Origin of the sequence: Achromobacter sp. UMC46, assembly GCF_014170335.1 — a bacterium.
Classification (GTDB): Bacteria; Pseudomonadota; Gammaproteobacteria; order Burkholderiales; family Burkholderiaceae_B; genus Achromobacter.
Map to the genome: position 1 here is coordinate 1 of NZ_LZZS01000015.1, position 57671 is coordinate 57671.

Here is a 57671-nt window from a genome sequence, read left to right on the forward strand (position 1 = left end):
GGTTGGGGGCTTGGTTGGTGGCGAATAGTGGGGGTTTTTTTGTGTTTGTGGGGTATCGGGTGGCGAGGCGGTATCTCGATCTTCGGGGGTAGTTGTGGGTTCTTGAGGCCACCGCCGCGCGGGCGGCTGGAGGCCGTCCGCAAAGGAAAGTCCAAGACCTACACCCTAGAGGAGGCGGAAAAGAAACTTGGCCTGGCTGATTAAGCTGAGCAGCGCGGCCGCGCGTGATTTGTCCAAACTCGATAGACCTGCGGAAATGAAAAGCGCGTCAGGCATCGGAGTGAATCCCGATGCCTGACGCGCTTTTCAATTTCCTTCCGGGTCTTGCGCCTACTTGGCCGCCACGGCGTCCGGCGGAACCGGGTTTTCCCAGCCGCCGCCGATCGCGCGGATCAGGCCGACTGCCGAGCGTGCCTGCTCGCCGCTCAATTGCACGGCGACGCGTTGTTGCAGCAGGACGCTGCGGTCGGCTTCGATCACGTCCAGATAGCTGATCGAGCCTTCGCGGTATTGCGTGTGCGACAGCTTGGCGGCGCGGGCCGAGGCTTCGACGGCGGCGTCTTGCGCCTTGGTCTGGTCGGCCAGGATGCGCAGGTTCGCCAGGTTGTCTTCCACTTCGCGGAAGGCGGTCAGCACGGTCTGGCGGTAGACGGCGACGTCTTCCTCGTAGACCGCGCGGGCGCGGTCCAGGCCGGCCTGGCGGCGGCCGCCGTCGAAGATGGGCATCGACAGCGCGGCGCCTACCAGCGGACCCAGCAGGAAGGTGCGGCTGGACCACTGGAACAGGTTGCCCAGGTCCGAGGACTCATAGCCGAAGGCGCCGGTGATGTCCAGGCGCGGGAAGAACGCGGACTTGGCGGCGCCGACGCGGGCGTTGGCGGCGGCCATCGCGCGTTCCGCGGCGGCGATGTCGGGGCGGCGTTCCAGCAGCGTCGACGGCAGGCCGGCGGGGATCGACAGCGCGACCTTCTGGATGGGCTGCGGCGGCATCGTGAAGTCGGACGGGGCGCGGCCCAGCAGCACGGCCAGCGCGTGTTCAGTCGTGGCGCGGCGGCGGTCGATGCCCAGCGCTTCCGATTGCGCGGACGCGAGCTCCGCCTTGGCGCGCGCCAGGTCCAGTTCGCTGATGTCGCCGGCGTCGTAGCGGCGCTGGATCAATTGCAGCGTGTCGGTGCGCAGCTTGACCGTCTGGTTGTACAGCTGCGATTCGGCGTCCTGCTCGCGCACCAGGAAGTACGTGGTGGCGACGTCGGCCTGCAGGGCCAGCAGCACCGAACGGTACAGGGCCTCGCTTTGCTGGGCGTCGGCGGTGGCGGCGTCCGCGGTGGATGCCACGCGGCCGAACAGGTCGGCTTCATACGACACCGCGCCCTGGGCGCGCCACGTCGTCACCGGATTGGTGGACGTGCCGTCGGGCAGGCCTTGCGACACGGCCGACGGGCGTTGGCGGTTGGGGCCGAAGGCCGCATCCAGCGTTGGGAAGAAGCCGGCGCGGGCCTCGCGCTGCAGGGCGCGCGACTGCGCCAGGCGGGCGGCGGCGGCTTGCAGGTTCTGGTTGGCCTGTTGGGCTTCGTCTTCCAGCTGGTTCAGGCCGTCGTCGCCGAACACCTTCCACCAGGCGCCGCGCAGCGCGTCTTCGGACGGTTCGGCAGGCTTCCATGTACCGGCTTCAGACGCGGGCAGGGCGGCTTCCTTGAATGCCGCCGGCGCCGCGGCGGACGGCTTTTCGTAAGTGGGGCCCACCGCGCAGCCGGCCAGCACGAGCAGGACGGCAAGCAAGGCGGAACCACGGGTCAGTCTTTGGATCATGATGAATTCTCTTTAGCGCGCGTCCCGCCGTGCATGACGGGACGCGCTGGCTGCTCTTTCGGCGTTGCCGGCCTTATGCGTGGGGTTGCGTGGCGGGCGGCGCGTTCGGGTCGATGTGCGGCACGCACACCGGCGCTTCATGCGGCGCGGCGGAGTGCAGCGTTTTGCCGCCCAGCGAACGCAGCAGCACGTAGAACACCGGCGTCAGGAACAGGCCGAACAAGGTCACGCCCAACATGCCGAAGAACACGGCAACCCCCATCGCGTGGCGCATTTCAGAACCGGCGCCGGACGACAGCACCAGCGGCACCACCCCCATGATGAACGCGATGGACGTCATCAGGATCGGGCGCAGGCGCAGGCGGCTGGCCTCGATGGCGGCTTGCAGCGGCGTACGGCCGTTCATCTCCAGTTCCCGGGCGAACTCCACGATCAGGATCGCGTTCTTCGCCGACAAGCCCACCAGCACCATCAAGCCGATCTGCGTGAAGATGTTGTTGTCGTTGCCCGTCAGGTAGACGCCCGTCAGCGCGGCCAGGATGCTCATCGGCACGATCAGGATCACGGCCAGCGGCAAGGTCAGGCTTTCATACAGCGCGGCCAGCACCAGGAACACCAGCAGCACGCTGATCGGGAACACCCACAAGCCGGCGTTTCCCGCCAGGATCTGCTGGTACGTCAGGTCGGTCCATTCGAACTTCACGCCGCGCGGCAGCGTTTCGGCGGCGACGCGCTCGGCCGCGGCTTGCGCCTGGTCGGACGAATAGCCGGGCGCCGGCCCGCCGTTGATGTCGGCGGCGGTGTAGCCGTTGTAGCGCACCACCATTTCAGGCCCGAAGGTCTGGTTGACCGTCACCAGCGACGACAGCGGCACCATGTCGCCCGCGGCATTGCGGGTCTTCAGCTGCAGGATGTCGTCGGCGTGGGCGCGGAACGGCGCATCGGCTTGCGCACGCACCTGGAACACCCGGCCGAAGCGGTTGAAGTCGTTGACATACATCGAACCCAGGTAGATCTGCATGGTGTCGAAGACTTCGGTCACCGGCACGCCCAACTGCTTGGCCTTCACGCGGTCCAGGTCCACATCCAGCTGCGGCACGTTGATCTCGTAGCTGGAGAACGACGGGCCCAGTTCGGGCGTCTGGCGCGCTTTTTCCAGGAAGGCCTGCTTGGCCTTGTCCAGTTCGGCATAGCCCAGCGCGGCGCGGTCTTCCAGTTGCAGCTTGAAGCCGCCCAGCGTGCCCAGGCCCATCACGGGCGGGGGCGGGAACACGGCGATGAACGAGTCCTGGATGGTCGCGAATTTCTGGTTCAGCGACGCCGCGATGGCGTTGCCGGACAGCGCGGCCCCCTTGCGTTCGTCAAAGGGTTTGAGCGTCACGAACACGATGCCGGCGCTGGAGCTGTTGGTGAAGCCGTTGATCGACAGGCCCGGGAAAGCGATGGCGGATTGCACGCCGGGTTCCTGCAGGGCGATATCGCTCATGCGGCGGATCACCGCTTCCGTGCGGTCCAGCGACGCGCCGTTGGGCAACTGCGTGAAGCCGATCAGGTACTGCTTGTCCTGCGCCGGCACGAAGCCGCCGGGCACCAGGTACGACACGCCGATCGTGGCGGCCACCAGCACCGCGTACACGCCCATCGCGCCGGCCTTGCGGCGGATGACGCTGGATACGCCCGTGCCGTAGGACTCGGAGGCGCGGCCGAACATGTTGTTGAACCAGTTGAAGAAGCGGCCGAAGACGCGGTTCATGCCACGGGTCAGCCAGTCCTGCTTGTCGTGATGGCTTTTCAGCAGCAGGGCCGACAGCGCGGGCGACAGGGTCAGCGAGTTGAAGGCCGAGATCACCGTCGAGATGGCGATGGTCATGGCGAATTGCTTGTAGAACTGGCCCGTCAGGCCCGTCATGAAGGCCAGCGGCACGAACACGGCGCACAGCGTCAGCGCGATGGCGATGATGGGGCCGCTGACTTCGCGCATGGCGCGGTAGGTCGCGTCGCGTGGACTCAAGCCCGCCGCGATATTGCGCTCGACGTTTTCCACCACCACGATCGCATCGTCAACCACGATCCCGATGGCAAGCACCATCCCGAACAGCGACAGGGCGTTGATGGAATAGCCGAACACCAGCAGCAGCGCGAACGTGCCCACGATGGAGACGGGCACCGCCAGCAGCGGGATGATGGACGCGCGCCAGGTCTGCAGGAAAAGGATCACCACCAGCACGACCAGCGCAATGGCTTCAAGCAGCGTGTGCACCACGGCTTCGATACTGGACCGCACGAACTGCGTGGGGTCGTATTCGATGCGGTATTCCACGCCCGGCGGGAAGTCCTGTTCCAGCTCGGCCATTGCGGCGCGCACCTTGCTGGAGACATCCAGCGCGTTGGCGCCCGGCGATTGCATGATCCCCATGCCCACCGCCTGCTTGTTGTCCAGCAGCGAACGCAGGCCGTATTCCTGGGCGTCCAGCTCCACGCGGGCGACGTCGGACAGATGCGTCACGGCGCCGTCGGACGAGGTCTTCAGGATGATGTCGCGGAATTCTTCCTCGCTTTGCAGGCGGCCGCGCGCATTCACGTTCAGCTGCAGCGGCACGTCGCCTTGCGTGGGCGATGCGCCGATCACGCCGGCGGCGACCTGCACGTTCTGTTCGCGGATGGCGGCGACCACTTCCGACGCCGTCAGGCCGCGTTGGGCGACCTTTTGCGGGTCCAGCCAGACGCGCATCGAGTAGTTGCCCGAACCCCACACCGTCACTTCGCCCACGCCCGTGATGCGGGCCAGGCGGTCCTTGACGTTCAGGATCGCGTAGTTGCGCAGGTAGGTGATGTCGTAGCGGTCATTGGGCGAGATCAGGTGCACGACCAGCGTCAGCGTGGGCGAACTCTTGGCGGTCGTCACGCCCAGGCGCTGCACGTCCGGCGGCAGGCGCGGCAGCGCTTGCGACACGCGGTTCTGCACCAGCTGCTGCGCCTTGTCCGGGTCCACGCCCAGCTTGAAGTTGACCGTCAGCGTCAGGTTGCCGTCGCTGTTGGCCTGCGACTGCATGTACAGCATGTCTTCCACGCCGTTGATGGATTCTTCCAGCGGCGAGGCGACGGTTTCGGCGATGACCTTGGGGTTGGCGCCCGGATACTGCGCGCGCACCACGACCGACGGCGGCACGACTTCCGGGTATTCGGAAATGGGCAGCTGGAACATGGCCAGCAAGCCTGCCAGCAGTACCAGGATGGACAACACGCCGGCGAAAATCGGCCGGTCGATGAAGAACTTTGAGATATTCATGAACGTTCTCTGTAGACGCGCAGGCCTTACTTCAGGTCGGCTGCGGCGGTCTTGACCGGGGCGGCCTTGGCGGCAACCATGGGCACGACGGTCGGGGCCACGATGTCGCCGGGGCGGATGCGTTGCAGGCCATTGACGACGATGCGTTCACCGGCGGCCAAGCCGGTGTCGATGACGCGCAGGCCTTCCTGGTTGGCGCCCAGCTTCACCTGGCGATAGACAGCGTGGTTCTTGTCGTCCAGCACCAGCACGTAGCGTTTGTCCTGGTCGGTGCCGATGGCGCGTTCGTCGATCAGCACGGCCGAACGCGGGTCGCTGCCGCCCAGGCGGACGCGGGCATACAGGCCGGGCAGGAGCGAACCGTCGGCGTTGTCGAATTCGGCGCGCACGCGGATCGTGCCGGACGTCGTGTCCAGGCGGTTGTCCACCGACTGCACGAAACCGGTGCGGGAATAGCCGTCCTCGTTCGCCAGGCCCAGCTCGACCGGCACCGAACCCGCGCGGCCGTTGCGCGCCGGGTTCACATACCTCAGGAAGGTTTGTTCGTCCACGTCGAACGATGCGTACATCTTCGCCACCGACACCAGCCTCGTCAGCGGCACTGACGCGGCGCCGGCCGAGACCACGTTGCCCACGGTGACTTCGGCGCGCGAGACGCGGCCGGCCACCGGCGCTTCGATGCGCGTGTAGCCCAGGTTCAACTTGGCGGAGTCCAGCGCGGCTTGCGCGCCTTGCAGGTTGGCGGCGGCTTCGCGCGAGGCGTTCTGCTTTTCCTCGAAGTCGCGGCGGGCGATGGCGTTGTCCGTCAGCAGGCGCTGGCCGCGGGCCAGGTCCGTGGCGGTGTACGACGCGCGGGCCTTCGCGGCCGTCAGCGCGGCGGCGGCGCGGTCCACTTCGGCGACGTAGGGGCGCGGGTCGATGGTGAAGAGCAGGTCGCCCTTCTTGACGATGCTGCCGTCCTGGAAGTGCACGGCGGTCAGGGTGCCGGACACGAGCGGGCGGATGTCGACGCGGTCGATCGCCTCCAGGCGGCCGGAATAGCGTTGCCAGTCCACGATGGTCTTGGTGACGACTTCGGCCACTTCGACCGGCGTGGCGGCGGGGGCGCCTTGCGCCATGGCGACATTGCCGCCGGCGGGGCCCCGGGTCAGGGCGTAGCCGCCTCCGGCCGCGAGTACGGCTGCAAAGACGACGAGCATAGCGATACGATTGCGCGAAACCATGATGTTTCCTTGAGTGGTATAGGGGCGAAAGCGCGCTTGTTTGAGCCTGGGGCGGAGGCGGCTCCGGCGGTCCGGGGCATGGCAGTCCTTAGCGTCCGCTGGATATATGCATATGCTGCAATGCAGCATGCAACAGGGTTGCGGTTCCTGGTCAGTGGCGCCTTGGCGGGGCGGGATCACTGCGGTGTCGGAAGCTGAGGATTGACATGCCCTGTGGGGGCGCCGGGAGGCAAGGGCACTTCAAGATGGTTTGCATTCTGAGTGTTTTGCAGGGCCGGATAAACATGTCTATTCCGGCAACACTATTCGACAGGAATGACTAATCGGCGGCGAAATCGGGTTATGCTCCGTTCACCCCGACTTATTTGCCCAAAAGGACACCGTCGCCATGGACCGTTTTCAGGCTATGCAGGTGTTTGTGCGCGTCGTGGACGCCAATAGCTTCACTCGGGCGGCCGACAGCCTCTCGCTTCCGCGCACCACCGTCACCACCATCATCCAGAACCTCGAACGCCTTCTGGGCGTCCGCCTGCTCAACCGCACCACGCGCCGTATCGGCCTGACGCCGGACGGCGCGGGCTATTACCAGCACTGCGTGCGCATCCTGGCTGACGTCGAAGAGACCGAGGCCTGTTTCCAGGAAGCCGCCCTGCGCCTGAAAGGGCGGCTGCGCATCGACGTCCCGACCTGCATCGGGCGGCTGATCCTGATCCCCGCATTGTGTGATTTCCACGACAAATACCCTGACGTCGAGCTGGTGCTGGGGCTGGGCGACCGCCCCGTGGACATGGTGCAAGAGGCCGTGGACTGCGTGATCCGCGCGGGCGAGCTGGAAGATTCCAGCCTGGTCGCGCGCCGCATCGGCACCCTGCAGACGGTCACGTGCGCCTCGCCCACCTATGTGGCGCGCCACGGCATGCCGCAGACGATCGAATCGCTGCGCGACCACCACGCGGTGCATTACTTCATGAGCCGCACGGGCCGCAATTGCGCCTGGGACTTCAAGGTGGACGGCAAGCATCAGGAAGTGGACATGAAGGGCACGGTGGCCGTGAATGAAGCCGGCGCCTACCTGGATTGCGGCCTGAAAGGCTTCGGCCTGATTCAGGTGGCCCGCTATATGGCGTTGCCGCACCTGCAATCAGGCGAACTCATCGAAATCCTGCCGCAGTGGAAGCCGAGCTCGACCGCGATCTCGGTGCTGTACCCGCAAAGCCGCCAGTTGTCGCCCAAGGTGCGCGCCTTCACCGATTGGGTGGCGGAATTGTTCGCAGGTTGCCCGCTGCTTAGCGGCCGCGATGAAACCGATCCCGCCGCCGGCTCCTGCGGCGTCTATCAGCGCCAGTTGGGGATGCCCAGCGCGATGACCTTGGCGCAGCCCCAGCCCCGGACGGAACCGGCTTTGGTCCAGACGACCCCGCCGCGCCGCCGCAGCCCGCGCGAAGAGGCCGCCGAATACGCCTTGTAAGCGCTTGGCGTGGTGGGCCGGCCGGCCCGCCACGCTGGGAAACCACGGGAAACCCCGTAGTAAATACAGGGCTTGCGTCCCTCGTATTTCTTGAAACGTCTGTATAGTCCGACAGTCAAAGCCTACAACGCCCTTACTGTCGATCCGCTCTATGCAGCCTGTTCTACCCGCTTACCTGATCGCCCGTTGGCTGTTGCTGCTTGTCTTGTTGGCAGGGGTTTACTTCCTTAGCGGCTTTCTGGTCCCCGCGCTTGCGGCCCTGATCATCGGCCTGGCCAGCTGGCCGCTGTACCAGCGGCTGGTGGTGCGCTGCGGCGGCCGCACGGCAGTCGCCGCGTCGCTGGCGCTGCTGGTGGTCATCGTCGTGCTGATCGTGCCGATGACGTTGGCGCTGTCTTACGCCATCAAGGAAGCCAGCACCTTCTTCGCCTGGGCCATCGCGGCCAACCGCCACGGCGTGGCCGTGCCCAACTGGATCACGTCGATGCCAGCCGTGGGCGAACGCCTGGGCCAGTACTGGGAATCGTATATCGGCCAGCCCCACGCGCTGGGCGCGCTGGTCGAAGCCGTCAGCGGCGAACACCTGGGCAACATCTACCGCATGGTGCTGGCGGCCACGGGCAACGTGTTCCAGCTGCTGCTGACCGTGCTGTTCATGCTGATCACGCTGTTCTTCGTCTACAAGGACGGCATCCGCATGGTCGCCCAACTGGACGTGCTGGGCGAACGCATCCTGCCGGCGCGCTGGCAGCGCTTTTCGCGCGTGGTGCCGGCCACCATCAATTCCACCGTCACGGGCATGGGCCTGATCGCCCTGGGCGAAGGCCTGGTGCTGGGTATCGCCTATTGGGTGGCGGGCGTGCCGTCGCCGGTGCTGCTGGGCGTGGTCACGGGCTTCATGGCATTGATCCCCGGCGGCGCGCCGCTGTCGTTCACGCTGGTGTCGCTGTACCTGGTGGGCTCGGGCCATGTGGTCGCGGGCATCGCGCTGATGGTGTGGGGCAGCGTCGAACTCTTCATCGTCGACAAGACCCTGCGCCCGCGCCTGGTGGGCGGACCGGTCAAGCTGCCGTTCCTGCCGACGTTCTTCGGCCTGGTGGGCGGCGTGAAGACCATGGGCATCGTGGGGCTGTTCGTGGGCCCGGTGCTGATGGCGTTGCTGGTGGCGGTGTGGCGCGAATGGGTGCATCACGAAGTGCAGGAACGCGACGCGGCCCGGCTGCATCCCCCGATTCCCCCGCCAGTTGAAAAAACACCATCAACCTGACGCCGGCGTGCCCGGCGCTTTGGTAATCTAGCCATCCCCGCGTATACCGGTGCCTGACCGGTACGCGCCTGCCCCGCACGCAGACGCTTCGCAACCGCCGCGGGGTGTGAGGATCGAGATGTCCGGGTTACTGCCTGATGATCAGATAGCCGTCCTGCGCAAGCAGGGGTTCGTGGTGGCGCGCCAATTCGTGGATGCAGACCGGGTGGCGGCGCTACGCGCGCTGGCCGAACGCCATTTGCGCGAGCATGTGGCCCCCATCGAATACGAAGCCGACCTGCGCTACCCCGGCGCGCCCGAGTCGCGTGCCGCCGAAGGCGGGTTGACCGTCCGCCGCCTGCTCAGCGCCTATGCGCGCGACCCGCTGTTCGCCCACTGGGCGACGGACCCCGGCATCGCCCAGTGGCTGGCCCGCTACTTCGGCGAGCCCGCCGTGCTGTCGACCGTGCACCACAACTGCGTGATGACCAAGCATCCGGCCTACGGCAGCCTGACCGGCTGGCACCAGGATATCCGCTATTGGTCGTTTTCCGATACCGACCTGGTGTCCTGTTGGCTGGCCCTGGGCCCGGAAAAGCGCGAGAACGGCGGCCTGTCGCTGATCCCGGGTTCGCATGCGGCGGCGTTTGCGCCCGACCAGTTCGACGACCAGAAATTCTTCCGCGACGATGCGCCGCAAAACGCCGATTGGATCGCGCAAGCCGTCTGCCCCGAGCTTGAGGCCGGCGACGTGGTTTTCTTCCATTGCCGGACCCTGCATGCCGCGCAGGGCAACCGCAGCGACCGCGTGAAACTGTCGGTGGTGCATACGTATCACCCGCAGTCCTGCCATGCGCTGCCGGGCACGCGATCGGCATCTCAGCCGGGAGTGCCGCTGGCGATGCCGGTTGACGAAAGTGCCTAAAGTAATTGATATTTGCTATTAATAATTGAACTACAATTAAATTAAGCGCAATGCGCGATGTGGGGCCGGCATATACCCCCGTCGCGATGATTCCTGCGCGGCATCCCTAGAACTCAATAGGCTGTTCCCTGTGCGCAAAGCTACCCCCGACGACACGGAAAAACCGCAGGCGCCGACCGAGACCCGGTCTTCGCTGTTTGTCGGTTCCACTGAAAAAGCCTTTCAGGTGCTGCACGCGTTCGATGGTTCGAAACGCCACATGACGCTGGCCGATATCGCGCGCGAATCCGGCCTGGACCGCAGCGCGACGCAGCGCCTGGTCTATACGCTTGAGACGCTGGGCTATCTGCGCCGCATTCCGGATACGCGCAACTACGGCCTGACGCCGAAGGTGCTGCAATTCTCGTACAACTATGTGCGCGCGAACGAGCTGATCGACAAGGCATCGCCGTATCTGCTGGACATCAGCCGGACGCTGGGCGAGACGACGAACCTGCAAGAGCTGGACGGCCATGAGATCGTGTTCGTGGCCCGCTTTCCGGGCCACCATCTGGTGAATGTGGACATCGCGGTGGGCAGCCGCCTGCCGGCGTTCTTCACGGCGTCCGGCACGGCGATCCTGTCGCGGCTGTCGGACGAGCACCGCCGCGAGATCCTGGCGCAGACGCGGCTGGAAGCGATCACGCCGTATACCGAAGTGAACCCTGAAAAACTGCTGGACCGCGTGCAGCGCGTGGCCGAAAAGGGCTACGCGATCATCGTGAACGAGACGGTGCTGGGAGATATCTCGGTGGCGGCGCCAGTGATCGATCATCGGGGGTTGGCGGTGGCTGCGATCAATATTTCTGTGCCGACGACGAGGTGGACAGTGGCGCGGGTGGAAGCAGAACTGGCGCCGCATGTGCAGGTGGCGGCGACTTCGATCTCTAAGTCTAAGTTTTCGGCTTATTCGAGGTAGGGGGCTGTGGAGCTTCGTGGGGCCGAGTTGTAGAGCTTCGTGGGATGTGCTTTTGATCTTCGTGGGGCCGTGTTGTAGAGCTTCGTGGGGCGTGCCCTAGATCTTCGTGGGACGCTCGTCGCCGGGGTCGGGTGGGTGGCGCGCGCCCACGATTGCGGTCCGGAGCGTTCGCTCCGGACTGCCCCTTCGTCATCTTCGTTGCGGCCTACGGCCGCTGCCTTCAGATTCCCTCGGGCGCATCAAGGTTGCGCGCCACCCACCCGACCCCGACGACGAGCTGCGCCGTCTTGGTTCGCGCGCTGCTAGAGCGCCGTTTACTGACGAGATTTTCGGGGCCCGCCTCATGCGTCCGCGCGGGCGGCCGCATTCGGCATACGCGTTGTTGATGCGTCGGGGCGGTGGTCGCTTGCGCGCTGGTGGTGAGTGGTTTTCTATTGGCCCCGCCGTCAGGTGGGGGAGGTGGAGCGACGGGTGGCGCGCGGCAGATAGTTGCTTGCTTGGCCAGGCCTGTACGCGCGCCACCCGTCTAAAAGGGAGGCCAGTGATGGGGCCGGCGATGTCGCTCTTCGGGAGTGTCATAAATTTTGTGTTTGAGGCCTAACATACCGCTCAAGGAGCACATGTATGGCCACAAAGAAGAAACCTCCCCTGAGGGAATTACCGTCGATCCCGGCGGGTCTGGTTGACCAGTTCGTTAAGGGTCCGATGACCGCCGAGGCGGTGCAGGACCTGTCGATGGCGTTCAAGAAGGCGCTGATCGAGCGGGCGCTGGGCGCCGAGCTAGGGCACCATCTGAGGTATCCCTCGGGCGGAGATCGCCCCGAGGAAGCCACCAATCAGCGCAACGGCAAGAGCCGCAAGACGGTGCTGACCGATGACGGTGCGCTGCGGGTGGAGATCCCGCGGGACCGTGACGGCAGCTTCGCCCCGATCCTGATCCCCAAGCACGAGCGCCGCTTTACCGGGTTTGATGACAAGATCATCGCGATGTACGCCCGGGGCATGACGGTGCGCGAGATCCAGGGGTTCTTGGTCGAGCAGTACGGCACCGAGGTCTCGCCCGAGTTCATCAGCTCGGTGACCGACGCGGTCATGGACGAGGTCACTGCTTGGCAGACCCGGCCTCTAGAGACGATGTACCCGGTGGTGTTCTTCGATGCGCTGCGGGTCAAGATCCGCGAGGACGGGGTGGTACGCAACAAGGCCGTGTACCTGGCGCTGGCGGTGCTGCCTGATGGCACGCGCGACATCCTGGGCCTGTGGATCGAGCAGACCGAGGGCGCCAAGTTCTGGATGAAGGTGTTCAACGAACTGAAGACCCGCGGCACGCAGGACATCCTGATCGCCGTCACCGATGGCTTGAAGGGTATGGAGCAGTCGCTGAACGCGGTGTTCCCGGCCACGACGCTGCAGACCTGCATCGTGCACCTGATCCGCTCGAGCCTGGACTACGCCAGCTGGAAGGAACGCCGGACGGTGGCAGCGGCCTTGAAGCCGATCTACACGGCGGCGACTGTGGAGGCTGCGTTGGCTGCGCTATCGGCGTTCGAGCAAGGCCCGTGGGGTCAGCGTTACGCGCCGATCGCAGAAGCATGGCGCCGGGCCTGGGATCGGGTGATCCCGTTCTTTATGTTCCCGCCAGCGATCCGCAAGGTGATTTACACCACCAACGCCATCGAAAGCATCAACGCGCAGTTGCGCCGGGTGGTGAAAACGCGAAGGCACTTCCCCAGCGATGAGGCCGCCACCAAGCTGCTGTGGCTGGTCCTGCGCAACGTCACTGACGGCTGGGGCAGCGCCACGCATGACTGGAAGGCCGCCATGAACCAGTTCGCCATCATTTACGCTGAACGCTTCACTGACCCGTATCGCTGAGATAGCAGCAACACGCCTGATCCTCCACGGGATCAGGCACTGAGTGCCTTAAACACAAAAAAACTGACACTCCCGGTTTGCGCGATTTCCATACGCCGAAGGCGATGCGTAGGAGTTTTCTGGCGATGATGTTTAGGCACCGCAACCCACACGCGAAGCGAATCGCGCAACGACGCAAGACGATGCGTAAGCTCCCCAAGGCCGCCTGCGCGGCCGGCCGGGAGCGGGCCCCGCAAGATCCTCCACCACTCAAAACCCGGGGCGAGAACCCTAAGCACACCGCCCTCCCCAGCGACGATCAAGATTCAGCCAGCAGAGCCCGGCGCGACAGTCCCCCGGGGCGTGCGGGGAGTCGATAAGCCCGAGGGAATCTGAAGGGAAGGCCGAAGGCCTGGACGAAGATGACGTAGGGATAGTCCGGAGCGAAGGCTCCGGACCGCAATCGTTGACCCGCACGCCCCGGGGGACTGCCGTGACGGGCGTCTAAAGAACTAACAATCAAAAAAAGAAAAAGGACCGCCAAAAACGCAGTCCCCCTCCATTCCTAAAGCCAAAAACCTAAACAGAAATTCGGCCCTTAAACCACCCCCTCAAACTCCTTCAGCAAAGGCCCCAACTCCGCCCGCAACGCCGCCTGCAATCCGTCTGCCGGCGCCACCAACGGATCCAGCACTTCGGGCGCGTTCACGCCGATCAGATCCATCACCGACTTCATCGGCCCGGGGTTCGTCTCTGCGAACGCCAGATTCATCAGCGGAATCAAACGGCGATGCAGCTCCATCGACTCCCGCGTGCGTCCTTCAGCCGCCAACGCGTATACCTTCCGCCAGGCCGTCGGCAACAGGCTTGCCGTCACCACGATGCCGCCGCGCGCGCCCGCCGCAAGGTGCACCGGCAGCAGCGTGTCTTCGCCGCTGAACACCGCGAACGAATCGTCAACGCCTGCCACTGTGCGCAGGAAGTGGTACATGTCCGTGTTGCAGGCCTTCATGCCGATGATGTTCTCGTGCCGCGACAGTTCGTGCAGCACTTCGGGGGCGATCGCGATGCGGGTGCGGTACGGGATCTCGTAGATCATCACGGGCAGCGGCGAGGCGTCCGCGTAGCGCAGGAAGTAGTCGCGGATACCGGCTTGCGTGGGGGTCGTGTAGTAGGGCGTCAGCACCATCAGCGCGTCGGCGCCGGCGTCGGCGAATTCGCGGCCGGCTTGCAGGGCGTCGTGGAAGCCGGGGTCAAGCACGCCGGGGATCACCGGCACGCGGCCTTCGATGGCTTCCACCGTCAGCTTGCACATGCGGATGCGTTCGGCGCGGGGCAGGGCGCCGTATTCGCCCGTGCCGCCCAGCGGCACGATGCCGTCGATGCCTTGCTTGAGCAGGTAGGCGATCAGCGCGCGGGCGGCCGGGACGTTGATGGTGTCGTCGGCGTTGACCGGCGTCGGGATGGCGGGGAAGACGCCGCGAAGATGGGTTGCGTTCAGCATGTTGCGAATCCTAAGAGGTAATACAAGCGCGCATGGGGTCAGGTGGCCAGACTGCGGCGGCGGAGCCGGTCGGCCAGCCAGATCAGCGCGGCGATGAAGATGAAGAGGCACGTCGAGACGGCGGCGATCACCGGGGAAATCTGCAGCGTCACTTCGTCCCAGAACTGCTTGGGCAAGGTGGCGTTTAGGCCGCCCGAGGCGAACAGCGCGATCGTCAGTTCATCGAACGAGGTCGCGAACGCGAACAGGAACGACGACATCAGGCCGGCCCCCAGGATGGGGAACGTCACGAAGCGCAGCGTGGCCCATGGGCCCGCGCCCAGGCTTTGCGCGGCCAGGTCCAGGCGTGTGTCGTAGTTGCGCAGTACCGCCATCATCGTGATCACCACGTAAGGCACGGCGACGACCGTGTGCGCCAGGATCAGGCCGATGGTGGAGCCCACCAGGCCCACGCGGGCGAAGAAATAGAACATGCCCACGGCGATGATCATGCGCGGCACGACGATGGGCGACAGCACGAAGGCCAGCATCGCGGACTTGCCGCGCATGTTGGCGCGCACCAGCAGGAAGGCGGCGGGCGTGCCGATCAGCATCGCCAGCAGGCCGGTGCCCACGCCCACGATCAACGAACGGGTGATCGCCTGCATCCACACGGGCGAGGTGAACATCTGTTCATACCACTGCAGCGAAAAGCCCTTGGGCGGCCATGTCAGGCCGGAGCCCGAATCGAACGACAGCGGGATCATCAGGAACGCGGGGGCACTCAGGAAGGCCAGTATGCCCAGCACGATCCACCACAAGGTGCGCGACTGGCCGGTGCCGGACACCGAACGGCGCAGGCGCTTGGGCAGCAGCGCGAACAGCGCGTCGGAGACGTTGGCCAGCACGGTCAGCACCGCGTCGCCCGCGCGGCGGGACAGGCTTTCCTTGCCCGATGCGCGCACGCGGGTGGATGCGCCGCCCGTCATGGTGGACAGGCCCAGCACCTTGTCGTAGATGGCGAAGACGACCAGCACCACCACCAGCAGCAGCACCGACACCGCGCCGGCGAACTCCCAGTTCATGGTCTGCTGGACCTGGTCGATGATGATCTGCGTGATCATCGTTTCCTTGCGTCCGCCCAGCAGCGCCGGCGTGATGAAAAAGCCGATGGCCGTCACGAACACCATGATGGCGGCGGCCGCCACGCCCGGCATCGACAGCGGAAAGTAGATCTTCCAGAACGCCGTGCCCGGGCGCGCGCCCAGCGTGGAGGCGGCGCGCGGCAGGTTGCGGTCGATGTTCTCCATGACGGACAGCATCGTCAGCACCGCCAGCGGCATCAGCGCGTGCACCATGCCGACCAGCACACTGCCGAAGTTGTAGAGCAGGTTGGCCGGCGCATCCAGGATGCCCAGGGCCTGCAGCAGCTGGTTGACGACGCCGTTTCTGCCCAGCAGCACGACCCAGGCGAAGGTGCGCACCAGGAAGCTCGTCCAGAAAGACAGCAGCACCCAGAACAGCAGCGACGTCTTGCGCCGGGCCGACAAACTGGAGATCAGGTAGGCCACGGGATAGCCCGCCACCACCGAGAAGAACGTCGTCCACAACGAAATCTTCAACGTGATCAGCAGCACGTTCACGTATACCGACGATTCGAACAGCCGGTGGTATTGCGCCAGGCTGAAGCCTTGTTCGCCGACGACGCTCAACAGCAGCAACTGGCCGACGGGATAGATCAGCAGCACCAGCAGCAGCACGACCAGCGGGGCGGCCATCAGGAAATGGCGCCGGCCTGCGCTCATGCGCTTGCGGGGATTGGCTAGAGTCGTCATGCGATCACTCCGCAATGGCCACCGCGTCCGCGGCCTGCCAACTGACCGTCAGCGGCTGGCCGATCGCGTATTGCTCGGCCTGGCGCTGCGTGGGGTAGGCCACGACGATCGGCGCGGCATCGGCCGCGCCCGAATCCAGATACAGCTTCGTCAAGCTGCCCGTCACCATCACGTCCAGCAGCTTGCCGGTCAGGCCGGGGCCGGCGGTGCCCACGCGCAGGTTCTGCGGGCGCAGCATCACCGTGACTTTCTGGCCGGCGTTGATGGGGGCGCCATTGGACAGCGCCTGCCCGGTCACGCCCTGGCAGGCCAGCTTGACCGTCAGGATGTCGCCGTCCACCGACGCGACTTCGCCTTGCAGCAGATTCGATTCACCCAGGAAGTCGGCGACGAACAGCGTGCGGGGGCGGAAGTACAGGTCGGCCGGCGTGCCCAGTTGTTCGATCGCGCCGCCGTTCATCAGGCAGATGCGGTCGGACATGGTCATGGCCTCTTCCTGGTCGTGCGTCACGTACACGATGGTGGTGCCCAGTTCGCGATGGATGCGCTTGATCTCAAGCTGCATCTGGTCGCGCAGTTTCTTGTCCAGCGCGCCCAGCGGTTCGTCCATCAGGATGATGGCCGGGCGGTAGACCATGCAGCGCGCCAGCGCAATGCGCTGCTGCTGGCCGCCGGACAGTTCGCGCGGCAGGCGCGACGCTACGTGCGGCAGCCGCACCATTTCCAGCGCTTCGTGTGCACGGCGGCGCGCTTCAGCCGCTGGCACCTTGCGCATCTTCAGCGGGAACGCGATGTTCTCCTCGATGCTCATGTGCGGAAACAGCGCGTAGTTCTGGAACACCATGCCGATATCCCGTTCATACGGCGCGCCATACGTGACGTCGGCGCCGTCGATCAGCACGCGGCCCTCGTCGGGCTGTGCCAGGCCGGCGATCAGGCTCAAGAGAGTGGTCTTGCCGGAGCCGGACGGACCCAGCAGCGTCAGGAATTCGCCGCGGGCGACGTCCAGGTGCGTGGGCGCCAGCGCGACGAAATCGCCATAGCGTTTGCCCAGACCCGAGATTTGCAGATTGGAAGAAGACATGGTGTTCATTCAGGAAAGAATTACTTCAGGACCCAGCCGTTGAAGCGCTCGAGCACATCGCGCTGCTTGTCCAGCCAGTAGGCCGCGTTGATGTGCAAGCCGCTCTTGATGTTGTCGGGGTGGGTCGGGCAATTGCGCGCCACGTCGGCCTTGATGTAGTCGAAGGCGGCGGGTTGCGTCACGCCCGCGGCAAAGTATTCGACCAGCGCCGCCTGACGCTTGGGGTCGGATGCAAACTTGATGAACTCGCGGCAAGCGTCGGCGTTGGGCGTGCCTTTCAGGATGGACCAGTTGTCGCAGCCCCAGATGTTCTGATCCCAGACGATCTGCACCGGCGCGCCGTTGGCGATGGCGGATTGCGCGCGCGACACCCACGTGGCGATCATGTCGACTTCGCCCGAACCCAGCATTTGTTCGACCTGCGCGCCTGTGTTCCACCACACGTCCACCGACGACTTGACCTTGTCCAGGCTGGACAGCGCGCGGTCGATGTCGCAAGGATAGACTTTGTCGGTCGGCACGCCGTCGGCCATCAGCGCCTCTTCGATGGTGTCGAAGGGGTGCTTGCGCAGGCCGCGGCGGCCGGGGATGTCCTTCACGTTCCAGAAGTCGGCCCAGGACGCCGGGGCGCGGCGGCCCTTGAACGCGTCGGTGCGGTAGGCCAGCACGGTCGTGTAGACGTTGTTGCCCACGCCGTAGGGCGACATGTATTGCTTGGGGATGGTGGCCACGACCGGGTCGGATTCCAGGCCGTGCTTTTCCAGGTAGACCTTGCCGCCTTCGGTCAGCATCAGGATGGCGGGCTGGCTGATCTTGGCCATGTCCCAGGTGTAGTTGCCGGTGTCCACCATGCTGCGGATCTGCGCGGTGGGCTCGGCGTTGGCCTGCACGCCCACGACCTGGATGCCGGTGGCTTCCGTGAACGGCTTGTAGAACACGGCGCCATAGGCTTTGCTGTAGATGCCGCCGTCATCGCGCACGACGATGCGCTTGGACGCCGCGCGCGACGGGGTCCAGATCATGGGCATGGCCAGCGCGGCGGCGCCGGCGGCAACGGTTTTCAGCGCGCTGCGGCGCGAAGCGTTGTGGGAGGTCGATTTCATGGAAGACTCCTGCGGGTCGGGTCAGGGACTACGGATCAAGAACGACGGCTCAAGGCAGCAAGCGGCCGGGGTTGAAGAGATTGGCGGGATCGAAGGTGGACTTCAGCGCGCGCATCATCGCCAGTTCGACGGGCGACTTGTAGTGCGCCATTTCTGCCAGCGACGTGCGGCCCACGCCGTGCTCGGCACTGAACGTGCCGCCCAGTGCGTCGGCCACGTCGTTGACGGCGCGGCGGATATCGGCGGCCATTGCGTCGCGCCCGGGCAGCGCGTTCCAGGCGTCGAACGTGAAGAAGGGGATGAAGTGCACGTTGCCGTCGCCCAGATGGGCCACGATCAGGACGGGCAGGCCGGGCACCAGGCGGCGCACGGCGGCGGTGGCCGCTTCGATGAAGTGCGGCACGCTTGCGACCGGCACGGCGCTGTCGGTGGTCAAGCCCACGCCGGCCTTCTTGTTGCCTTCCGACACGCTGTGGCGCACTTCCCAGAGCGCCGCGCGCTGCGTGTCGTTGCTGGCGATGACGGCGTCGTGCAGCAGGCCAAGTTCGGACGCTTGCTCCAGGATCTGCTGCAGCAGGTCTTGCAGCTCGGGGCCGCTGCCGGTGTCGGACAGTTCGACCAGCACGTGCCACGGGTGCGCGCCGGCCAGCGGGTTCTTGCGGCCAGGCACATGCGCCATCACGGTGTCCAGCTGGTTGCTGTCGATCATCTCGAACGCCGACAGGCGCGACCCGCAACTGCGCTGGAACAGACCCAGGATTTCAAGCGCCGCGTGCGGGCTGTCCGGCGCCAGCCAGGCCACGGCGTGGGCGGTGGGCAGCGGGTGCAGCTTCAAGACGGCGGCGGTGACGATGCCCATCGTGCCTTCGGCGCCGATGAACAGGTGTTTCAGGTCGAAGCCCGTATTGTTCTTGCGCAGCGCCGTCATGCCGTTCCAGACGGTGCCGTCCGGCAGCACCACTTCCAGGCCCAGGATGTTGTCGCGCGTGTTGCCGTAGCGCAGCACGCCCGTGCCGCCGGCGTTGGTGGCGATGGTGCCGCCGATCTGGCACGAGCCTTCGGCGCCCAGGCTGATGGGGTACAGGCGGCCCGCGTCGGCGGCTGCCTGCTGCACTGCGGCCAGCACGCAGCCGGCCTCGACTTCCATGGAATTGTTGGCGGCATCGACGCGGCGGACCTTGCGCATGCGCGCCAGGTTCACGATGACGGGGGGCTTGCCGGCGGCATCCGGCACGGCGCCGCCGCACAGGCTGGTGTTGCCGCCCTGCGGCAGCACCGGCGTGGCGTGCGCGTTGCACAGGCGGACGATGTCGGCGACCTGCTGCGTGTTGCCCGGCAGGGCGACGCACAGCGCCGGGCCCTTGTACCGGCCGCGCCAGTCTTCGGTATAGCCGGCGGTGTCGGCGTCGGAATGAAGGATGGCGTCCGCGCCCAGGGCCTGGGTCAACGCGTCTAACAGGGTGATGCCGTTGGTCATGTCTGTGGTCCCGAATGGGGCCCGGAGATCAGTGGAAGTCCGAGCGCATTGAGGCACAGCATACGATTACTTAAATCGCTTTTCGATTTGAATAATCGTATTTCAATCGATTCTAGGGTATGTACTAGGGGTAAATCCGTCTGATACCGGGCCTGGTCGGCCGGGGATGGATTGCCCTGAAGCCCGCAGACCCGCATTCTGCCGTGCTTTGCCGCGCAGGGCGCCTTGCGCGTCCATCCCTTGCAATAGGAAATCGGCCCCCTCATGGCAGTTACGGATTGCGGTTTTCAAAATGATCGAAATACAATTGCATTGTGTGACATGCAATTCTATTCGGCTCCTGCAAATCAAGGAAGGGACATGCTTCCCAGCGTGATGGAGTACCGGCGGCAGGCGCAGAAGCGGCTGCCCCGGCTGGCGTTCGATTATCTGGAAGGCGGGGCGGAAGACGGGCTGGCCCTTGCCCGCAACCGGTCGGCGTACGCCGACCTGGAGTTCCGCCCGGAGGTGCTGGTGGACGTGACGGATTGCCGTCTGGATACCACGGTGCTGGGGGCCTCGGCCGCCATCCCCGCCATCGTCGGGCCCACGGGCCTGAACGGGTTGTTCTGGCCGGAAGCCGACGTGCACCTGGCGCGCGCGGCGCATCAGGCGGGTTTGCCCTTCGTGCTGTCCACCGCGTCGACCTCGTTGCTGGAAGACGTGCGCGCCGCCACGCCCGGCGAACTCTGGCTGCAGCTGTATGTGCAGCGCGACCGCCGCATCGCCGAACACCTGATGGACCGTGCCTGGCAGAACGGCTACACCGTCCTGTTCCTGACCGTGGATGTGCCCGTGCACGGCAACCGCGACCACGACAAGCGCAATGGCTTCAAGCTGCCGCTGCGGCCGTCGCGCCGGCTGTTGATGGACCTGGCGGCGCACCCGGGCTGGTGCTGGCGGATGTTGCGCCATGGCGGGCCGCAACTGAAGAACCTGGCCGTCAGCGCCAACGCGCGCGAGAACATCACGGAACAGGCGTCAGTGCTAAGCCGGCAGATGGACCTGGCGCTCAGCTGGGACGACGTGGCCTGGCTGCGCCGGCATTGGCACGGCCGCATCGTGATCAAGGGCATCCAGGGCCTGGCCGACGCGCGGCGCGCGCACGCGCATGGCGTGGACGGCATCGTGCTGTCCAACCATGGCGGGCGGCAGCTGGAAAGCGCGCCATGCCCGCTGGAAGTGCTGCCCGAGGTGGCCGCGGAACTCGGCCAGTCGCTAGAGATCCTGGTGGATGGCGGCGTGCGGCGCGGCAGCGATATCGCCAAGGCGGTGGCGTTGGGTGCGCGTGCGGTGCTGCTGGGCCGCGCGCCCTTATATGGTCTGGCAGGGCGCGGGCCGGCGGGCGCGCACGACGTCCTGGCGATCCTGCGCGACGAACTCGGCAATACCCTCAGGCTGCTGGGCCGCAGCCGCATCGGCGCGCTGGACGCCGCGGCGGTCCGGAAGCGTTGACCCTGCCTTGCCATCCCCTTATCTGGAATCAGATCGACATGCGTGAAAAGATCGTCTTCATCGGCGGCGGCAACATGGCCTCCGCCATCATCGATGGCCTGCTCGGGCAAGGCCGCGAACTGGCCGACTTCCTGGTGATCGAACCCTACGCGCCCACGCGCGACGCCTTGATCGCGCGCGGCCTGAACTGCCGCGATAGCGTCGGCCCCGATATCGCCGATGCTGCGTTGTGCGTGCTGGCCACCAAGCCGCAGGTGCTGCGCGAGGCATGCGGACAGGTCCATCGGCATCTGCAGGCAGCGGCCACCGTGGTCAGCATTGCCGCGGGTGTCGAACTGGCGTCGTTGTCGGACTGGTTGGGCGGCCATGGGCGCATCGTGCGCGCCATGCCCAACACACCGGCCAAAGTGGGCCTGGGCATGACGGGCCTGTACGCCACGGCGGCGTGCGGAGCGGCCGAACGCGCGCAGGTGGACGCCCTGTTCGCCGCGGTGGGCGAACGCATCTGGACGGACAGCGAAGCAATGATCGACGCGGTGACCGCCGTGACAGGCAGCGGGCCGGGCTATGTCTTCCACTTCATGGCGGCCCTGGAGCAGGGCGCGTTGGAACTGGGGTTCCCGGCGGCCGATGCGCGCCGCCTGGCGGTGTCCGCCTTTCGTGGCGCAGCGGGGCTGGCCGCCAGCGAAGACGTGCCGCTGACCGAACTGCAAGACCGCGTCACGTCCAAAGGCGGCACCACCTACGCCGCGCTGTCGCATATGCGTGACGCGGGCGTCGCCGATGCGATCTCGCAAGCCGTGCACAAGGCCGAACAGCGCGCACGCGAACTGTCGGCAGGGTAGGCGGGGTATCGCGGAAACGCCGGCGCGTCTATCGCCTCCGGCCCAGCCACCACAACAACACGGTCGACACCGCGATCGCCGCCACGTTGAATTGCATGGCCGACGCGAACGCCTGGGCGTAGCGCTCGGGCGCGGCGGCATCCGCCTGCGCTTGCAGCACGCCGCCGAACAGCATGCCTGCTGCCGACACCCCCAGCGCGGCGCCCACTTGCTGCAAGGTCGACACCACGCCCGCCGCCATGCCGGCCTGACGGTCCTCGACCAGGCCCAGCACCAGATTCACCAGCGGCGTATTGACGGCGCCTTGCGCCGCGCCCAGCCACACCAGTGCCGGTACCAGCGACCAGGGCGCCAGCGCCGCGCCCGCCGCGCCGACGTGCGCCATCAGCGCGGCCGTGGCGCCGCCGTACAGCAGGGCAGCCAGCGCGATGGCCCGGGTGCCGAAGCGCGCCACCAGCCGCGGCGCGGCCATGGACCCCGCCACGAATCCCACGCTGGCCGGGGCGAAGATCAGCCCGGCGGTCAACGCGTCCAGTCCGAAGCCGGTCTGCACCAGCAGGGCGTAGCACAGGAACATCGCGCTGGCGGTCGAAAACACCAGCATCATCAGCAGGCAGCCGGCGGCAAAGCGCGGCTGCGCCAGCAAGCGCATGTCGACCAGCGGCGCGCCGCCCCGGGCTTGCACGCGGCGCTGCATGCGCACGAACTGCGCCAGCAACAATGCCGACGCGCCGCCGCTGGCGATCGTCCACGCCGGCCACTGCCGCGCCGGCCCTTCGATCAAGGCCAGCAGCAGCAAGGCCAGTCCCGCGCCCACCAGCGCCGCACCGGGCCAGTCCATCGGCGCGCCCGACGCCTCGCGCGATTCGGGGATGTGGCGCGCCAGCCGCCATGCCAGCAGGCCCAGCGGCACATTGATCAGGAAGATCGCGCGCCACGCCAGGCCGAACACGTCGGCATGCACGATCCAGCCGCCCAGCACCTGGCCCGCGATGGCGGCCAGCCCCAGCGTCATGCCCATCAGCCCGAATGCGCGCCGCCGCGCATGGCCGTCGTAGCTGACGCGGATCAGCGCGTATACCTGCGGAAACAGCATCGCAGCCGCCATGCCTTGCAAGATGCGCGCGCCGATCAGCGTGTCGGCCGTGGGCGCCAGCCCGCACAGCGCGGACGCCAGCGCGAAGCCGGCCATGCCCAGCATGAACAAGCGGCGCCGGCCATGGCGGTCGCCCAATCGGCTGCCCGCGATCAGCAGCACGCCGTACGCCAATTCGTAGGCGGCGATGATGAAATTGATTTGCGCAAAGCTGGCCGACAGCGTGGTCTGCATGCTGGGGATGGCCACGTTCACCACGAACAGGTCGAATATCGTGATGAAGCCGCCAGACAACAGCACGGCCAGGCCCAGCGGGCTGAGCGCGGGCGCGGGGTGTGTGGGTCGTGCGGGCTGTGCGCAAGGGTCGCGCAGGGTGGTCGAGGTCATGGAAACGCCATCGGAAACAAGATTGGCGCTATTCTGGGCGGGCTGTCAGCCTTATACAATTTAGCTGCTTATGCTATTACTGCGTGCAATAGCCTGCGCCCGAAAATGCCCCTCTCCCTTGCCCGATGACTGACCATCCCACGCCCCAGCGCCTGGACCGCACGCGTGCGGACCTGTCCGAATTCCTGCGCTTGCGCCGCGAACGCCTCAGCCCCATGGACCTGGGCCTGCCCGCCGGCAGCCGCCGCCGCACGCCCGGCCTGCGCCGCGAAGAGGTCGCCGCGTTGGCCGGCGTCGGGCTGGCCTGGTACACGTGGTTCGAGCAGGGGCGCAACATCAGCGTGTCGGCGACCTTTCTGGAAAACCTGGCGCGCGTGCTGAAGCTGGACGCGGCCGAACGCCGTCATCTGTATCTGCTTGCGCACCAACGCCCGCCGGCGGAACCGGGCCGCACCTGGTGCACCGTGCCGCCGCAAGTGCGCCGCTTGATGGACGACCTGCCCGCGCGGCCCGCCTACATACTGAACCTGCGCTGGGACGTGGTGGTGTGGAACGCCGCCGCCGACCACGTCTTTGATTTCTCGGCCCAGCCGCCCGGCCGGCGCAACCTGTTGTGGATGCTGTTCGTGGTGCCCGCGATGCGTCAGGTGTTCGTCGACTGGCAAGCGCAGGCGCCCGCCATGCTGTCCACGTTCCGGCGCGATTTCGCCAGCGCGTCAGGCGTGCCCGACATCGCCGAACTGGTCGATGAACTGGAAAGCGTGTCGCCCGACTTCAAGGCCTGGTGGCGCGAACACGACGTGCATGGCGCCTGTATGGGTCAGCGCAAGCTGCACGTGGAATCGTTGGGCGATCTGGCCTTCGAGCACGCCACGCTGTCGGTGGACGAAAGCCGCCACTTGCGGCTGGTGGTGTACGCGCCGGCGCCGGACGAACCGCGCGCCGAGGACTTCACGTGCTGGTTGCAGGCGCGCTCGAACGCGGCCAAGGGCTAGGCGAATTGCCCGTTGCGGGCGGCGCGCCGATTCGACAAGGGCGGCCCGGACCGAGCCGCCCCGTTGCCTTGCCGCCCAGGCGCCTTATGGCGTCACGATGTTGAACCAGAATTCAAAGTCGTCCAGCGAGCCGAAGACGTCGTTCAGCTTGGACTGGTCGCCGGTGATCTTGACGTCCCCCTTGGCTAGCGCATCTTTCAGCGTCGTCTGCTTCAACATGATGTCGTTCAGCGTATTGCGGGTCAGCGACACGCTGGCGCTGGGCTCTTTCGCAAGCTTGCCTTCCGTGTGGTTGAGGACGCTGTTCACCATCTCCAGCGTGTACTGCTGCTTGGTGTCGGTGAAGTCCACATTCAGCACCACGTGTTTGCCGTCGGCCTTTTCGCGGTTCAAGCGGACCGCGAAATAGTCGAAGAGCATGTCCAGCGTCATGGCCCGGACGGTGTCGGGGCTGGCGGTGTCAGGCACGGGCAGCTTCTTCACGCCTTCGCGGAGTTCCTTTGCGCCGGTCAGGTAAAAATTGCGCCACGGTCCGCTTTCGGCCTGATAGCCCATCTGTTCCAAGGCGTCGGCTTGCAGGTCGCGCGCCGCTTGATTCTTGGGATCCGCGAAGACCGCGTAATTGACCACCTCGGCCACCCAGCGGTAGTCCCCCTTGGCATAGTATTCCCGCGCCTTCTTCAGCAGGGCGTCCGTGCCGCCCATCATGTCGACGTAGCGCTTTGCGCCTTCCTCAATGGGCAGGGTATGCAGCGTGGCGGGGTTGCCGTTGAACCAACCCAGATAGAGCACATAGGTCGCGCGAACATTATGGTTCAAAGAACCGTAATACCCCCGGTTGGAGAACTTGGTGGCGATCGCCTTCGGCAGCTTGACCTGTTCGGCGATTTCCTCCTTGTTGTAGCCCATATTGGCAAGCCGCAATGTCTCGTCGTTGATGTACCGGTACATGTCGCGCTGCATGCCCAGTTGCTCCTGGACTTCCTTCTTGCCCCACACCGGCCAGTGGTGCATGGCGTACATGACTTCCACGTCATCGCCCCACATGGCCAAGGCTTCGTTCAGGTACTTCGACCACGCAAGCGGATCCCGGATCTTTGCGCCGCGCAACGAATAGGTGTTGTGCAAGGTGTGGGTGGAGTCTTCCGCAGTATTCAGCGCCTTCTTTTCCTTGATGTAATACAGCATCTCGGCGGGGGCTTCGCTGCCCGGGGCGTACAGGAACTGGTACGTCAACCCGTCGATGGTGCGTGTTTCACCCGTCTTTTCAATGATGTCGGTGGGTGGGATCAGTGTCACGGTGCCGGCGGACGTGGTGGTGCCCAGGCCCGCGCCGACTTGGCCGGTGGGGCTGGGCGGCAACAGGTTGCCGTACATATAGCTGGCGCGCCGGCTCATTGCGGTACCTGCCATGACATTTTCCGCCACGGCGTGTTCAAGAAAGCCCAGCGGGGCGTAGATCTTGACCTTGCCAGCCTTGACGTCGGCTTCGTCCACCACGCCGCGCACCCCGCCGTAGTGGTCCACATGACTGTGCGTATAGATGACCGCGACCACGGGCTTCTTCGGCCGGTGCTGATAATAAAGATCCAGCGCCGCCTTGGCCGTCTCGGTGGAAATGAGCGGGTCCATGATCGTCAGGCCTTCCTTGCCTTCGACAATCGTCATGTTGGACAGGTCCAGGTTGCGCACCTGATAGATCCCGTCCGTGACCTGGAACAGGCCGGAGATATTCAAAAGCTGCGATTGGCGCCACAAGCTGGGGTTGACCGTGTCCGGCGCGTCAGAGCCTTCTTTGACGAAATCGTACTTGGTCGGGTCCCACACCAGGTTGCCTTCGGCACCCTTGATCATTGCGGTGGGAAGCGGGGCGATGAATCCTTTGTGAGCCAGTTCGAATGAGGTCTTGTCCGAAAAAGGCAGCGCTTTCAATAGTGCGGCATTAGCCTGTTTAGTGGCGTCTTCGGCCGGCTTGGGCGTCTGTTGCGACCAGGCGGAGGTCGCCGTCACAAGCAATAGCGAAGCCAATGCGGCCGACGTCAGGCGGGCGCCCTTTAATGGCTTGCCAAGGCGATTGTGAGTGGATGAGGGGGCGTTCGCACCGCGAGTGAGCTTCATGATGACGATTTCTCCACACTTTCAAATGGGTGAGCCGCGTGAAGAACACGGCTCAATCGGGCAAAAGTCACGCAAATACGGGGGAGGCAATCCGCTTCGGCATGAAGCCGCGTGTGGTTCACTCGCAGCGTCAACGCATTGAAGGCCGCGCTGGATACGACTTCCCGGACAGCCGGCGGATATTCTTAGCCTACACAAAAAAGACGCCTCCGAATATTATTTTTTGAAAGTGGCCCGTAATCGCATTCTGAATGCCGTCTTGCAAAACGCACGGTGCGCATGCGATATTCACGCGAAGCCCGGGCTGGCTTCTTGGCCGATTCAGTTGCCCTCGCAAGTACGTGGCGATGCGGTGGTCAATGACGTGTTCGATGTATCGATGGCGCAAACGGTATCTACCGGGAGTCAAGATGGATCAGCATCAAGGGGCGGCTAACGCAGTCAATCAGTTTTCGCTTGTACGTGATGATTTCTTCTATCGCGTCCAGCGCAAAGTCGGATTGATTCCGGCTGGCGGCGGGGGCTTCATGCGGCGTGCTATCGCCTATGCGTTGATCGCCTGGCTGCCTTTGGTGATCGCCGCGTGGATGGCGGGTACGGCCATCGAATCGCTGGAAGACAACGAGCCCTTGCTCGGCCACATCGGCATCCACGTGCGCTGCCTTGTCGCCATCCCGTTGCTGGTGCTGGCCGAAGGGATCGCGCAGAAACTCATTCCCTTGGGTTTGCGCGAGTTTCGGCGTTCGGGACTGGTCGATGACGACTTGTCCGCCAGATTCGATCAAGTCCTGATCGGCGTGTCGGCGTTACGCAATCGGATTGCCCCCTGGATCGTCATTACCGTGTTTGTCGTGACGTGGATCGCCGTCCTGTTCTTCTCGCCGAATCTGGACGAGCTGCGGTGGGCGGATTCGGGCAGCCAAAGCCTAAGCTTCGGCGTCTGGTGGTTATTGCTGGTGACGCGGCCCATTTTCTCGATCCTGTTGCTTGCCTGGGTATGGCGGCTGATATTGCTTGGGCTGTTGCTGATGAGGATCGCGGCGTTGCCCTTGAAGCTTGTTCCCAGCCACCCCGACCGGTTGGGCGGCCTGGGTTTTCTCACGCGGTTGCCGGTCGTCTATGGCCCCTTCCTGTTTTCCGTTTCGGCTGTTGTCGCGGGTGTCTGGGCGCACGAAGTCCTTTATCACGGGGTGACGGTGCCCTCGCTCTACGGCCAGATCGCCGCGCTGCTGGTGGTGCTGACGATCATTGGATTGGCGCCGCTGCTGGTGTTCACGCCATTGCTGCTGCGTGTAAAGCGACAAGCGCTGCTTGATTATGGCGCGTTCGTGTCCCAGCACGGGAGGGCGGTCGACGAGAAATGGATACAGGGCAAGGACGTGCCTGACCGTCCCATGCTGGATGCGCCCGAGCTGGGGCCGGTGGCGGATGTCCAGGCCATCTATCAGGCGGTCGCGTCGATGCGGGGCGCCATCGTCAATAAATCCGTGCTGCTGAAGATACTGGCGCCGGCCGCGTTGCCCATGCTGCTCTTGATCGCGATGCAGTGGCCGTTAAAGAGCACGCTGTCCAAGTTGCTGTTCACGTTGCTCTAGCGTCCTGAATGACGGCGCGGGCCCATCATGCGGCCACGCCGCCCCTGCCATCCGCTCCGCTGTCCCGTCGCAACGCCTTGCTGCTGTTGGGCGTTGTGGTGCTGGCCCACACCATGCCGCTCTGGGTCATTCCTGGCGCATGGCTGTTCCTGCGTGAACCCATCGGCCGTGCGCGTCAGATGGGCTTGCTGGGGGTGCCGGTCTTCGGGTTGCTGTGTTTGGCGGTGATCTTGGACGAGCCGCTGGGCGTCTTGCTGTTGGTGGGCATGGCGCTGATCGTAGGGGGCATCGCCGCAGGGGTATTCGAACGCCGCGCTTGACGTCTGGATTTTTGCGGGTGTATCGTAAGATATATATCTAAAGATACATCGTAAGAGCTAAATCATGCGCCATTCCCATTTTCACCACGGCCACCAGGGCCATCACGACCACCCGCATCATTCACATCACTCGCATCCCCCCCGCCATGCGGCCGCGGGCGACGACTGGTTTGCGGGGCCGCCGGGCGGACGGGGCGATGCCGATGGCTTCGGGGGCGACGGACGCGGTTTCACGCGCGGCCGCCGCGTGTCCGCCGACGATCTTCAACTGATGCTGCTGGGCCTGCTGGAGCAAAGCCCCAGCCACGGCTACGAACTCATCAAGGCGCTGGGCACGCTCAGCAACGGTTTCTATACGCCCAGCCCGGGCATGGTCTACCCCGCGTTGACCTATCTGGAAGAGCTGGGCTACGCCACCGTGGAACAGGACGGCGCGAAGAAGCGCTACCACCTGGCGGAGCCGGGCAAGGCCTATCTGGAGGCCAACCGCAGCCGCCTGACCATGATGTTCAACCGCTTCAAGCACATCGCCCGCAAGATGGACTGGATGCGCCAGGCCTGGAGCGGCGAGCCCCGCAACCTGGGCCCGGAAGGCGAAGACGTGCGCACCGGGTGGCTGCCGGAGCTGGTGGAAGCCCGCCAGGCGATCCGGCACGCGCTGCTGGAGCGCACCGATGCGTCGCCCGCCGAACAACGGCGCATCGCCGCCATCCTGACGCGCGCCACCGACGAGATCAACGGCAAGCCCTGTGCTTGACCCGTCCCCCCGAAATCTGGAGTTTTGATGACCCGTAGCGACCTCAACGTGGAGCGCGTGCGCCACAACCTGAAGATGCGCGTGCTGACTGTCACGCGCATCGAGCGCGTCGCGGACCTGCTGGCCCGCATCACCTTCACCGGCGACGATCTGCAGGACTTCGTGTCCGCCTCGTTCGACGACCACGTGAAGCTCTTCTTCCCCGCCGACCCGTCCCAGGCGCCGGTCCTCCCGACCGCCGGACCCGATGGCGTCAAGTTTCCCGACGGCACGCCCAAGCCGGCCGCGCGCGACTACACGCCCCGCCTGTTCGACGCCGTCCGCCGCGAATTGGTCATTGAATTCGTGCTGCACGGCGATGGCCCCGCGTCCACCTGGGCCGAGCAGGCCAAGCCCGGCCAGACGCTGGGCATCGGCGGTCCGCGCGGTTCCTTCGTGGTGCCCAAGGCCTTCGACTGGCACGTGCTGATCGGCGACGAAACCGCGCTGCCCGCCATCGCGCGCCGCTTGGAGGAATTGCCTGCCGCCGCACAGGCGCTGGTACTGATCGAAGTGCCGTCCGCCGCCAACCAGATCCCGTTGCCGTCGGCCGCGAAGACGTCGGTGCGCTGGCTGCACCGCGACGGCACCGCGCCGGGCTACAGCACGTTGCTGCTGGAAGCAGCGCGAGAACTGGCGTTGCCGTCGGGCGAAGGCTATGTGTGGGTGGCGGCCGAATCTGCCGCGGCCAAGGCGGTGCGCGAAATCATGGTGTCGCAGCATGGCATCGACAAGGGCCGCATCCGCGCCGCCAGCTATTGGAAGCGCGGTGCCGTGGCCGTGCACGAGTCGCACGAAGATTAAGCGCCGCGGCGCGCCAGACTCAGCAGGTTCTCTACTTTGCCGCCGGGCCTGTCCTGGCGGACGGCCAGGCCCAGCACCGCGCGCGGCCAGTCCAAGGCGAAGGGGCGGTAGACCACGCCGTCCGGGCGCAGGTGGCGCAATGACGCGGGCACCACCGCCACGCCCATGCCCGCCGCCACCAGGTTCACCGCCGACGACAACTGTGGCGCGCGCTGGCCGATCAACGGATTCAGACCGTGCTGCCGGCACGCCGCCATGATGTCGGCGCTGAGGCCATACCCCGACTTGCGGGAATACAGGATGAAGCGTTCCTGCGTCAGGTCCCCGGGCGCCAGGCGTTTCTTGCGCGCCAGCGCGTGGCCCAGCGGCAAGGCCACCACCAGGGGTTCCTCGGCCAACTGTGTGAACGTCAGGCCGCCATCCAGCGCGAACGGCGGCCGCACGAAGGCGGCGTCGATGGCGCCTTCGCGCAACTGCGCCACCAGCGTTTCGCTATCGCCTTGCGACAGCGTCATTTCCACATCGGGGTACTGCTGCCGGTACTGGCGGATCAACTCCGTCACCACACCGTTGAACGACGCGGATTCGGTGAAGCCCAATGTCAGTTCTCCCACCTCGCCGCGCGCGGCGCGCTGCGCCGTCTGCACGGCGGTTTGCGCGCGCAGCAGGATGTCTTGCGCGCAGACGAGAAAGGCGCGGCCGGCGTCGTTCAGCACGACGCCGCGGCCGGTCCGGTCGAACAGCGGGGTGCCGACTTCCTGCTCCAGCTGGCGGATCTGCTGACTGAGCGGGGGCTGCGCCATGCCCAGCAGCTCCGCCGCACGCGTGAAGTGCTGGGCCTCGGCCGTCACGACGAAGTAGCGCAAATGACGCAGTTCCATATCGATACCTAAAAGATACTGATTATCAATTTTCCATATATTGGACATTCTATTGCAGCGGACCGATGATGGATGCATCGACTTATCGCCATCAAGGAAAGCGCATGGACACCCCCGTCAAACCCAGCACCCTGTTGCGCCAGCATCTGGCGCAAGACATCGTCGTGGCGCCCGGCGCCTATGACGGCATGTCGGCCCGGCTCGTCGCCGCAGCAGGATTCAATGCGGTCTACGCCAGCGGCGGCGCCATTGCGCGTGCGGCGGGCTATCCGGATATCGGGCTGCTGAGCTTTACCGAAGTGATGGACCGCGTGGAGAAGATCGTCGACGCCAGCGGACTGCCGGTGGTGGCGGACGCGGATACGGGCTTCGGCGGATCGGCCAACGTCGAGCGCACCGTGCGCATCATGGAGCGCGCGGGCGTGGCCGCCTTCCACATCGAAGACCAGTCCTTCCCCAAGCGGTGCGGCCATCTGGACGACAAGAGCCTGGTGGACGTCGAAGAAATGTGCCGCAAAGTGCACATCGCGCGCCAGACGCTGTCGGATGCCGACGCGCTGGTCATCGCGCGCACGGACGCGATCGCGGTAGAAGGCTTCGATGCCGCGATCGCGCGCGCCGAACGCTATGTGAAGGCGGGCGCCGACATGGTGTTCGTGGAAGCGCCCGAAACGCTGGAGCAGATCCGCGCCATCGCCGAACGCCTGCCGGGCCTGAAGCTCATCAACATGTTCTACGGCGGCAAGACGCCGCTGGTGCCGCTACCCGACCTGGCGGCGATGGGCTATCGCCTGGCCATCATCCCGTCGGACTTGCAACGCGCCGCCATCCACGCCATGCAGGCCACGCTGGCCGCCATCCGGCAGACGGGCGACAGCAGCGCGCTGGCGGATCGCCTGACAAGCTTCAAGGAACGCGAAGCCATCGTGCAGACGCAGCGCTATCTGGCGCTGGACGCGCAATAGGCCGTCCAGCGCCAAGAACCTCCTAGCGGCGGCAGCGCGCCGGCAAGGACAGCGGCCACAGACGCTGGCCGGCGCTGCCGTACAGGGTGCGTATGCCGCACACCATTTCGACACGGGCCAGCGCGTTGCCGGCCGTATCGATGATCTTCGAAAGATCCATCGTGGACACGACTGCGCGCTGCGCGGCGAACGGCGTGGCCGCGCTGTAGGCGGTCGGGATGACGAACTTGCCCTGGCTGTCCACATAGCCGAAGTCGAGGTCGGTGCGGGCGGGCGCCAAACCGTCGCGCATCGCGCCTAGCGCATCGAACGCCGGCCCGCTCAACGCGCCGTTGGCGTCGACCGCGCGTACCGCGCTCGTGGACAGCTGCGTGACCGCGCGGCCTTCCGAGAACGCCGACGCCGTGCCTTCCACCTTCATCCGGGGTTTGCCGTCCAGTCCCGCGTAATCGGTCATGGCCTTGCCGTTCGCCACGTAGTGCCGCAGCAGCAAGGCGGAGCCCTGCGGCCAGCGCCAGTCGCCGCCAGGCAGGGTGGCGACGGTCTTGCCCGTGGCGTCGATCAGCCGGGTACCTGCGTCGTCCGCGGACAGCGCGCGCGCAGGCGTGCCCTGGAAGACTGAACCCACCGCCGCCATGGGCCCGATCTGCCATGCGCCCTGGGCGTTCAGATAGCCGTAGCGCACGGCGCGGCGGATCTCCAGCCAATCGCCGACGCGGGAATAAGTGGCGTCTTGCAGGTCCAGCGCGTCGGAGCCGTCGGCCGAAACGATCCAGCGATGGTGTTCGCCGTCGGCCGCGATGGATCCCCCTTCCGGAGCGGATATCTGCAGGTGGGGCTGGAACGATGTCAGCGCGCGGCCCTGGTCGTTGAACACGGCGGCGGCGCGTTCGTAGTCTTCCTCTTGCCCGCCGGCCTGCCACACCTTCCACAGCCTGTCGTTGATGCGGGCGATGCCGTGATATTTCGCGGGCACGACCCAGCGCCCCTGCAGATCGATCACGCCCACGCGGTCCGTGCCCATCGAGGCCACGGCCTGGCCGTTCTGGAAGTGGCCGATCTGGTGGAAGGCGGGGGCGGCCAGCTCCTTGCCGGCTACAAAGTCGTACAGGCCCCATCGGGCGTCTTCGCTGGCGCTCATCAGGAAGCGGACCACGCCGGGCGCGACGATGTCTGTCTGGAAGGCGTCCGGCAGGTCGTAGGTCTTGCCGTCGCGGTCGATCATGCGGCTGATGCCGATCGCGTAGGTCAGCGCATAGCCGTGGCGGAAGTTGCCGATATGTTGCTGCGGTGGCAAAGCTAGCGGCTGGCCCCGGGCGTCCAGCAACTGCAGGCCGCGGGGGGTGTCAGCGGCGTAGCGCAGCTGTTCCGGCTTCAGCGCGCCGGGGCCTTCTTCGTATTCCGGGTCGCCGCCGCGGCGGTCGTCGGAACCGTCCAGCGCGATCAGGTCCGTCCACGACGGATCGGTCACCATGCCGCCGTCGGCCAGCAACAGGCCGGCGCCCGTCGTGCCGCACTGGCAATGGCCCTGGCCCAATATGCCGAGCGGACCGCCCGGCAGGTTCACCGGCAGCGCCTTCAGTTCCATGCTTTGCGTCGCTTCCACCGCCTCGGGCTTGAGCAGCACGCGGCCGTCGGCGTCCAGCACGTTCAGCAATCCGCCTTCCTGCTTCCGGATCCACAGCCTGCCCTGGCGCACCTCCATCGGGCCGGCCTCGCGCAGCCAGTCCGGCGCGGTGCCGCCGCTGAGCCAGACGCCCTTGGGCGTCAGTACCCCGGCGGGCGCGCCTGTCTGATCGGCGAACACCACGAAGCCTTCTTCGTCACGGCTGGGCGACAGCGCGCCGCCCAGTGTTACCGGCGCAGGCTGCCCCGGCACCAGGGCCATGAGCGTCTCGCCGACGGGGTAGACGATGGTGTCCTGGAAGCGCTGGGACGCCTGGGCCTCGTCCGGCTTCATGGTCGTGACGACCTTGCCCGCCGCATCCAGCACGGCATAGCCCTTGCGGCCGCCAAGCTCGGCGCTCCAGAACGCGCGGCCCACCGGCTGCAGGCTGTTGTAGTGCTGGTCCGCGCCGGTCACCTTGCCGTCCGTGCCGATCAACACGGCGCCCTCGCGGCCGAAAGCCACCGCGGGCCGGCCGTCGCGCTGCGTCAGGATGTCTTCGTAGGTCGGTTCGACCACCCAGTTCCAATCGCCGTCCACCAAACCGTAGCGGTGTTCGTCGTTGATGGCGATATACAGGCCCTGGCCATAGGCCTGCGTGACGGTGATGCCGGGCTTGGCGAAGCGGCGTTCGCCGTTGATGCCGCGATACTCCGGTTTGTACTCCGCGGCGGCCCGCGCCGGCACGCCATCGGCCAGGTACAGGTTCAGGATGGCGGCGTCCAGCGGTTCGCCCACCGGCTTGCCCTGGCGGTCGATCAGTTGCTGGCGCCCGTCCAGCGTGGCCACGGCCAGGCCGATTTCGGCGTAGTCCTGCACGCTGTCATAGCGCGGCGGCACCGCCATCCGGCCCCGCGTGTCGATGAAGCCCCATTTGCCTTGCCATTGCACGGCGGCCAGGCCATGGCGGAAATCGCGTACGTCTTCGAACTGCGGGCGGATCGCCAGCCGGCCGTTCTGGTCCAGGAAACCCCAGGCATGGCGGCGCAGCGACTGGTCCATCGGTACGCGGTTAATGTTCTCCAGGGCCGAGGGCAGCAGCACCGCGGCGCGTCCGTCCGACAGTGCACGGATGCAGCCGTTGGTGAAGGGGCTGTTGTTGACGACGTCGTCAGCGTAGGTGTCGGCGCGGTAGCTGCCTTCTTCCAGGCAATACTGGTGGCCGGTCTGCGCATGCGCGGACAGGGATGCGCCCAGCGCGGCGAGGGCGCAGGCGAGACGGGTGGTGCGGATCACGCGTGACGTCATGGTTATTCTGCTTTGGCGTTGTCGAGGACGGGGGGCGGCGGCACCGTGGCTTCGGGGCAGGTCAGCGCCTCGTTCGGCCACGTCAGGTTTTCCTCTGCGTCGAAGATCACCACCTTGTCGCACAGCACGCCGAACAGCGTGGCCATCTTGCCGCGGGTGTCGATGAATTCGACCAGCCCATCGCGACGGGCCATCGCGCGCCCGTCATGGAAATCGTCGGCCCACGTGAATGCCGGGGGAATCGCATAGCGTCCGCTCAGATCGATGAAGCCATACAACTTGCCGGTGCGCTCCATGCGCCGTGCGCGGGCCAGGCCGTTCTTCATCGGGCCCAGTTCGCTGAAGTGCGCGCCGACCACGCGCTTGCCGTCCGCATTCACGAAACCCGAGCGGCCGCTGTCTTCGCTGTAGGGCACCACGCCTTCGCTGGCGCGGCTGTATTCAACGGAATAGCGTCCCGCGAAACGCGCGATTTCGCGGCCTTGCAGGTCGGTCATGATGGCGCTGGATTCCTTATCGTCGGTGAACAGCAGGCGCCGCATCGACGCCAGCGGGAAACCGTCACCGCGCTTTTCCAGCACCGTCTTGCCGTTCTGGTCGATCACGCGGTAGCCCGTTCCCAGATTGACGCGCGCCAGGCCTTCCGGCTGCACGAAGAACGGGTTGAACTCGCCGTACAGCGCGGGAACCGCGAAATTGCCGCGCGCATCGATCGCGCCTTCGCGTTCGTCGTGGCGCATGATGACCCAATCGCCATACTGGTCCCGGCTTTCCGGCTTGCCCTCCGACAGGCGGGTGGCATGGCCCTCGGCGTCGAACAGCACGGCGCTGCCGTCGGCCAGTTCGCCGACGTAGCGCCCGTCCTTGATCTTGGAGGGCTTGCCGTAGATCGTGTCGCTGGCCTTGCCGGTGCGCAGGTTGACCAGGCGGTACGGGCTTTGCGCGTAGCGGTTGGCGTTGTCCTTGGCCGCGGGGTCGTCCACCAGCGTGAAGCCGTTGCCCAGGTACTCCATCTTGTAGGCGCTATCGTGCGTAGGGCGCACGACCCACTTGCCCTCGCGGTTGACGATGCCCCAACGGTCCTTGTCCTGGACGCGTGCCCAGTCGTCTTCGAACTCCTCGATGTGCTCGTAGAGGGGCTTCAGCGCCGGCGCGGCCAGGCGGATGTTCCAGATGCCCCAGCGGCGCACGCGGTTCTCGCCCGGCGCGCGGTAGAGCAGCAAGTCGCCGTCCAGGTGCGCGGCGTCGGCCGCGACGTCGGCGGGGATCGGCACCGTCTTGCCGCGCGCGTCGATCATCAGCGCGTCGTCGCGGGACATGCCCGGCGTGCGGGCCCAGGTGTAGGCGCCGCTGAACTTGCGGATGCCGCTGAATTTGGGCGGTACCGCCCAGGCGCCCTTGCCGTCGACGGCGCCGAACTTGCCGCCGGTAGTGCGCACGATTAGCGGCATCGTCGCGTCATAGGCGTCGATGGCCTCCCATTCCGGATTCGAGACCACGTTGCCTTGCGCGGTCAGGATCGACGGCGGCTGTTGATAGTCGTCGGATCGCAGCAATGCCAACGGCATGCCCGCTCCAGCCCGCCCGCGCGCAGCCGCGCTGCCGGGCGAGAACGCGGTGATCTGGTAAGCGCGCAATTGCGCGGCGGTGTCGGCATCCAGCATCGGCTTGCCGTCCGGGGCGTAGATCTGGACCAGGACTTCGACGCCCGGCGTGGCCATGGACGTCGTCTGACTGCCGTCGTCGACCTGGACGGAAGATAGGGTCGCGTCGGCAGCGGCAGCGACGGCGGTATCAGCATTGGGTTCTGAAGCGTCCTGTGCGCGGTCCGCGGCGGGCACGGGCGTGGCGACGTCCGTGATGACGGTCGCGGCGGCATCGGCAACGGCAGCCGACGAAGCGGCGGCATCGGCGGAGCCTGCCTCGACGGCGATGCCCGCGGCATCCGCAGCTTGGGCCGCCTCGGCTTCGACGGGGGCTCCTTCCTTGGCGGCGTCTTCCAGACCGGTCGCATGGGTGCCGCCGTCCGGCGCGCCCGGCGGCGACGCCTGCACGCCGTAGACCCATGCCCGCCCCTGGTTGATCTCGACTCGGCCATTGCCCAGCGCCAGCTGTTCAAGCGTGCCGGCGGGGCTGATCAGCAGCGTCATCGACACATCCGGCAGGTAGCGCCAGCCATCGCGCTCCTGCAAGTCCGCATAGGAATTCGAGAAGGTGTGCAGGGTCTTGAGCTTGGCGTCCAGCAACGACGGTTTGCCGTTTTCGGGCGTGACCAGCCATAGCCCGGGCGCCACCCGCTGCACGCGTTCGTAGCGCGCCGGCGACAAGGCCGCGCCGCGCACATCCACGAATTCCCATTTTTCGTCGCGGCGCACGGCCAGCACGCCGCCGTCGCGGACCGGCGCCGCCTGCGAACGCAGCAGGTCCGGGGGCAGCGCCCAGCGACCATTGTCATCCAGCAGGCCCCACCAGCCGTTGTAGCGGGATTCTCGCAATTGGGCGGGCAGATAACCGTCTGTCGGGGCGGCCAGCATCATCACGCCCGCAGGCAGGGTAGCGGCCTTGCCCGTGGCGATATTGAACAGGCGCGGCGGCGTGGGCACTTCGATCGACGCCAGCTTCTGCCCCGGCTGGAAACCCCATGTGCGCGTGCCCAGCTCAAAGGTCTTGATGACCTTGCCCTGGCGATCGATCAGCACATCGTGTTCGTCTTCTTCGGCCAGGGCGGTGCCTTCGGCATTGAAGCCCGACGCCGAGCCGAAGCGCGGCTTGATGACCCACTGGCCCTTGGTGTCGATATAGCCCCAGCGGTCGCCCTGGCTGACCGCGGCCAGGCCGTTCTGGAACGGCGAGGCCTCTGTGTAGGCGGGGGCGACGGCCATGCGGCCTTGCTTGTCGATGTAGCCCCAGGTGCCTGCGGCGTCGTCGCGCGATCCGGTCAGCACGGCTGCCAGGCCTTCGCTGTAGGCCTGATGGCAGTACGTGTCGGAGCCCTGGCCGTAGTAGCTGGTGGTGCACCGGTCGATCCAGGAATCGGCGTGCGCCGTGGTGGACACGCCGGGCAGGGCAAGCGCCAAGGCCAGCGTCAGGGGCTTGATCGCGGCCCTCATTGCGCGATGGCGCGGGTCGTGCCCGCGGGGAGGAATGCGCCAAGCCGGACGTGCCACATGTCAGGTGCCTGTCAAAAATATGCGAAGGCAGCACTGTAACCAGCAGTAGCAGTCAATGAAACGACAAATGTAACGATAAAAAAGAAAACGTTAATTCAAACCGGCCGGCTGACCGCTACAGCGGCCGGTGCTGCGTGCCCGCGCCCATGGTGATGTGCAGCATCCGACAGGGCTCGATCACCTTCACCGTGTGCCAGGCGCCCTTGGGGATGACGTAGGCGTCGCCGTCCAGCATCTTGACCGCCTGGGTGCCCGTGGGCCATTCCAGGTGCAGTTCGGCCGCACCCGACATCAGGCGCACGAGCTCGTCCGCTTCGGGGTGCATTTCCCATTGCGGCCAGTCGGCCGCGAAGGCGTATTCCGACACCAGCCAGCCGCGGCCGTAGCGATCCAGTTCATCGGGCGGTTGAGACCAGAACTCGTCCCCGCCATTAACGGTGGAAGCAGTGCCTGCGGCGTCCAGCAAGACGTAATGCGATGACAGATCGGTAGCCATGGTGCGCATCCTTGTGTGGGGGGCGTAATGTCATAGTAACGAAGCGATATCATGTCGCCCATCAACAACCACAACGGGAAAGGCGATGAGCCAGGGGTTCGATGGGGTCAGACCCGCGTCCGAATCGTCCATCGAGATCGGCTTCTTCCATAACGGCAGGCACTGCGTCGAACGCATCCGGGTCAAGCCCACCGCCGCCAACCTGAAGCGCGCCGCCGAGCGCCGGGCGGCCATCCTGGAGGCCATCGCGCGCGGCGATTTCGATTACGACGCCGAATTCCCCAAGCGCGGCGCGCCGCCGAAGCCATCACAAGGTTCCGCATGACAAGCAACACGCATTTGATCGTCAATGACCTGACGCCGCAGGCCTTTTCGGCCTACGGCTGGATGCTGGGCAAGCCCATGCCGGACGGCAACGGCGTGCCGCTGTTCTCCAACCCGGCCACGGATTTCTGGCAAGAGCACGTGTTCAACACGGGCGCGGGCGGAGACGCGGAACTGCTGTGGGTCAACTACCGCAGCCCGTCCCTGGAAATCGCCAGCCTGGAAAAGCACCTGCTGACGCAACAGGCCATCGTGCCGCTGACGGGCCGGATCATCCAGGTCGTCGCCCAAAGCGCCGCCGACGGCAGTCCGGACCTGGCGACGCTGGCCGCCTTCCGCGTGCCGCAAGGGCAGGGAATCTGCATGCGGCCGGGTTGCTGGCATGCGACCCGCGTCGTCATTGGGGAGGTCACCTGCCTGATGTTGACGCGGCGGTCCACCACGGTGGACCTGATCCAGCATCTGACCACCGATGCGCGGGCAACGGAAAGCGCCATCGTGGATATTCCCCTGCAGCGCCTGGAAACCCCGGCCGACATGGCGCAGGAAGTGTCACCCCAATAAGCGGGATGAATCCGGGCGCGGGGGCAGGGCGGCGGTCAGTCCGTCTTGCTGCACGCCACACCCAGGCGCTTGAACAGCGGCCATTTGTTGCGGTAGCCGTCCGTCCAGCACATGGCGGTGAACGCCGCTAGCGGTTCCTCCACCGCCTGCACGCCGATCTGCGCCGCGGCCGCGTCGTCCTTTGGGCAGAAGGGCTGTCCGGGCGTCGGGTACAGCGCGCCTTCCCACACTGCGGTGCCGCAGTGTGCGCAGAAATTCGTCCACTGACCGTTTCGCTCCGGGTTCTGCCGCACGGTGGGGGCCAGGGCGTGCAGGGTACGCATGACCGGCGCGGACAGGATCCCCACCTGCGACAGTAGCGCAGGCCCCTCGATGCGTTGCCATTGCGCAGGGCTGAACAGCCATTGGTGGAACGCGCCGGGATCCAGGCCGGTGCAGTCGCCGTCTTCGTCCAGTTCGAGGTCGCCTTCCGTGCTTTCGTGATCGGGCGGCACCGCCAGCGCGAACACGGGCGTGGATGCGCCGCATTGGGCGCAGCGGTGGGAGGCCCGCAGCACGTAGTACGACGATGCCCGCAGGTTTGCGCCCGAATCGCACTCGTCGTCCGTATTTCTGTTCTGCGTGTCCATGCCTGTTATGTTGTTCCTGTGCGAACCGGGCTGAACTTGCTGAACCGGTTCTTTTTCATCATCGGGAAATATGCCAGAATCGTTCCCGGAATTCCCGCTTGAGCCCGCGACGCTGCCGCCACTTGGGCGTTGCCAACATCACCGATGTGTTGGAGCCAACCATGCGCGACCGTCAGAGTAGCACTGGATTTTCCTCCGCCCTGCGCGGCAAGCCCGCGCGGTGGTTCGCCGCGACGCTGCTGGCAGGCGGCCTGGCTGGCTGCAGTTTCACGTCGCCGGACGAGGCGACCGGGTCGCAATCCGTCGGCATCCAGGGCGTTACCGGGCAACAGGCGCGCAGCATCGCCCGCGAGGCCTACCTGTACGGCACGCCCATGGTCGCCAGCTACCAGACCATGTACGCGTTCAGCATCGATAAGAGCAATCCGCAGTACAAGGGGCCGCCCAACACGGTCAACAACATCGCCCGCGTCTTCACGCCCGAAGACACCGCGTTCGTCACGCCCAACGCCGACACGCCTTATTCGTTCGCCATCCTGGACCTGCGCGCTGAACCTGTCGTCATTTCCGTGCCGCCGATGGAGAAGCACCGTTACTTCGTCCTGCAATTGATGGACCTGTACACGTACAACTTCGCCTATATCGGCAGCCGCACCACGGGCAACGGCGGCGGCAACTTCTTGATCGCCGGCCCGCGCTGGAAGGGCAGCGTGCCCAATGGCATCACCAAGGTGATCAAGTCGGAAACCGAGCTGGTCAATATGGTGGGCCGCACCCAGTTGTTCAATGCCGCCGACCTGGAAAACGTCAAGCGCATTCAGGCGCGTTACAAGATTCAGCCCTTGTCAGCCTTTGCCAAGCGGCCCGCGCCGCCCGCGCCACCCGCTGTGGATTGGATCCCGCCCGTGCCGCCGGGCGAAATACGCACGTCCCTGGAGTTCTACAACCAGTTGGCCTTCCTGCTGCAATTCGCGCCTACGCATCCCACCGAAAAATGGCTGCGCGAACGTTTCGCCAGCATCGGGCTGAAGCCGGGCCAGCCTTTCCCGGTAGACACCGTGAATCCGGCATTGCGCCGCGCCCTGCAGGAAGGCATGCACTCGGCGCAGAACGACATCGACAAGAACCGCACCGCGCTGGCCGGCAAGACCGACACGCTGTTCGGCGACCGCAATACGCTGAAGAACGACTATCTGTCGCGCGCCACCGGCACGCAGGTCGGCATCGGCGCCAACAGCCGGGACGAAGCGCTGTATCCCGTGCTGGAAAAGGACAGCCGCGGCCAGGAGCTGGACGGCAAGTACGCCTACACGCTGCGCTTCGCACCGCGTAGCCTGCCGCCCGTCAACGCGTTCTGGTCCATGACCATGTACCGCCTGCCCGAGCAGTTGCTGACTCCGAACCCGATCAACCGTTACCTGATCAACTCGCCCATGCTGCCGTCCTTGAAGAAGGACGCGGACGGCGGGCTGACGCTCTACATTCAGGCGCAATCCCCGGGCAAGGCCAAGGAATCGAACTGGCTGCCCGCGCCGCAAGGCCCGTTCATGGTGACGATGCGGTACTACTGGCCAAAGCCGGCATTGCTGGAAGGCAAGTGGGAGTCGCCGGAGATCCAGCGGGTGGCGCAATAGGCACATCCGCGCGCAGGGCCTAGAATCGGGCTCCGGAGACCGGTCGGCGCAAAGCCGGCCGCGTCTCCCTTGGGGAGGGTTCAGGGGCATGAAGCGCAACTTCAACATCCACGATCTGCGTATCTTCTATACGGTCGTCATGACCGGGTCGACCCGCCAGGCGGCGCAGGTGATGAATCTGACGCAGCCGGCGATCAGCCACGGCGTCTCGCGGCTGGAAAGCGCTACGGGCGTGCAGCTGTTCGACCGTTCGCACAAGACCTTGCGGCCCACCGAGGCGGGGAAGTACCTATACACCGAGGCCAAGTTCGTGCTGGATGAGCTGGTGCGCATCGACGAAGCGCTGCACAGCATCGAACAGTTCGGCGGGCGCGGCCTGCGCATTGCGTCGTCGCCCGCGCTGGCGTTGAGCTATGCGCCGGAAGCCGTAAAGCGCTATCTGGATGAGCACGGCAAGCGGCCGTTCTCGGTCGACGTGGAGTCTTCGGTACAGCTGATCAGCGCGGTGGAAACCATGCGCGCGGATTTCGGCCTGGGCGCGGTCGGTGGCGACAGCCCGCGTCTGAACTTCACGCCGTTCCTGCGCACCGACGTCATGGCCATCGCCCATCGCGACCATCCGCTGGCCGGGCGCGGGGTGGTGGCGGTGGCGGATATTGCGCCCGACACGTTCGTCAAGCCGCTATGGTCCGACTACGTGGTGGCGCAGGGCGACACCGGCGATTCGGCGCAGTTGGAATTCGGCATGCAGGCGCACATGACGCTGGTGCCGGGGACCGTCCGCGCGGTCAAGGGCATCAGCCTGGTCAATGCGTTGTCGGCGTCCGACATCGCGTCTGTCTACCCCGACCTGGTGGCGCTGCCGCTGGCGTCGCGGCAATGGTTCGAATTCGTGCTGATCACCCGCAAGGACGCGCAGAACCAGGAGCTGACCGGACGGCTGCTGGGCGCGTTGCATGCGACGGCCCAGGCGCGCCGCACGGGCGTCTATGCGGACACGATCCAGCTGATCGGCTAGCGCGCATCAGCCGGCCGGCGGTTGCCAGGGCAAGGATTGCAGGTCGCCGTCGATGCTGATGGCCTGGCCGCTGACCATTGCGCCGTACGGGCTGGCCAGGAACAGCGCCATGTTGGCGATATCGGCGGCGCGCACGAACTGGCGCAGGCTGACGCCGGCCAGCTCCAGTTCGGTTTCCTCTTCGACCGTCAGCCCCATGTTGCGGGCGCGGGCGGCGATCACCCGGTCGATGCGCGGGCCTGCCACCAGGCCGGGCAGCAGCGCATTCACGCGGATGCCGTAGCCGCCCAGCTCTACCGCCAGCGATCGCGTCAGGCCGACCACGCCCCATTTCGACGCGGTATACGGCGTGCGCATCGGGATGCCCATGCGGCCGGCCACCGAACTGATGTTGATGATGGCGCCGCCGCCCGCCTGGCGCAGCGCGGGCACCGCGTGGCGCACGGTATGGAATTGCGAGGCCAGGTTGATGTCCAGCGTGGCGCTCAGGTCGTCGGGCTGGATGTCGGTGATGCTGGCGGTGGGGCCGGCGATGCCGGCGTTGTTCACCAGCACGTCCAAGCCGCCCAGATGCGCCAGCGCGGTCTCCATGTAGCGGTCGATGTCTTCGCGGCGGCTGACGTCGGCGTGGGCGCAGGCATGGCGGCTGGACGCCAGGGCGTTCTGGTCCACGTCGCACAGGTGAACGCGGGCGCCGCGGTCGGCGAAGGCGTCGGCCAGGGCCGCGCCGATGCCCGCCGCGCCGGCGGTGATGATGACGCGGCGGCCGCTCAGGTCCACGGGCAGGGCGGTAAGGTCGTGCTGGTTCATTGCGCTATTCCAGGAGTCGAACGGGTCAAGGCTTCATCAAGCGGCAGGTGGATTCCTGCGGCGACGTGTAGATCTGGTCGCCGGGAATCTGCGCGATCAGCTTGTAGTAGTCCCAAGGGCCTTTAGATTCGGACGGTTTCTTCACTTGCATCAGGTACATGTCATGCACCATCAGGCCGTCGGCGCGGATGTGCGCGTCCTTGGCGAAGAAGTCGTTCACGGGGTTGGCTTTCAGCCATTTCATGATCGTGTCGCCGTTGGTCGTGCCCGTGGCCTGCACGGCCTTCAGATAGGTGGTCGTCACGGAGTAGTCGCCCGCCTGCAGCATCGACGGCTTCTTCTTCATGCGCTCTTCGAAGCGGGCCGCCCATTTGCGCGACGCGTCGTCCTGGTCCCAGTACCACGCCGTGGTCAGGTACATGTCTTGCGCCGCGGCCAGGCCCAGCGCGTGGATATCGGTGATCAGCACCAGCAGGCCGGCGATCTTCATCCTGGGCGTCAGGCCGAATTCTGCCGCCGCCTTGACGGCATTGCTGGTGTCGTTGGCCGAATTCGCCAACCCCAGCACCGTTGCGCCAGACGCTTGCGCCTGCAGGATGTACGACGAGAAATCCGCCGAGTTCAACGGGTGCCGCACACGGCCCTTCACCTGGCCGCCATCGGCCTGGACGACGGCCGACGCGTCGCGCTCCAACGCGTGCCCGAACGCATGGTCGACGGTCAGGAAGTACCAGTCCTTGTTGCCTTCCTTCAACATGGCCCGCGCCGTGCCGCGTGACAGCGACACGGTGTCGTACACGTAGTGCACCGTGTAGGGCGTGCATTGCGCGTTGGTCAGCTCGGACGCGCCGGCGCTGACCACGAAGAACGGGGTCTTCTTTTCTTCGGCCACCTTCGCCATTGCGAGCGCAGCGGCGGAATTGGCGCCGGCGATCAGCATGTCGACGCCTTTCTGGTCCAGCCATTCCCGGGCGCGGGACGACGCGATGTCGGCGCGGTTCTGGTGGTCGGCCACCAGCACTTCGATCTTCTTGCCCGCCACCGCGCCGCCCATGTCGGCCACCGCCATCTTGATGGCCTCGGCGCCGCCGGGGCCGTCGGCATCCGCCGACAGGCCCGACATGTCGGTGATGAAGCCGATGCGGATCACACCGTCATCGGCGCTGGCGGCGCCGCCCAGGCTCAGCAATACGGCGGCCACGGCCGCATTCAAGGTCTTCTTCATGATGTTGTCTCCCCGCGAGGGTGTTGATATTGTTCCGGGGCCGCGTCAGAACGCGACGTTGTCCCGGCCTTTCAGTTGAAGGATCTGGCGTGCATCGTCAGGCGTGGCGATGGTCAGCGACAGGTCTTCAAGAATGCGGCGGATGCGCCGCACCTGGTCCGCGTTCGAATGCGCCAGTTCGCCCGGGCCGTCCCATAGCGAATCCTCCAGGCCCACGCGCACATAGCCCCCCATCGTCGCGGCCTGGGTGGCCAGCGTCGTCTGCTTGCGCCCGGCGGCCAGCACCGACCATCGGTAGTCGTCGCCGAACAGCCGGTCGGCGGTGCGGCGCATCATCATCACGTCTTCAGGGTGCGTGCCGATGCCGCCGCGGATGCCGAAGACGGACTGGATCAGGAAGGGCGGCTTCAGCAGGCCCTTGTCCACGAAGTGCGCCGCCGTGTACAGATGGCCGATGTCGTAGCACTCGATTTCGAAGCGCGTGCCGTTGTCGCTGCAGGACGTCAGGATGTGTTCGATGTCCTTGAACGTGTTCTTGAAGATCAGGTCGTTGCTGCCTTCCAGATACGGGCGTTCCCAGTCGTGTTTGAAGTCCTTGAAGCGCTCCAGCAATTCATACATGCCGAAGTTCATCGACCCCATGTTCAGCGAGGCCACTTCGGGCTTGAACGTCGTGGCGGGCAGCATGCGTTCGCTGACCGGCAGCACGGGCGACCCGCCGGTGGTGATGTTGATGACGACATCACTGGCCGCCTTGATGCGCGGCAGGAACTGCGCGTACAGCGCCGGGTCCTGGGTGGGCCTGCCGGTCTGAGGGTCGCGCGCGTGCAGATGCACGATCGCCGCGCCGGCCTCGGCGGCCTCCAGCGCGGACTGCGCGATCTGGTCGGGCGTCACCGGCAGGTACGGCGACATCGACGGCGTATGCACCGAGCCGGTAATGGCGCAGGTGATGATCACATTGCTCTTGGATTTCTTCATGGGCCTTGGACGTATCGTGATTCTTATGGGCCCCGGCTGTCTCCTCCGGGTGCGGCCCATTCTGTCGCACGGCCCTGGCCTTGTCACCTGAACAGAAATTATCAACTGATAGGCTTTCCGGTGCTGCGCCGCAACGTGGATGCGGAGCATTGCGGACGCCCGATAAAAAAGCCGCCGCCCCGGGGCGGGCGGCGGCCGTTCGTGAAAACGCCGTCAAGTCTGGTCTTTGGTCGGCGACTTGGGGCCGTTCGTCTTGACGGATTCGATGCCCTTGTCGCGCGCTTGCGTGGCCGAGTACATCTCGCTGCGCCCGACCGATTCGCCGTTCGCCGCCACCAGCGTGAAGTAGTGCGAGCCGTCTTTCGCGGTCTTGCGCATGTACCGCGCGTCGTCGGCGGAATACTTCTGCACGGCGGCGATGCCGCCTTCGGCCGAGGCCTTGGTCGTGTATTGCTCGCTGGTCAGGATCACTTCGTGATTCCCCGCGTGCAGATTGAACATGAACTGCGTCCCGCTACGCTTCAGTACAAAGTAACCGCTCATCGTCGTCTCCGTTCTTGTTGAAAGGGGTAACGCTTGGGGCAACTTGCAACACGCCGGGTGGCGTCCGTCGAGAATACTTGATGCGGGCGGCTTTGGAATAGCGGGCTGAAATACAATCGGCGGCTATGTCCGACAGCCCGAATCTTCGCCCGTCTTCTCTCCCGGCCCCCCAACATGGATACGTCCTGGCGGTGGACTTGGGCGGCACCCGCTTTCGCGCGGCGCTCGTGGATGAAAGCGGCGGCATCGCCCATTCCTGCGTCATGGACAGCCCCGCCGGAGCCGGCCGCCATCCCGGTTGGGATGAAATCGACGCCGACGCCTGGTGGCGGGGCCTGCAATCGCTGTCCGACGCCTTGGCCGAGCAGGCAGGCGCCGCGTTCGACGCCGTGCAGGCTATCGCCATCTGCGGCGTCACCCGCACCCAGGTCTTCGTCGACGCGCAAGGCGCCGCCATCCGCCCGGCCATCACCTGGCGCGACACGCGCGCCGCTGCGGACGTGGCCGGATGGTTGGCGGCAATGCCGTCCAGCCACCCTGAAAGCAAGCAGATCAATGCCTTCCACCCCTGGGCGCGGGTAGCGTGGCTGCTGCGCGCCGAGCCGCAACATGCCGCGCGGGTGCAGGTTGTGCTGGAACCCAAGGACTACCTGAACTTCCGCCTGACTGGCAGGGCGGCCAGCGACACCGTATCCATGGCGCGCCTGGCGGCGGCTGCCGAGGGACACGGGCAGGGGCCTGGCCTCCTGACGGCCTTGGGCGCAGATCCCGCCTGGGTGCCGCCCTTGCTGTCGCCGCTGGATACGGTCGGCCCCGCGCAAGCCGGCTTGCCGGGCGCCTTGTCCCGTCTGGCGGGCCGCAGCGTCATCGCCTGCTCCAACGACACCTGGGCGGCCGTCGCGGGCCTGGGCGCGCTGCGCGAGGGCTATGCCTACAACATTTCGGGCACGACCGAAGTCTTTGGTGCGGTGGGCGCGGAACCCGTGCAGGCCCAGGGCCTGATGACCGTGGACTGGGGCAACGGCAACCACCAGATCGGCGGCCCGGGCCAGAACGGCGCGGATACGGTGGCCTGGCTGCTGCCCTTGCTGGGCCGCCTGGGCGCCGAGGGGATGGCGGGCGTCGGCGCCGCCATGGACGCGTTGCTGAACGCGCCCCGCGACCCGCAGCCGGCCTTGTTCCTGCCGTACCTGCAAGGCGAGCGCGTGCCGTACTGGGATCCGAACCTGCGCGGGGCCTTCGTCGGCCTGAACCGCCGCCATGGCCCGGGCGACCTGGCCTGGGCCGTGCTGGAAGGCGTGGCGTTCCTGAACCGTACGGTGCTGGAACGCGCCGAAGCCGCCTTGGGCGCCCCGGTGGGCGAAATCCGCTTTGGCGGCGGCGCGGCGTCCAGCCCGCAGTGGTGCCAGGTCAAGGCCGACATCTGCGAACGCGACATCGTCGTGGGCCAGGCCGAACAGCCGGGCGTCGTGGGCGCGGCCGTCGCCGCCTGGACCGCGCTGGGCCGCTACGGCAGTTTTGCGACGGCGCAGGATGCGCTGGTCCGCAGCGCGCGACGCTACACGCCGCAAGCCGACCGCCGCACCGCCTACCGCCAGATGTACGCCCAGTTCCGCGCGGCGGAAGCGGCGCTGACGCCCGTGTCGCATGCCCTGGCCGGGATGCGGCTGCCGTAAAAACCCTAGGTGCGGCGATGCGGTGCGACCGCCTGCGCTGCGCCGCCCGGGGGTAAACTGCTACGCCATCAGGGCGCGAACGCCCGGCAGGCGGTGGATAACCCTTGCACTACAACGAATACCAACGCAGCAAGGGTTGAGTCGATGCGCGGCATCCTGGAAAAGTACGGCACGGCAATCGCAGGATTGGTCCTGGTGGGCTTCTTCGCAATCGCCGCGCCGAATTTCGCGGCACCGAACAACTTGCTGAACATCGCCAAGGAAACCAGTTTCCTGGCCATCATCGCCATCGGCTTCACGCTGGCGCTGGTGACCGCCGAACTGGACCTGTCGGTGGCCGACGTCGCCAGCCTGGCGGCCGTCGTCACGGGCGCGCTGGTGCATACCGGCCAGCCGGTGGTGGTCGCCATCGCTGCGGGCCTGGGCATTGGCCTGCTTTGCGGCCTGGTCAACGGCATCGCCGTGACCCGGTTGCGCGTCCCTTCCCTGATCGCCACATTGGGCATGGCCGCCATGGCGCGCGGCTTCGCCTTCATGTTGACCGACGGCGTGTCCTACGTGGGGCGCTGGCCCGCCACGTTCACCGACCTGGCCCGCGCCAAGCCCTTCGGCATTCCCGCTTTGGTGCTGTGGATGCTGGGCGCGGTGCTGGTGGCTTACTTTCTGATCAAATGGACCCGCACCGGCGCCCGCATGACGGCCACCGGCGAAGCGGGAGAGTCCGCGCGGCTGGCAGGCATCAACATCCGCGCCATGAAGAGCATCGGCCTGGCCTTGTCGGGCTTGTGCGCGGGCCTGGCCGCCGTGCTGCTGACGTCCAGCCTGTCGTCCGCCGCGCCCAACATGGCGGGCGACTACTTCCTGTACGCGATTGCCGCCGTGTTGCTGGGCATGACCATGTTCAACCCCGGCCACGCCAACATCCCCGGCACGCTCGTCGCCGCGCTGATCCTGAAAGTGCTGGGCAACGGCCTCGTCCTGATGGGCGCGCCGTACTACGTGCAGGACATCGTGCTGGGCTTCATCATGATCGCGTCCGTCGCGGTGTCATCGGCCGTGCTGAAGAAAGCGGCCTTCAAATTCTGATCCGAAGGGGAAATCACCATGACCAAAACCTTGAAGCGCACGCTGCTGGCCAGCGCGTTCGCCTTGCAATCGCTGGTCGCCAGCGCCGCCTACGCCTTTGACGTCGGCATCGTCGCCTTCCAGATGTCGTCCGAAACGCATGCCCGCGTGGCCAACGCTGCGGCCGAAGCCGCCCGCGCCAAAGGCTGGACCGTCACCCAACTGAACGCCGAAGGCTCGCTGCCCAAGCTGGCCGAACAGCTGGACACGCTGGTCAACAAGAAGGTCGACGCCATCGTCGTCGCCATGGGCAAGCCCGTGGAAACCGACGCCCAGCTGCAAGCCGCCAAAGAGAAGGGTATTCCCGTCGTGGGCGTGATGTCCGGCGCCAGCCCGCACATGCTGTTCGACATCGAAGTCAACGAATACGCCACCGGCGCGCAGGCCGTGCTGTATTTGCTGGGCAAGATGGGCTACCAGGGCAACATCCTGTCCGCCCGCTTCGACGGCAACTCCGGCACCCGCATCCGCGGCAAGATGCTGGACGCCGTCCTGACCGAGAACACCGCCGTCAAGGACTTGGCCAAATTCAGCATGGCCCGCACCCAAAGCTGGCGCGACGACGTGCGCAACGGCATGCAGGCGCTGTTCCTGCGCCACCAGGGCCAGTTCAAGGGCGTCTGGGCGTCGTTCGACGGCCAGGCCTACGTCATCGACGACCTGCTGCAATCCCAGGGCATGAAGAAAGGCGACATCACCCTGGTGTCCGTCGACGGCGGCCCGGAAACCTACCGCCGCATCGCCGACCCCAGCAGCCTGATCACCGCCACGATGATGATCCCGTTCGAACAGCTGGGCGCAAGCGCCATCGACTCCATCGACCGCATCGTCGTCAAGAAGGAACCCAAAGACAAGGTCGCCGCCGGCCCGTACCTGTTCATGGACTCCGTGCTGGTCGACGCCACCAACGTCCAGAAATTCCTGCAACCCGCCGCCAAGTAATCACCGTGACCCCCATGACCGCCGCGTTGTCGCTACGCCAGATCCGCAAGTCCTACGGGGCGGTCGAGGCCTTGAAGGGCGTCGACCTGGACGTTCCCGAAGGCCGCGTCATGGCCATCTGCGGCGACAACGGCGCCGGCAAGTCCACGTTGATCCGCATCATCTCCGGCGCGCAGGAAGCCACGGGCGGTGAACTCAGCCTGAACGGCCGGAAAGTCGTGTTCGGATCCCCGCACGACGCGCTGGTACAAGGCATTGCGACGATCTACCAGGACCTGGCGCTGGCGCCGCGCCTGTCCATCTGGGAAAACGTCTTCATGGGCGCCGAACTCGTGCGCCGCGTGGGGCCGTTCCGCATCCTGGACAAGCGCCGCATGGCACTGGACGCGCGCGGCTATCTGCAACGCCTGTCCGTGCCGATCGACGACATGGACCGCCCGGTCGAACGCATGTCCGGCGGCCAACGCCAAGCCGTCGCCATCGCCCGCGCACTGCGCTGGGACGCGCGCGTCGTCATCATGGACGAGCCGACGGCGGCGCTGGGCGTCAAGGAAACGGCGCTGGTGCTGAACCTGGTGCGCAAGCTGCGCGAAGAAGGGCGTACCGTGATCCTGATCAGCCACAACATGGCCGACGTCGTCGCGCTGGCGGACCGCGTGGCGATCCTGAAGAGCGGCGTGAAAGTCATCGAACGCGACGTGGCCGGGCTGAACGCCGATGCCCTGGCGCATATGGTGATGACAGGCAAGGAATGAGCGGGGCGGGGCGCGTCCGGCCCTGATTGCCGCAAGAAAAAGGCCGCCGCCGGGTTTCCCCTGGCGGCGGCCTTTTTTCGTGCAGCAGCGGGACTTAGTCCTGGCGGCTGGTCACTTCAACCAGGTGATAACCGAACTGGGTCTTCACCGGGCCCTGGACCACGCCAACCGGGGCGCTGAACACGACGGTATCGAATTCCTTGACCATCTGGCCCGGGCCGAAGGTACCCAGGTTGCCACCGTCACGGCTCGACGGGCAGCTGGAGTTTTCCTTGGCGACTTGCGCGAAGTCAGCGCCGTTTTCAATGGCGGTCTTGAGTTCGTTGCACTTGGCTTCGGTGGAAACGAGGATGTGACGGGCGGCGGCTTGTGCCATGAGGGCTCCTTGGGGGGAATGATTGGGGAGGGGAGAGTAACGCATTCGGGCAGGGTTGCGAACACTCCTTAGCGTAACCGAATCGAGATCTTGACACCTGCTACTCATTTATAAAAGATGTACAACGCTCAAGCGGTTCAACTCGCAAATGTTGGACGCGCGTTTTTTATACCAATTAGAAATCTGAAGTGATAGAGAGTTAGGTTTGGCTCCTTGTCACTATACGAATGGTTGTAGGCACTGTTTTTTTGCTTATGTGTTGTGCTTTGTGCCGTTACGGGATACAATCTGGCGCCCATCATTTAATGATCGGCGCCAATTGCTTAAACTTAAATATTGGCGATCTTCGGTCCTGTTATAAGGAATTGCCTCATGACGGATTTTTCCCCTTCGCACCCAGGCGAGACACTTCGAAAGATGGTATTTGAGTCGTTAAGTCTGTCGGTGAGTGAGGTTGCGGAGCGGCTATGTATGTCACGTCCTGCATTATCTCGTGTGCTCAATTGTCGAGCAGGAATTAGCCCGGATTTAGCGATTAGACTGGAAAAGGCTGGGGTGAGAACTGCACGATTTTGGATGAGTCTGCAGCTGGATTATGATCTTTGGCGGGCGATGAAAAATGATCAGCCTACGGTAAAGGTTATTGGTTCTGGCAAAGTTCCATCTGGTATGGCTAAGGCATGAATGTTAGATATTCACGTGGCAATTAGGTTTTTAATCTAATGTCTCGTGTGGGGCGCTGAAAAATACTATGCCCCCAAATAAAATTTGGTATGAGAGAAACTAGATGAAGAACTCGACGGCGCCCGTTGATAAGCAAGATAACGAATATCTATCTGAGCTAAATGATCTGGCAGTACCTGCAAAAAAAAATGGCCTAGGATATGCGTCTGTTTTTTGTGGTGGAGGGGGATTGGATTTGGGATTTGCTGCGGCTGGATACAAACCATTGTTTTCCTCCGATGTCGTTCCAGTTTTTTGCGAAACTATTGAAAAGAATCTCGGGAAGCATCTTGTTGAGCCTCACGATATTACCGAATTGTCTGGGACGTCGATTGCTAACCGCGTGGACGCAGCAATCGATGTGGTAATTGGTGGTCCGCCCTGCCAATCGTTTAGTATTTTGGGTAGCCGTAAGTCGATCGATGACCCGCGCGGAAAACTTGTTTACGAATATGCGAGATTTATTAAAGAAATTCAACCGCAGGCTTTTCTTTTCGAGAACGTCCCTGGAATTTTGACCATAAATAAGGGGGCAGATTGGAAAGAACTGTTGGCGTATTTTGAAAGTGAGACTGGATATCATATTAAGTTCACGAAGCTTAACGCTGTGTGGTTTGGAGTGCCTCAGTATCGCCAGCGAGTGGTTGCTGTGGGTTTCCGTGATGAGGCCTGCTACGCGCGATTTCATTGGCCAACGCAGGAATATTCGGAATCATGGCTGGAGCCTGAGCTCGGTTTGTTCGCTCCGCGGCAAGCGAACCTGGCGTTTGAAGGCATAGCAGCTCTGCCAAACCACGTCTTGCGTGAACATGGGGAACGAGTGGCTACCCGATATAGTCAAGTGCCACAGGGTGGGAGGGATCGAAAAGATCATACGGATCGGATCCACCCTGAGCGTCCATCTGGGACGGTGCTGGTAGGATCGGGCGCCGGTGGAGGACGTCCGTTCATTCATCCTTATGAACATCGGCATATAACGGTGCGAGAAGCAGCAAGGTTACAGTCATTCCCGGATTGGTGGGTGTTTGCTGGAGGACCGACAGCCGCTTATCGACAAGTGGGTAACGCAGTACCTCCCTTAATGGCAAAAGCTGTTGCAACTCAGATTAGCAAGGCGCTAAAAGGAAAGTAATGCTGCGTGATTTGCCATACCCCGGATATACGTGGTCTTTCACACAGCATGCGATTGGGCTTAAGCCTGAAGTGCTGTATGGGTTCATGAAATGTGCTGCTCCGTTCGGAGGGCATAAGAAGAACTATGATGAAAAAATAACAGCGCTTATGGTAGCGGCAGGTGTGCTAACTGCTAATAATCGTAACGGCGAGGAGGATGCTTGGCGCGATTATCAGCAACTGCTTGCAGAGCTGGGGCTTATATACTCTACAAAAATATGTAAGACTCTGACTATTACAGACCTAGGGCAAAGATACTTGGCGGGAGAATTGGGATTTTCCGAGCTGATTGGCATTCAATCATTGCGCTACCAGTATCCAAACGGTCAAAAATCAACAATTCAAAATAGGCTTAGTCGAGAACTTGCGGATAATTCAATTTCCTTTCCCGCCACTTTGACAGAGCTTCAAGTGATCAAGGGGGTGTTAATAAAACCAGGAACCTTGATTTTGAGAGTGGCAATCGAACTTCTCAAGTCCGGGAATAATCCGAGCTTGACAGCCTCTGAGTGTCAGGCCTTTTTACTTCCCTGCAGGCAAAACGCAGAATGGATGATGGCAGTTTCTGAGATAATAAGTTACAGAAAAGGAACAAGTCTAGATCTTCGTAGAGTCAATTTTCACTCCCGTAGAAATATTCAGGATTGGTTTAAATTTCTATCAAAATCAGATTTTTTTGATCTTGATGATTCAGGTCTGCTGGTATTGACAAGTTTTTCGATGGAAAATATCGATCTTGTAGAGTCGTACTGTATAGATCAAGAAGACATTAATTCATTCTGGATTCCCAATGCGTTTGATATTCCGTCACGAATGGATTGGTTCGATTGGTTTGGTCATGTGCCCTATGCATCCCAAAGGCTACTTCGTGTAGATGCCATCGATGATGTGACGTACGTGGAAGAAAATTTTGTGGCGGGGTTAGATGAAGATGCAGAAGAAGATAACCACGATTTCTCGAAAGACCCTCGGTTAAACCTGCGAGCCGTGGATTTAAATTTTCTTGGAAGGGATAATTTTTTTCACGACTCGAAGAATTTCGATGAGCTGGTTGAGAGTGTGCGCATGGGGGCGCAAAAGAAACACGCGAAGACACTACTGCACGATCGAATTATCAAAAAATTGGCAGAAAAATTTATTAATCAGGGTGCTACTGTATCCGCGGATTTCAATTCTATTGATTTGTTGGCAAAATGGAAAGGTAGTGAGGCCGCGATTTTTGAGGTGAAAACCGTGACCCGAAGAAGTGCTCAGACACGATTGAGGACTGCTATCGGACAAATTCAGGAGTATTCATATAGGCACAGTCAGAGTGGTGGGCAAAGGCATGATCTTGTTATAGTTCTAAATATCGATGTGCCTAATAATTCTTGGCAGAAAAAATTCCTCACTGAGCAATTAGGAATCGGTTTGATGTGCCAAGTGGAGTCTGGGGAGTACGCATATGCTCCGCACGGTGCACAGACTAGCCGTTATTGGACCAGTTAACCCCTATTCTGACTTGTCTGACGGTCTGGGGTTTTATTCGGTAGGGGATTAGGCGCGCGGATATGGCCTGTGCGTCAGTTGCCCGCCAACCAATTCCGGAACGGCTCCAAATCCATCCCGCTCGGCACATACCAGACCTTCCTGGTCTTATCCCACTGTGCCCCCAGCGCCTTCACCACGTCCTTATTCTCATAAGCGACCCGAAGATCCCGATGGCCGACCGCCTGCGTCGGGGCAGACAGGTTCCGGCGCAATGCCGTATCCGCGCGCTTCTGAATCGCCGCCAGCTGCATCCGCTCCACAAACACGCTACGCCGCGCGGCATCCTCCGACGACACCAGTGTCAGCCGCGTTTTTGTCCGTGTCGCCGCCACATAGAACAGATTCTCTTCTTCGCCCAACTCCCGCAGCGGATTCGGAAACTCTCCCGCGTCCAGGAACGGCAGGACGACGTGATCGAATTCCTTGCCCTTCACGTTCACGATGCAGTCCATCAAGACCGCGTTCTTCCCTGGCCGTCCACCGGCGAACGCTTCCGCCGCGCCGATCCATTCGGAGAATTGGTTCAGCGTCTTCCCGGAATCCCGGGCCGTGGTGATGAACCCGCTGACCGACTTGGTGACGACCGACGCTTCGTAGGGATGGATGTACAGGCGCTTGGCCAATTTATCCATGTCCATGATGTCGCAGACTTTCTCCAGCGCGGTATGGGCAAGCGAGTCGACAGCCAGGCCGCGCAGGTACGACACGGCGTCCGCGATGCGTGTGCGGGCCGACAGGCTGCCGACGCGCTGGATCTGGCCGTCGAAGAAATGCTTCAGCGCCGACGGTTCCTTGGCCAGGGTGGCCTTGGCTTCGCGGAGTTCGCCGGGTTCCAGGGGAACCTCTGCAAACGTGGCAAGCGCCTCCACGATGGCCTCGCGCGTTTTGGGGGACGCGACGTGGTGGAAGTCGTCGAGCGCGATGGCGATCATGCCGCGCAGGAACAGGATCTCTTCGCGCAGCAGGTAGCTGTTCATCGTCAGCGTGCGGTACTGCACGCCGGCGTTCATCAGCGCGTTTTCTATTTCTATGGACTGGTGCGCGTCGCGGAACAAGATGCAGCACTGGTCCAGCGCCTTGCCGTCTTGCTTCCATTGCAGAACAGCGTTGACGACTTCGACGCCGCACGCGCCGGGCGTGCCGGCGTACGTCCGTTCGTGGATATCCGTGCGGACAGGCAGATTCGAATCGACGGGCTTTTGCTTGAAGGCTTCCATGGCATACGCCAGATGGGGGCCATGGCGGTACGTCATCGTCAACGGGAAGCGGGCGCAGTCCACAAAGCTGGTGGCGATGCGATGCTGCAGGAACGATTCATCGGCGCCCAGGTGCGAATAGATGACCTGGTCTTTGTCGCCCACGCCGACGAAGTAGGTGGTGTCGATGCTGACCAGGGCTTCTACGATGCAGAACGACGCTTCGTTCATGTCGTGCAATTCGTCGCACACCACGAGCTTGTAGCGGGGCAGGTCCAGGCGGGAATCCGGGTTGGACCGCAGCAGGCAGGCCAAATCGTAGGTCGCGTCGAAAAAACCGCGGGCGTCGACATAGCCGAACACGTCGACGCGCTGCTTCTCGTACTCCACGGCCCACAGGTAGTCCGTCAACGGAAGCCCCAAGGTTTCTGCCGCGTAGACGGGATCATCGCCGCCGTCCGGCGCAAGCGTCATCGTGGCTTTCAGCTTCAGCAGGTTGTCCAGGAACTGGCTGACGGCCGTGTTGTGGGTGCGGATATCCAGCAGGTCGGCGTACTGCGGGTGGTTGTTCGCCACGTTCTCCAGCACGGACAGCGCATAGTCCTGCTGTTCGCGTGTAGAGGGCAACGGTTCCGGCTTGCCGTCCTCGATGCCGGACAGGACGCGCCGCGCGAAGTCTTCCACCGTCTGGACGTTGACGCGCTTGGCCGTGTTGTAGGCGATGCCGACTTCCGCCAGGCGCGCTTGCAGGACCTGCCGGGCTTCGTCGGTGAAGGTCAGGGCAAGGATGTCTTCAGGCGGCAACCCCCTGGCCAGCGCTTCGCCGATGCGCAACGCCAGGGTCGTCGTTTTGGCGGCCCCCGCGTTGGCGATCACAAGGCTGGTCCGGTTCCGCGAGGCCTGGATCTTTTTCTGTTCCTCGGTGGGAACGAAGCCGGCAGGCAGGAACTGGGTGGAAGGGGAGGTTGTCGTCATCGGGGCAGTGAAGGCGCGGGCAGGAATGCCGCTGAGGTCAGACGCCAGTGTAACGACTCCGAAAACGCGCCCGCCCAATGCAGATGGCCGGCGGGTGCGCTGGGCACCCGCCGGCCATCTATGCCATCTAAACCGCCCTAGCCGTGCCTAGCGCACCGGCCAGCCGTACATCAGGCCGCCGTCGCGGTACGACGCGTTCAAGCCGCGCGACAGCTTCAGCGGGCTGCTGGGGCCCAGGTTCTTTTCAAAGCTCTCGCCGTAGTTGCCGATGTGCTTGATGATGTTGAACGCCCACTTGTCGTCCACGCCCAGGTTCTTGCCCATGCCCGGGGTCACGCCCAGCAGGCGTTGCACGTTGGGGTTGGTGCTTTTCAGCATCTCGTCCACGTTCTTCGACGTGATGCCGTATTCCTCGGCTTCGAGCATGGCGAACATCGTCCAGCGGACCACGTTGAACCATTGCTCGTCACCCTGGCGAACCATCGGGCCCAGCGGTTCCTTCGAGAAGTTCTCGGGCAGGATGTCGTACTTTTCCGGGTTCTCAAGATTGGTGCGGGCCGCGGCCAGTTGCGACTTGTCGCCGGTGAACGCGTCGCAGCGCCCCACGGCGAAGGCGCGGATGATCTCGTCCAGGCGTTCCACGACCACCGGCTTGAAGACGATGTTCTGCGAGCGGAACCAGTCGGACAGGTTCAGTTCGGTGGTGGTGCCGGGCTGCACGCACACGGTCGCGCCATCCAGCTCCTTGGCGCTCTTCACGTTCAGGGACTTGTTCACCATGATGCCCTGGCTGTCGTAGTAGTTCACGCCGACGCCGATCAGGCCCAGGGTCGTGTCGCGCG

At 64.6% G+C, this 57671-nt stretch carries 46 protein-coding genes (1 of these 46 running past the window's edge); 24 read left to right on the forward strand and 22 right to left on the reverse strand.

What is annotated here, in order from left to right:
- Positions 1–330 precede the first annotated feature (330 nt).
- The 3 genes from A9973_RS14280 to A9973_RS14290 form a co-directional block, all read right to left on the reverse strand.
- Positions 331–1809 (reverse strand): efflux transporter outer membrane subunit, encoded by a 1479-nt coding sequence (locus tag A9973_RS14280; RefSeq protein ID WP_183014406.1) that lies wholly within the window; start codon positions 1807–1809, stop codon positions 331–333.
- Positions 1810–1882: 73 nt separating this feature from the next.
- Positions 1883–5098 carry an efflux RND transporter permease subunit gene (locus A9973_RS14285; RefSeq protein ID WP_183014407.1) on the reverse strand — a complete coding sequence of 1072 codons (3216 nt, stop codon included), beginning with the start codon at positions 5096–5098 and terminating at the stop codon, positions 1883–1885.
- A gap of 26 nt (positions 5099–5124) precedes the next feature.
- Positions 5125–6321, reverse strand: a complete 1197-nt coding sequence (locus tag A9973_RS14290; protein ID WP_183014408.1) for an efflux RND transporter periplasmic adaptor subunit — start codon at positions 6319–6321, stop codon at positions 5125–5127.
- Between the two features lie 388 nt (positions 6322–6709).
- On the opposite strand from A9973_RS14290, the gene A9973_RS14295 reads away from it, so the two are divergent.
- From A9973_RS14295 to A9973_RS14315, 5 genes are all read left to right on the forward strand, one after another.
- On the forward strand, positions 6710–7789 hold the full coding sequence (locus A9973_RS14295) for a LysR family transcriptional regulator (protein ID WP_183014409.1): 1080 nt from the start codon (positions 6710–6712) through the stop codon (positions 7787–7789).
- 151 nt (positions 7790–7940) lie between these two features.
- The gene (locus tag A9973_RS14300) at positions 7941–9056 is read left to right on the forward strand and encodes an AI-2E family transporter (protein ID WP_183014410.1); all 1116 of its coding nucleotides are present in this window, start codon (positions 7941–7943) and stop codon (positions 9054–9056) included.
- A gap of 118 nt (positions 9057–9174) precedes the next feature.
- Positions 9175–9960, forward strand: coding sequence for a phytanoyl-CoA dioxygenase family protein (locus A9973_RS14305; RefSeq protein WP_183014411.1), 786 nt, complete (start codon positions 9175–9177; stop codon positions 9958–9960).
- Between the two features lie 130 nt (positions 9961–10090).
- Entirely contained in the window at positions 10091–10918 is an 828-nt protein-coding gene (locus tag A9973_RS14310; protein ID WP_183014412.1) for an IclR family transcriptional regulator C-terminal domain-containing protein, read from the forward strand.
- A 624-nt stretch (positions 10919–11542) separates the two neighbouring features.
- The gene (locus tag A9973_RS14315; RefSeq protein WP_183014413.1) at positions 11543–12793 is read left to right on the forward strand and encodes an IS256 family transposase; all 1251 of its coding nucleotides are present in this window, start codon (positions 11543–11545) and stop codon (positions 12791–12793) included.
- 577 nt (positions 12794–13370) lie between these two features.
- On the opposite strand, the gene dapA is transcribed toward A9973_RS14315, so the two are convergent.
- From dapA to A9973_RS14340, 5 genes are read right to left on the reverse strand one after another with little or no spacing between them, the layout of a single operon-like run.
- Positions 13371–14276 carry a 4-hydroxy-tetrahydrodipicolinate synthase gene (gene dapA, locus A9973_RS14320; protein ID WP_183014414.1) on the reverse strand — a complete coding sequence of 302 codons (906 nt, stop codon included), beginning with the start codon at positions 14274–14276 and terminating at the stop codon, positions 13371–13373.
- Between the two features lie 38 nt (positions 14277–14314).
- Positions 14315–16090, reverse strand: coding sequence for an ABC transporter permease subunit (locus A9973_RS14325; RefSeq protein WP_183014415.1), 1776 nt, complete (start codon positions 16088–16090; stop codon positions 14315–14317).
- A gap of 4 nt (positions 16091–16094) precedes the next feature.
- On the reverse strand, positions 16095–17174 hold the full coding sequence (locus A9973_RS14330) for an ABC transporter ATP-binding protein (protein ID WP_183014416.1): 1080 nt from the start codon (positions 17172–17174) through the stop codon (positions 16095–16097).
- A 20-nt stretch (positions 17175–17194) separates the two neighbouring features.
- Positions 17195–18277, reverse strand: coding sequence for an ABC transporter substrate-binding protein (locus A9973_RS14335; protein ID WP_183014417.1), 1083 nt, complete (start codon positions 18275–18277; stop codon positions 17195–17197).
- Between the two features lie 49 nt (positions 18278–18326).
- Positions 18327–19754 carry an FAD-binding oxidoreductase gene (locus A9973_RS14340; protein ID WP_183014418.1) on the reverse strand — a complete coding sequence of 476 codons (1428 nt, stop codon included), beginning with the start codon at positions 19752–19754 and terminating at the stop codon, positions 18327–18329.
- A gap of 360 nt (positions 19755–20114) precedes the next feature.
- On the opposite strand from A9973_RS14340, the gene A9973_RS14345 reads away from it, so the two are divergent.
- Both A9973_RS14345 and proC read left to right on the forward strand, forming a co-directional pair.
- Positions 20115–21248 carry an alpha-hydroxy acid oxidase gene (locus tag A9973_RS14345; RefSeq protein WP_183014419.1) on the forward strand — a complete coding sequence of 378 codons (1134 nt, stop codon included), beginning with the start codon at positions 20115–20117 and terminating at the stop codon, positions 21246–21248.
- A gap of 38 nt (positions 21249–21286) precedes the next feature.
- Entirely contained in the window at positions 21287–22093 is an 807-nt protein-coding gene (proC, locus tag A9973_RS14350) for a pyrroline-5-carboxylate reductase (RefSeq protein WP_183014420.1), read from the forward strand.
- Between the two features lie 28 nt (positions 22094–22121).
- On the opposite strand, the gene A9973_RS14355 is transcribed toward proC, so the two are convergent.
- Positions 22122–23576, reverse strand: a complete 1455-nt coding sequence (locus A9973_RS14355) for an MFS transporter (protein ID WP_183014421.1) — start codon at positions 23574–23576, stop codon at positions 22122–22124.
- A 125-nt stretch (positions 23577–23701) separates the two neighbouring features.
- On the opposite strand from A9973_RS14355, the gene A9973_RS14360 reads away from it, so the two are divergent.
- Entirely contained in the window at positions 23702–24571 is an 870-nt protein-coding gene (locus A9973_RS14360; RefSeq protein ID WP_183014422.1) for a helix-turn-helix transcriptional regulator, read from the forward strand.
- Between the two features lie 84 nt (positions 24572–24655).
- On the opposite strand, the gene A9973_RS14365 is transcribed toward A9973_RS14360, so the two are convergent.
- Positions 24656–26689, reverse strand: a complete 2034-nt coding sequence (locus A9973_RS14365) for an alkyl/aryl-sulfatase (RefSeq protein ID WP_255469158.1) — start codon at positions 26687–26689, stop codon at positions 24656–24658.
- Between the two features lie 410 nt (positions 26690–27099).
- Between A9973_RS14365 and A9973_RS14370 the strand changes: the two genes are divergently transcribed.
- From A9973_RS14370 to A9973_RS14385, 4 genes are all read left to right on the forward strand, one after another.
- Complete coding sequence (locus A9973_RS14370; RefSeq protein WP_183014423.1) at positions 27100–28284, forward strand: hypothetical protein; 1185 nt, start codon at positions 27100–27102, stop codon at positions 28282–28284.
- A gap of 8 nt (positions 28285–28292) precedes the next feature.
- Entirely contained in the window at positions 28293–28604 is a 312-nt protein-coding gene (locus tag A9973_RS14375) for a hypothetical protein (RefSeq protein WP_183014424.1), read from the forward strand.
- A gap of 64 nt (positions 28605–28668) precedes the next feature.
- A complete protein-coding gene (locus tag A9973_RS14380; RefSeq protein WP_255469159.1) occupies positions 28669–29361 on the forward strand; it encodes a PadR family transcriptional regulator in 693 nt (230 codons plus the stop codon).
- Between the two features lie 27 nt (positions 29362–29388).
- Positions 29389–30204, forward strand: coding sequence for a siderophore-interacting protein (locus tag A9973_RS14385; protein ID WP_183014425.1), 816 nt, complete (start codon positions 29389–29391; stop codon positions 30202–30204).
- Here the strand turns inward: A9973_RS14385 and A9973_RS14390 are convergent.
- Positions 30201–31085 (reverse strand): LysR family transcriptional regulator, encoded by an 885-nt coding sequence (locus tag A9973_RS14390; RefSeq protein ID WP_183014426.1) that lies wholly within the window; start codon positions 31083–31085, stop codon positions 30201–30203. The genes A9973_RS14385 and A9973_RS14390 overlap by 4 nt on opposite strands.
- A gap of 104 nt (positions 31086–31189) precedes the next feature.
- On the opposite strand from A9973_RS14390, the gene A9973_RS14395 reads away from it, so the two are divergent.
- A complete protein-coding gene (locus A9973_RS14395) occupies positions 31190–32050 on the forward strand; it encodes an oxaloacetate decarboxylase (RefSeq protein ID WP_183014427.1) in 861 nt (286 codons plus the stop codon).
- A gap of 22 nt (positions 32051–32072) precedes the next feature.
- On the opposite strand, the gene A9973_RS14400 is transcribed toward A9973_RS14395, so the two are convergent.
- The 3 genes from A9973_RS14400 to A9973_RS14410 form a co-directional block, all read right to left on the reverse strand.
- On the reverse strand, positions 32073–34964 hold the full coding sequence (locus A9973_RS14400) for a WG repeat-containing protein (RefSeq protein ID WP_183014428.1): 2892 nt from the start codon (positions 34962–34964) through the stop codon (positions 32073–32075).
- A 2-nt stretch (positions 34965–34966) separates the two neighbouring features.
- A complete protein-coding gene (locus A9973_RS14405; protein ID WP_183014429.1) occupies positions 34967–38074 on the reverse strand; it encodes a WG repeat-containing protein in 3108 nt (1035 codons plus the stop codon).
- Between the two features lie 175 nt (positions 38075–38249).
- A complete protein-coding gene (locus A9973_RS14410) occupies positions 38250–38630 on the reverse strand; it encodes a cupin domain-containing protein (RefSeq protein ID WP_183014430.1) in 381 nt (126 codons plus the stop codon).
- An 85-nt stretch (positions 38631–38715) separates the two neighbouring features.
- On the opposite strand from A9973_RS14410, the gene A9973_RS14415 reads away from it, so the two are divergent.
- Together A9973_RS14415 and A9973_RS14420 are read left to right on the forward strand one after the other, a co-directional pair.
- Positions 38716–38955: an Arm DNA-binding domain-containing protein gene (locus A9973_RS14415; RefSeq protein WP_183014431.1), complete on the forward strand. Its 240-nt coding sequence runs from the start codon at positions 38716–38718 to the stop codon at positions 38953–38955.
- Positions 38952–39518 carry an ureidoglycolate lyase gene (locus A9973_RS14420; protein ID WP_183014432.1) on the forward strand — a complete coding sequence of 189 codons (567 nt, stop codon included), beginning with the start codon at positions 38952–38954 and terminating at the stop codon, positions 39516–39518. The genes A9973_RS14415 and A9973_RS14420 overlap by 4 nt, the downstream gene beginning before the upstream one ends.
- Before the next feature lie 35 nt (positions 39519–39553).
- On the opposite strand, the gene A9973_RS14425 is transcribed toward A9973_RS14420, so the two are convergent.
- The gene (locus tag A9973_RS14425) at positions 39554–40147 is read right to left on the reverse strand and encodes a hypothetical protein (RefSeq protein ID WP_183014433.1); all 594 of its coding nucleotides are present in this window, start codon (positions 40145–40147) and stop codon (positions 39554–39556) included.
- Between the two features lie 161 nt (positions 40148–40308).
- On the opposite strand from A9973_RS14425, the gene A9973_RS14430 reads away from it, so the two are divergent.
- Together A9973_RS14430 and A9973_RS14435 are read left to right on the forward strand one after the other, a co-directional pair.
- Positions 40309–41781 carry a DUF1254 domain-containing protein gene (locus A9973_RS14430; RefSeq protein ID WP_183014434.1) on the forward strand — a complete coding sequence of 491 codons (1473 nt, stop codon included), beginning with the start codon at positions 40309–40311 and terminating at the stop codon, positions 41779–41781.
- Between the two features lie 88 nt (positions 41782–41869).
- Complete coding sequence (locus A9973_RS14435; RefSeq protein ID WP_183014435.1) at positions 41870–42799, forward strand: LysR family transcriptional regulator; 930 nt, start codon at positions 41870–41872, stop codon at positions 42797–42799.
- Positions 42800–42805: 6 nt separating this feature from the next.
- Here A9973_RS14435 and A9973_RS14440 read toward each other — a convergent pair whose 3' ends face one another.
- The 4 genes from A9973_RS14440 to A9973_RS14455 form a co-directional block, all read right to left on the reverse strand.
- Positions 42806–43609, reverse strand: a complete 804-nt coding sequence (locus tag A9973_RS14440; RefSeq protein WP_183014436.1) for an SDR family oxidoreductase — start codon at positions 43607–43609, stop codon at positions 42806–42808.
- A 25-nt stretch (positions 43610–43634) separates the two neighbouring features.
- Positions 43635–44834, reverse strand: a complete 1200-nt coding sequence (locus A9973_RS14445) for an ABC transporter substrate-binding protein (RefSeq protein WP_183014437.1) — start codon at positions 44832–44834, stop codon at positions 43635–43637.
- 45 nt (positions 44835–44879) lie between these two features.
- Entirely contained in the window at positions 44880–45815 is a 936-nt protein-coding gene (locus A9973_RS14450) for a 3-keto-5-aminohexanoate cleavage protein (RefSeq protein WP_183014438.1), read from the reverse strand.
- A gap of 213 nt (positions 45816–46028) precedes the next feature.
- Complete coding sequence (locus A9973_RS14455; protein WP_183014439.1) at positions 46029–46358, reverse strand: YegP family protein; 330 nt, start codon at positions 46356–46358, stop codon at positions 46029–46031.
- Positions 46359–46483: 125 nt separating this feature from the next.
- Here A9973_RS14455 and A9973_RS14460 point away from each other — a divergent pair, with 125 nt between their 5' ends.
- The 4 genes from A9973_RS14460 (at position 46484) to A9973_RS14475 (ending at position 50856) form a co-directional block, all read left to right on the forward strand.
- Positions 46484–48034: an FGGY-family carbohydrate kinase gene (locus tag A9973_RS14460; RefSeq protein ID WP_183014440.1), complete on the forward strand. Its 1551-nt coding sequence runs from the start codon at positions 46484–46486 to the stop codon at positions 48032–48034.
- Between the two features lie 144 nt (positions 48035–48178).
- Positions 48179–49120, forward strand: coding sequence for an ABC transporter permease (locus A9973_RS14465; protein ID WP_183014441.1), 942 nt, complete (start codon positions 48179–48181; stop codon positions 49118–49120).
- 18 nt (positions 49121–49138) lie between these two features.
- Positions 49139–50101: a substrate-binding domain-containing protein gene (locus A9973_RS14470; protein ID WP_183014442.1), complete on the forward strand. Its 963-nt coding sequence runs from the start codon at positions 49139–49141 to the stop codon at positions 50099–50101.
- A gap of 14 nt (positions 50102–50115) precedes the next feature.
- Positions 50116–50856, forward strand: coding sequence for an ATP-binding cassette domain-containing protein (locus tag A9973_RS14475; RefSeq protein ID WP_183014466.1), 741 nt, complete (start codon positions 50116–50118; stop codon positions 50854–50856).
- 94 nt (positions 50857–50950) lie between these two features.
- On the opposite strand, the gene A9973_RS14480 is transcribed toward A9973_RS14475, so the two are convergent.
- Positions 50951–51232 carry a peptidylprolyl isomerase gene (locus tag A9973_RS14480; protein ID WP_183014443.1) on the reverse strand — a complete coding sequence of 94 codons (282 nt, stop codon included), beginning with the start codon at positions 51230–51232 and terminating at the stop codon, positions 50951–50953.
- Positions 51233–51604: 372 nt separating this feature from the next.
- Between A9973_RS14480 and A9973_RS14485 the strand changes: the two genes are divergently transcribed.
- The 3 genes from A9973_RS14485 (at position 51605) to A9973_RS14495 (ending at position 54616) form a co-directional block, all read left to right on the forward strand.
- The gene (locus tag A9973_RS14485; RefSeq protein WP_183014444.1) at positions 51605–51916 is read left to right on the forward strand and encodes a HigA family addiction module antitoxin; all 312 of its coding nucleotides are present in this window, start codon (positions 51605–51607) and stop codon (positions 51914–51916) included.
- A gap of 103 nt (positions 51917–52019) precedes the next feature.
- On the forward strand, positions 52020–53087 hold the full coding sequence (locus A9973_RS14490) for a DNA cytosine methyltransferase (RefSeq protein WP_183014445.1): 1068 nt from the start codon (positions 52020–52022) through the stop codon (positions 53085–53087).
- Positions 53087–54616 (forward strand): hypothetical protein, encoded by a 1530-nt coding sequence (locus A9973_RS14495; protein ID WP_183014446.1) that lies wholly within the window; start codon positions 53087–53089, stop codon positions 54614–54616. The genes A9973_RS14490 and A9973_RS14495 overlap by 1 nt, the downstream gene beginning before the upstream one ends.
- A 74-nt stretch (positions 54617–54690) precedes the next feature.
- Here the strand turns inward: A9973_RS14495 and A9973_RS14500 are convergent, their stop codons facing one another.
- Entirely contained in the window at positions 54691–56829 is a 2139-nt protein-coding gene (locus A9973_RS14500) for an ATP-dependent helicase (protein WP_183014447.1), read from the reverse strand.
- 147 nt (positions 56830–56976) lie between these two features.
- Positions 56977–57671: the 3' portion of an amino acid ABC transporter substrate-binding protein gene (locus A9973_RS14505; RefSeq protein WP_183014448.1), read on the reverse strand. The gene runs 325 nt beyond the window's last position; the window shows 695 of its 1020 coding nt (coding positions 326–1020); its start codon lies off the right edge, out of view; its stop codon occupies positions 56977–56979.

Bases quoted from the DNA above. Each gene is read 5' to 3' on its own strand.
- A9973_RS14280 (WP_183014406.1), bottom strand. From the start codon at position 1,809: ATGATCCAAAGACTGACCCGTGGTTCCGCCTTGCTTGCCGTCCTGCTC.
- A9973_RS14285 (WP_183014407.1), bottom strand. From the start codon at position 5,098: ATGAATATCTCAAAGTTCTTCATCGACCGGCCGATTTTCGCCGGCGTG.
- A9973_RS14290 (WP_183014408.1), bottom strand. From the start codon at position 6,321: ATGGTTTCGCGCAATCGTATCGCTATGCTCGTCGTCTTTGCAGCCGTA.
- A9973_RS14295 (WP_183014409.1), top strand. From the start codon at position 6,710: ATGGACCGTTTTCAGGCTATGCAGGTGTTTGTGCGCGTCGTGGACGCC.
- A9973_RS14300 (WP_183014410.1), top strand. From the start codon at position 7,941: ATGCAGCCTGTTCTACCCGCTTACCTGATCGCCCGTTGGCTGTTGCTG.
- A9973_RS14305 (WP_183014411.1), top strand. From the start codon at position 9,175: ATGTCCGGGTTACTGCCTGATGATCAGATAGCCGTCCTGCGCAAGCAG.
- A9973_RS14315 (WP_183014413.1), top strand. From the start codon at position 11,543: ATGGCCACAAAGAAGAAACCTCCCCTGAGGGAATTACCGTCGATCCCG.
- dapA (WP_183014414.1), bottom strand. From the start codon at position 14,276: ATGCTGAACGCAACCCATCTTCGCGGCGTCTTCCCCGCCATCCCGACG.
- A9973_RS14325 (WP_183014415.1), bottom strand. From the start codon at position 16,090: ATGACGACTCTAGCCAATCCCCGCAAGCGCATGAGCGCAGGCCGGCGC.
- A9973_RS14330 (WP_183014416.1), bottom strand. From the start codon at position 17,174: ATGTCTTCTTCCAATCTGCAAATCTCGGGTCTGGGCAAACGCTATGGC.
- A9973_RS14335 (WP_183014417.1), bottom strand. From the start codon at position 18,277: ATGAAATCGACCTCCCACAACGCTTCGCGCCGCAGCGCGCTGAAAACC.
- A9973_RS14340 (WP_183014418.1), bottom strand. From the start codon at position 19,754: ATGACCAACGGCATCACCCTGTTAGACGCGTTGACCCAGGCCCTGGGC.
- A9973_RS14345 (WP_183014419.1), top strand. From the start codon at position 20,115: ATGCTTCCCAGCGTGATGGAGTACCGGCGGCAGGCGCAGAAGCGGCTG.
- proC (WP_183014420.1), top strand. From the start codon at position 21,287: ATGCGTGAAAAGATCGTCTTCATCGGCGGCGGCAACATGGCCTCCGCC.
- A9973_RS14355 (WP_183014421.1), bottom strand. From the start codon at position 23,576: ATGACCTCGACCACCCTGCGCGACCCTTGCGCACAGCCCGCACGACCC.
- A9973_RS14360 (WP_183014422.1), top strand. From the start codon at position 23,702: ATGACTGACCATCCCACGCCCCAGCGCCTGGACCGCACGCGTGCGGAC.
- A9973_RS14365 (WP_255469158.1), bottom strand. From the start codon at position 26,689: ATGAAGCTCACTCGCGGTGCGAACGCCCCCTCATCCACTCACAATCGC.
- A9973_RS14370 (WP_183014423.1), top strand. From the start codon at position 27,100: ATGGATCAGCATCAAGGGGCGGCTAACGCAGTCAATCAGTTTTCGCTT.
- A9973_RS14375 (WP_183014424.1), top strand. From the start codon at position 28,293: ATGACGGCGCGGGCCCATCATGCGGCCACGCCGCCCCTGCCATCCGCT.
- A9973_RS14380 (WP_255469159.1), top strand. From the start codon at position 28,669: ATGCGCCATTCCCATTTTCACCACGGCCACCAGGGCCATCACGACCAC.
- A9973_RS14385 (WP_183014425.1), top strand. From the start codon at position 29,389: ATGACCCGTAGCGACCTCAACGTGGAGCGCGTGCGCCACAACCTGAAG.
- A9973_RS14390 (WP_183014426.1), bottom strand. From the start codon at position 31,085: ATGGAACTGCGTCATTTGCGCTACTTCGTCGTGACGGCCGAGGCCCAG.
- A9973_RS14395 (WP_183014427.1), top strand. From the start codon at position 31,190: ATGGACACCCCCGTCAAACCCAGCACCCTGTTGCGCCAGCATCTGGCG.
- A9973_RS14400 (WP_183014428.1), bottom strand. From the start codon at position 34,964: ATGACGTCACGCGTGATCCGCACCACCCGTCTCGCCTGCGCCCTCGCC.
- A9973_RS14405 (WP_183014429.1), bottom strand. From the start codon at position 38,074: ATGAGGGCCGCGATCAAGCCCCTGACGCTGGCCTTGGCGCTTGCCCTG.
- A9973_RS14410 (WP_183014430.1), bottom strand. From the start codon at position 38,630: ATGGCTACCGATCTGTCATCGCATTACGTCTTGCTGGACGCCGCAGGC.
- A9973_RS14415 (WP_183014431.1), top strand. From the start codon at position 38,716: ATGAGCCAGGGGTTCGATGGGGTCAGACCCGCGTCCGAATCGTCCATC.
- A9973_RS14420 (WP_183014432.1), top strand. From the start codon at position 38,952: ATGACAAGCAACACGCATTTGATCGTCAATGACCTGACGCCGCAGGCC.
- A9973_RS14425 (WP_183014433.1), bottom strand. From the start codon at position 40,147: ATGGACACGCAGAACAGAAATACGGACGACGAGTGCGATTCGGGCGCA.
- A9973_RS14430 (WP_183014434.1), top strand. From the start codon at position 40,309: ATGCGCGACCGTCAGAGTAGCACTGGATTTTCCTCCGCCCTGCGCGGC.
- A9973_RS14435 (WP_183014435.1), top strand. From the start codon at position 41,870: ATGAAGCGCAACTTCAACATCCACGATCTGCGTATCTTCTATACGGTC.
- A9973_RS14440 (WP_183014436.1), bottom strand. From the start codon at position 43,609: ATGAACCAGCACGACCTTACCGCCCTGCCCGTGGACCTGAGCGGCCGC.
- A9973_RS14445 (WP_183014437.1), bottom strand. From the start codon at position 44,834: ATGAAGAAGACCTTGAATGCGGCCGTGGCCGCCGTATTGCTGAGCCTG.
- A9973_RS14450 (WP_183014438.1), bottom strand. From the start codon at position 45,815: ATGAAGAAATCCAAGAGCAATGTGATCATCACCTGCGCCATTACCGGC.
- A9973_RS14455 (WP_183014439.1), bottom strand. From the start codon at position 46,358: ATGAGCGGTTACTTTGTACTGAAGCGTAGCGGGACGCAGTTCATGTTC.
- A9973_RS14460 (WP_183014440.1), top strand. From the start codon at position 46,484: ATGTCCGACAGCCCGAATCTTCGCCCGTCTTCTCTCCCGGCCCCCCAA.
- A9973_RS14465 (WP_183014441.1), top strand. From the start codon at position 48,179: ATGCGCGGCATCCTGGAAAAGTACGGCACGGCAATCGCAGGATTGGTC.
- A9973_RS14470 (WP_183014442.1), top strand. From the start codon at position 49,139: ATGACCAAAACCTTGAAGCGCACGCTGCTGGCCAGCGCGTTCGCCTTG.
- A9973_RS14475 (WP_183014466.1), top strand. From the start codon at position 50,116: ATGACCGCCGCGTTGTCGCTACGCCAGATCCGCAAGTCCTACGGGGCG.
- A9973_RS14480 (WP_183014443.1), bottom strand. From the start codon at position 51,232: ATGGCACAAGCCGCCGCCCGTCACATCCTCGTTTCCACCGAAGCCAAG.
- A9973_RS14485 (WP_183014444.1), top strand. From the start codon at position 51,605: ATGACGGATTTTTCCCCTTCGCACCCAGGCGAGACACTTCGAAAGATG.
- A9973_RS14490 (WP_183014445.1), top strand. From the start codon at position 52,020: ATGAAGAACTCGACGGCGCCCGTTGATAAGCAAGATAACGAATATCTA.
- A9973_RS14495 (WP_183014446.1), top strand. From the start codon at position 53,087: ATGCTGCGTGATTTGCCATACCCCGGATATACGTGGTCTTTCACACAG.
- A9973_RS14500 (WP_183014447.1), bottom strand. From the start codon at position 56,829: ATGACGACAACCTCCCCTTCCACCCAGTTCCTGCCTGCCGGCTTCGTT.